At 61.1% G+C, this 57671-nt stretch carries 41 protein-coding genes and 1 pseudogene (2 of these 42 cut by a window edge); 21 read left to right on the forward strand and 21 right to left on the reverse strand.

What is annotated here, in order from left to right:
* A protein-coding gene (locus CAG47_RS13575; RefSeq protein WP_085725374.1) for an O-antigen ligase family protein crosses the window boundary here: on the forward strand, positions 1–1672 show its 3' portion. It extends 194 nt beyond the left edge of the window; only the last 1672 of its 1866 coding nucleotides appear in the window; the start codon falls outside the window, past its left edge; its stop codon occupies positions 1670–1672.
* Between the two features lie 37 nt (positions 1673–1709).
* Here CAG47_RS13575 and CAG47_RS13580 read toward each other — a convergent pair whose 3' ends face one another.
* The 14 genes from CAG47_RS13580 to glnE all read right to left on the reverse strand — a co-directional run bounded on the left by CAG47_RS13580 (position 1710) and on the right by glnE (position 19396).
* Positions 1710–2594 carry a glycosyltransferase gene (locus CAG47_RS13580; protein ID WP_085725375.1) on the reverse strand — a complete coding sequence of 295 codons (885 nt, stop codon included), beginning with the start codon at positions 2592–2594 and terminating at the stop codon, positions 1710–1712.
* Positions 2591–3745 carry a glycosyltransferase family 4 protein gene (locus tag CAG47_RS13585; RefSeq protein ID WP_085725376.1) on the reverse strand — a complete coding sequence of 385 codons (1155 nt, stop codon included), beginning with the start codon at positions 3743–3745 and terminating at the stop codon, positions 2591–2593. The genes CAG47_RS13580 and CAG47_RS13585 overlap by 4 nt, the downstream gene beginning before the upstream one ends.
* Positions 3742–5184, reverse strand: a complete 1443-nt coding sequence (locus CAG47_RS13590; RefSeq protein ID WP_085725377.1) for a PIG-L deacetylase family protein — start codon at positions 5182–5184, stop codon at positions 3742–3744. The genes CAG47_RS13585 and CAG47_RS13590 overlap by 4 nt, the downstream gene beginning before the upstream one ends.
* Positions 5185–5192: 8 nt before the next feature.
* Positions 5193–6089 carry an antimicrobial resistance protein Mig-14 gene (locus CAG47_RS13595; RefSeq protein ID WP_085725378.1) on the reverse strand — a complete coding sequence of 299 codons (897 nt, stop codon included), beginning with the start codon at positions 6087–6089 and terminating at the stop codon, positions 5193–5195.
* Positions 6089–7219 (reverse strand): glycosyltransferase, encoded by a 1131-nt coding sequence (locus CAG47_RS13600; RefSeq protein ID WP_085725379.1) that lies wholly within the window; start codon positions 7217–7219, stop codon positions 6089–6091. The genes CAG47_RS13595 and CAG47_RS13600 overlap by 1 nt, the downstream gene beginning before the upstream one ends.
* A complete protein-coding gene (locus tag CAG47_RS13605; protein ID WP_085725380.1) occupies positions 7203–8960 on the reverse strand; it encodes a carbamoyltransferase in 1758 nt (585 codons plus the stop codon). Before CAG47_RS13605 ends, CAG47_RS13600 begins: the two co-directional genes overlap by 17 nt.
* A gap of 293 nt (positions 8961–9253) precedes the next feature.
* Positions 9254–10705, reverse strand: coding sequence for a lipopolysaccharide kinase InaA family protein (locus CAG47_RS13610; RefSeq protein ID WP_085725381.1), 1452 nt, complete (start codon positions 10703–10705; stop codon positions 9254–9256).
* Entirely contained in the window at positions 10705–11457 is a 753-nt protein-coding gene (locus tag CAG47_RS13615; protein ID WP_085725382.1) for a lipopolysaccharide kinase InaA family protein, read from the reverse strand. Before CAG47_RS13615 ends, CAG47_RS13610 begins: the two co-directional genes overlap by 1 nt.
* The gene (locus CAG47_RS13620; RefSeq protein WP_085725383.1) at positions 11454–12188 is read right to left on the reverse strand and encodes a lipopolysaccharide kinase InaA family protein; all 735 of its coding nucleotides are present in this window, start codon (positions 12186–12188) and stop codon (positions 11454–11456) included. The genes CAG47_RS13615 and CAG47_RS13620 overlap by 4 nt, the downstream gene beginning before the upstream one ends.
* Positions 12188–12994: a lipopolysaccharide core heptose(I) kinase RfaP gene (gene rfaP / locus CAG47_RS13625; protein ID WP_085725384.1), complete on the reverse strand. Its 807-nt coding sequence runs from the start codon at positions 12992–12994 to the stop codon at positions 12188–12190. Before rfaP ends, CAG47_RS13620 begins: the two co-directional genes overlap by 1 nt.
* Positions 12995–14116 carry a glycosyltransferase family 4 protein gene (locus tag CAG47_RS13630; protein WP_085725385.1) on the reverse strand — a complete coding sequence of 374 codons (1122 nt, stop codon included), beginning with the start codon at positions 14114–14116 and terminating at the stop codon, positions 12995–12997.
* On the reverse strand, positions 14116–15177 hold the full coding sequence (waaC, locus tag CAG47_RS13635) for a lipopolysaccharide heptosyltransferase I (RefSeq protein ID WP_085725386.1): 1062 nt from the start codon (positions 15175–15177) through the stop codon (positions 14116–14118). Before waaC ends, CAG47_RS13630 begins: the two co-directional genes overlap by 1 nt.
* A 1-nt stretch (position 15178) precedes the next feature.
* The gene (gene waaF, locus CAG47_RS13640; protein ID WP_085725387.1) at positions 15179–16213 is read right to left on the reverse strand and encodes a lipopolysaccharide heptosyltransferase II; all 1035 of its coding nucleotides are present in this window, start codon (positions 16211–16213) and stop codon (positions 15179–15181) included.
* A gap of 243 nt (positions 16214–16456) precedes the next feature.
* Entirely contained in the window at positions 16457–19396 is a 2940-nt protein-coding gene (gene glnE / locus CAG47_RS13645) for a bifunctional [glutamate--ammonia ligase]-adenylyl-L-tyrosine phosphorylase/[glutamate--ammonia-ligase] adenylyltransferase (RefSeq protein WP_085725388.1), read from the reverse strand.
* A gap of 383 nt (positions 19397–19779) precedes the next feature.
* On the opposite strand from glnE, the gene aceE reads away from it, so the two are divergent.
* The 5 genes from aceE (at position 19780) to msrA (ending at position 29700) form a co-directional block, all read left to right on the forward strand.
* The gene (gene aceE / locus CAG47_RS13650) at positions 19780–22425 is read left to right on the forward strand and encodes a pyruvate dehydrogenase (acetyl-transferring), homodimeric type (protein ID WP_085725389.1); all 2646 of its coding nucleotides are present in this window, start codon (positions 19780–19782) and stop codon (positions 22423–22425) included.
* A gap of 11 nt (positions 22426–22436) precedes the next feature.
* Positions 22437–24398 carry a dihydrolipoyllysine-residue acetyltransferase gene (gene aceF / locus CAG47_RS13655; RefSeq protein WP_085725390.1) on the forward strand — a complete coding sequence of 654 codons (1962 nt, stop codon included), beginning with the start codon at positions 22437–22439 and terminating at the stop codon, positions 24396–24398.
* Positions 24399–24669: 271 nt separating this feature from the next.
* The gene (locus CAG47_RS13660) at positions 24670–26064 is read left to right on the forward strand and encodes an alkaline phosphatase D family protein (RefSeq protein WP_085725572.1); all 1395 of its coding nucleotides are present in this window, start codon (positions 24670–24672) and stop codon (positions 26062–26064) included.
* A gap of 228 nt (positions 26065–26292) precedes the next feature.
* Positions 26293–28986, forward strand: coding sequence for a bifunctional diguanylate cyclase/phosphodiesterase (locus CAG47_RS13665; RefSeq protein ID WP_085725391.1), 2694 nt, complete (start codon positions 26293–26295; stop codon positions 28984–28986).
* A 63-nt stretch (positions 28987–29049) separates the two neighbouring features.
* Entirely contained in the window at positions 29050–29700 is a 651-nt protein-coding gene (gene msrA / locus CAG47_RS13670) for a peptide-methionine (S)-S-oxide reductase MsrA (RefSeq protein ID WP_085725392.1), read from the forward strand.
* An 83-nt stretch (positions 29701–29783) separates the two neighbouring features.
* Here msrA and CAG47_RS13675 read toward each other — a convergent pair whose 3' ends face one another.
* Together CAG47_RS13675 and putP are read right to left on the reverse strand one after the other, a co-directional pair.
* On the reverse strand, positions 29784–30620 hold the full coding sequence (locus tag CAG47_RS13675) for a 23S rRNA (adenine(2030)-N(6))-methyltransferase RlmJ (RefSeq protein ID WP_085725393.1): 837 nt from the start codon (positions 30618–30620) through the stop codon (positions 29784–29786).
* Positions 30621–30802: 182 nt separating this feature from the next.
* Positions 30803–32287, reverse strand: coding sequence for a sodium/proline symporter PutP (putP, locus tag CAG47_RS13680; protein WP_085725394.1), 1485 nt, complete (start codon positions 32285–32287; stop codon positions 30803–30805).
* 462 nt (positions 32288–32749) lie between these two features.
* On the opposite strand from putP, the gene putA reads away from it, so the two are divergent.
* Both putA and CAG47_RS13695 read left to right on the forward strand, forming a co-directional pair.
* Positions 32750–36700 carry a trifunctional transcriptional regulator/proline dehydrogenase/L-glutamate gamma-semialdehyde dehydrogenase gene (putA, locus tag CAG47_RS13685; RefSeq protein WP_085725395.1) on the forward strand — a complete coding sequence of 1317 codons (3951 nt, stop codon included), beginning with the start codon at positions 32750–32752 and terminating at the stop codon, positions 36698–36700.
* Positions 36701–36946: 246 nt separating this feature from the next.
* Positions 36947–38749 carry an acyl-CoA dehydrogenase gene (locus tag CAG47_RS13695; protein WP_085725397.1) on the forward strand — a complete coding sequence of 601 codons (1803 nt, stop codon included), beginning with the start codon at positions 36947–36949 and terminating at the stop codon, positions 38747–38749.
* 114 nt (positions 38750–38863) lie between these two features.
* Here the strand turns inward: CAG47_RS13695 and CAG47_RS29340 are convergent, their stop codons facing one another.
* The 4 genes and pseudogenes from CAG47_RS29340 to CAG47_RS13710 form a co-directional block, all read right to left on the reverse strand.
* A complete protein-coding gene (locus tag CAG47_RS29340; protein ID WP_371917208.1) occupies positions 38864–39709 on the reverse strand; it encodes a methyl-accepting chemotaxis protein in 846 nt (281 codons plus the stop codon).
* Between the two features lie 18 nt (positions 39710–39727).
* Positions 39728–40801: pseudogene (locus CAG47_RS29345) on the reverse strand (cache domain-containing protein); the annotation flags it as partial.
* 100 nt (positions 40802–40901) lie between these two features.
* Positions 40902–41204: a cell division protein ZapA gene (locus tag CAG47_RS13705; RefSeq protein WP_007981180.1), complete on the reverse strand. Its 303-nt coding sequence runs from the start codon at positions 41202–41204 to the stop codon at positions 40902–40904.
* Entirely contained in the window at positions 41201–41431 is a 231-nt protein-coding gene (locus CAG47_RS13710) for a hypothetical protein (RefSeq protein WP_085725399.1), read from the reverse strand. Before CAG47_RS13710 ends, CAG47_RS13705 begins: the two co-directional genes overlap by 4 nt.
* A 448-nt stretch (positions 41432–41879) precedes the next feature.
* Between CAG47_RS13710 and CAG47_RS13715 the strand changes: the two genes are divergently transcribed.
* From CAG47_RS13715 to trxC, 4 genes are all read left to right on the forward strand, one after another.
* The gene (locus CAG47_RS13715) at positions 41880–43622 is read left to right on the forward strand and encodes a potassium/proton antiporter (protein ID WP_085725400.1); all 1743 of its coding nucleotides are present in this window, start codon (positions 41880–41882) and stop codon (positions 43620–43622) included.
* A gap of 34 nt (positions 43623–43656) precedes the next feature.
* Entirely contained in the window at positions 43657–47016 is a 3360-nt protein-coding gene (gene mscK / locus CAG47_RS13720; protein ID WP_085725401.1) for a mechanosensitive channel MscK, read from the forward strand.
* A 48-nt stretch (positions 47017–47064) separates the two neighbouring features.
* Positions 47065–48528 carry a protein adenylyltransferase SelO gene (gene selO, locus CAG47_RS13725; protein WP_085725402.1) on the forward strand — a complete coding sequence of 488 codons (1464 nt, stop codon included), beginning with the start codon at positions 47065–47067 and terminating at the stop codon, positions 48526–48528.
* A 73-nt stretch (positions 48529–48601) separates the two neighbouring features.
* Positions 48602–49036 (forward strand): thioredoxin TrxC, encoded by a 435-nt coding sequence (trxC, locus tag CAG47_RS13730; RefSeq protein ID WP_085725403.1) that lies wholly within the window; start codon positions 48602–48604, stop codon positions 49034–49036.
* A gap of 129 nt (positions 49037–49165) precedes the next feature.
* Here trxC and CAG47_RS13735 read toward each other — a convergent pair whose 3' ends face one another.
* The gene (locus CAG47_RS13735; RefSeq protein WP_085725404.1) at positions 49166–49936 is read right to left on the reverse strand and encodes a ParA family protein; all 771 of its coding nucleotides are present in this window, start codon (positions 49934–49936) and stop codon (positions 49166–49168) included.
* Between the two features lie 356 nt (positions 49937–50292).
* Between CAG47_RS13735 and CAG47_RS13740 the strand changes: the two genes are divergently transcribed.
* The 9 genes from CAG47_RS13740 to hutH all read left to right on the forward strand — a co-directional run.
* Entirely contained in the window at positions 50293–51018 is a 726-nt protein-coding gene (locus tag CAG47_RS13740) for a beta-ketoacyl synthase chain length factor (protein WP_085725405.1), read from the forward strand.
* Entirely contained in the window at positions 50994–51806 is an 813-nt protein-coding gene (locus CAG47_RS13745; RefSeq protein ID WP_085725406.1) for a 1-acyl-sn-glycerol-3-phosphate acyltransferase, read from the forward strand. The genes CAG47_RS13740 and CAG47_RS13745 overlap by 25 nt, the downstream gene beginning before the upstream one ends.
* Positions 51784–52059 (forward strand): phosphopantetheine-binding protein, encoded by a 276-nt coding sequence (locus CAG47_RS13750; RefSeq protein WP_085725407.1) that lies wholly within the window; start codon positions 51784–51786, stop codon positions 52057–52059. Before CAG47_RS13745 ends, CAG47_RS13750 begins: the two co-directional genes overlap by 23 nt.
* A 9-nt stretch (positions 52060–52068) precedes the next feature.
* Positions 52069–52323, forward strand: a complete 255-nt coding sequence (locus tag CAG47_RS13755) for an acyl carrier protein (RefSeq protein ID WP_007992314.1) — start codon at positions 52069–52071, stop codon at positions 52321–52323.
* A complete protein-coding gene (locus CAG47_RS13760; protein ID WP_085725408.1) occupies positions 52320–52865 on the forward strand; it encodes a septation protein IspZ in 546 nt (181 codons plus the stop codon). The genes CAG47_RS13755 and CAG47_RS13760 overlap by 4 nt, the downstream gene beginning before the upstream one ends.
* The gene (locus tag CAG47_RS13765) at positions 52862–54541 is read left to right on the forward strand and encodes an acyl-CoA synthetase family protein (protein ID WP_085725409.1); all 1680 of its coding nucleotides are present in this window, start codon (positions 52862–52864) and stop codon (positions 54539–54541) included. The genes CAG47_RS13760 and CAG47_RS13765 overlap by 4 nt, the downstream gene beginning before the upstream one ends.
* Positions 54542–54687: 146 nt before the next feature.
* Positions 54688–55422 carry a glycosyltransferase family 2 protein gene (locus CAG47_RS13770; protein ID WP_085725410.1) on the forward strand — a complete coding sequence of 245 codons (735 nt, stop codon included), beginning with the start codon at positions 54688–54690 and terminating at the stop codon, positions 55420–55422.
* Positions 55419–56360: a glycosyl transferase gene (locus tag CAG47_RS13775; protein WP_085725411.1), complete on the forward strand. Its 942-nt coding sequence runs from the start codon at positions 55419–55421 to the stop codon at positions 56358–56360. The genes CAG47_RS13770 and CAG47_RS13775 overlap by 4 nt, the downstream gene beginning before the upstream one ends.
* A protein-coding gene (gene hutH / locus CAG47_RS13780; RefSeq protein WP_085725412.1) for a histidine ammonia-lyase crosses the window boundary here: on the forward strand, positions 56341–57671 show its 5' portion. The gene runs 214 nt beyond the window's last position; the window shows 1331 of its 1545 coding nt (coding positions 1–1331); its start codon is at positions 56341–56343; its stop codon lies beyond the right edge, outside the window. The genes CAG47_RS13775 and hutH overlap by 20 nt, the downstream gene beginning before the upstream one ends.

Here is a 57671-nt window from a genome sequence, read left to right on the forward strand (position 1 = left end):
CAAGGAATTGCTGCACGAACCGATCGTCGTTGCAGTCCTGTTGTTTTTGGCGTGGGCACTGCTCAGCCTGAGCTGGGGGCCGGGCGACGAAATCGACTTTGGCCAGGTCAAACCGTCATTGCATACCCTGATGCTGTTCGTTGGCTGCTACCTGCTGGTGCGCTATCGCAGCGAAATCATTCAGCCCCTGCTGTTCTGCGCCGCGACGGTGGCGTTGATCATCTCTGTCTACAACCTGTACAGGTTCGGCCTGATCTACCAGCCGGAAATGCGCCTGATCGGTGTCGGCGCGTTCGACAATCCACTGCTCAGCTCCCACGTCTTCGGCTTTTTCTGTACCTACTGGCTGAGCCTGAGCATGACGTGCAAACGACGCCAGGTACTTTGGTTGAGCCTGCCTGCGATGGCGATCATGTTCGCCACAGTGCTGGCCACCGGCTCCAGGACCCCACTGGTTGCACTGACGCTGGCTGCGCTGTGGCTGTGTTTCATCTGCTGGAATCGACGCTCGGTCCTCCTGCTTGGTGCCATGTTCATCGCCGGAGCGGCGACTTTCGCGCTGTTTGCGGACAAAATCCTCCAAAGAGGCAGCTCCTTCCGTCTTGAGCTTTGGCAATTGGCCCTGGACCGGATCGCTGAACATCCATGGATCGGGCACGGCTACAACGCCGAGTTGAGCCTGGACCCAGGCGTCGGCTACCCCCTTTCGGAGCCCCATAGCTTTGCCCTTGGCGTGCTCTACTACGTTGGCATTATCGGTTTGCTGCCCTGGCTGTTCTTCTTCGTGCGAAGCTTCACCGGCAGCCTGCGCCATCGCGTACAGCCGCTGCTCATCATTGCCTCGGCCTGGCTGGCCTTCGGCTTCGGTGCCGGCCTGACCGAAGGCGGCGGGATTATCTCTCGCCCCAAGGAACACTGGTTCCTGCTGTGGATTCCCTTGGCGCTGATTGCCGCATTGAGCATCAATCAACGGGCCCGGCGCCTGCTGGACAAGCCGGTCAAGACCGCGTCGCCAAGTGCCCTGCAACAGCTGACTGCCGATGCCAGGGTCATCGAGGAAGACGGTTTGGGCCCCAAAGTCCTGCGCCTGACCGACGGCAGCTTTCTCAAGCTGTTCCGCCGCCGCCGCTGGTATACCTCGGGCAGCTTCACCCCCTACTCCGATCGTTTTGCCGTAAACAGCGTGCAGCTGCGCAGCATGGGCATCCCGACACCGGACATCCTCGACCTATACCGGTTCGAAGACGGCAGTACCGCCGTGCACTACTCTCCGTTGCCGGGCAACACCCTGCGCCAGATCCTGCAAGGCATCACCGCTCCGGCGGTACGCCAGGCACTGGTGGAGCGTTTCGGCAAGTTCATGGCTCAACTGCATCAGCAAGGGATCTACTTCCGCTCCCTGCACCTGGGCAATGTACTGGTGCTGGAAGACGGCGAGTTCGGCCTGATCGACCTGGCCGACCTGCGAATTTACCCCTCATCACTGAGCCCTTCCCTGCGTCGACGCAATCTGCGCCATATGCAGCGCTACGCAGAAGATCGGCGCTGGTTGTTCGAAGACCATTTGGAAGCACTGTTGCGGGGATACGCCGTGGCAGCTTCGAAAACCGACGCGGACAATTTACACAGGCAAGTACTGGCCGGGAGCACTCCGGCCCAGACTCGTCAATGACAGTAGCCAATGCGGCGATCGCGATCGCCGCATTGGCTCAGTCTTTCTCCAGCCGTGAGAAATACATCCGGCCCAACCCACGCCAGGTTTTCTTGTTCCAGGCCTTGAACGGAATCTGCGCCAGCAACTCACGCGCCAGCTTGCGATCGCGGTTGGCTGTCTTGAGGAACATGGAGTTGAGAAACTTGTAGCGCACCTCGTCATACAGCGGGTGATCGCTGAAGAGCGCGTAGGTGCGCAGGATGCTGTCGATCATGAAGCGGTGGTTCTTGTAGGAGTTGGTGGCGTGCTTGCGATAGCGCGCCATCAACACATTCAGACCGTCGATGAAGTAACCGGCATGGGTCACCTTCAACTCGATCAGCAAGTCTTCCAGGCGAATGGTCGGGTCGAAACCGCCCACTTTCTCCAGCGCTTCGCGCCGGATCATCAGGGTCGGTGCCGGAGGATAGGGCTTGCGCTCCAGGAACATGTCATCGAAGTCCAGGCGACGGAACGGCACATCCCGACGCTGGCGCTTTTCCGGGTAGAGATTGCCGTCGGCATCGATCAGCTCGATGTTACCGGCGCAGATTCCGACCTCGGGCTTGCCGTCCATATGCGCGACCTGGGTGGCGATTCGCTCCGGCAACATGATGTCATCCGAACCGAACGGCACGATCAGGCTGCCCTTTGCCCGGGCAATCGCACCGTTGAGGGTATTGGTCAGCCCCTGGTTTGCCTGGACCCGGAAGTCGAAACCATGGATGGCCTGCAGCGCCTTGATCCGCTCGACACTGTCATCCTTCGAGCCATCGTCGACCACCAGCAACTCAATGTTCCGATAGGTCTGGTTGAGGACGCTGAGAATGCTTTCCTCGATGTAAGGGGCGTGGTTGTACGACGCGATAATGACCGTGACGATGGGTTGCGCGTCGTTCATGGCTGTTCCTTGCGGGCCTGTTCCAGGCCGGTATCGATCAGATTGAGGTATTCACGACGGAATTCCTCGATGTCATGGTGTTGTTGCAGATAACGGAAGGCCTGCTCGCCCTTGGCCTTGAGCTGGTCATCCGGCAGCCCGAGGTAAGCGTCCAGCGCAGCCTGCAACGTCGGCACATCCTTCGGCGTAATCGCCAGGCCTCCGGCCCCCTCGATGAGCGGCAACATGGCCGGCACGTTCGAGGCAATCACCGGCAAATGCCCGCTCATGCCTTCAAGCAGCGCCAGCCCGAGGCCTTCGGCCAAGGAAGGCATGGTCCAGATATCGAAAGCGCGAATGTACTGCAGGGCAATTTCCCTGAACCCGAGCAAATGGGCGCGACCGCTGAGGCCGAGGCGGTCGATTTCCGCCGCCAGGCGCGACTCTTCGCGGCCGGCACCAATGATCGCCAGCTGGGTATTGGGGTATTTGTCCTTGAGTGCGGCAAAGGCCTGCAGCAGATAGATATGGCCCTTGACCGGCACCAGGCGCCCCAACGCACCGATCAGCCGCACCGACGGATCGATGCCCAGCATTTCACGGGCCTTTTCACGACTGTGTTGCAGACCTTCGGCTTGCTCGATGTCGATGGCATTGGTGATGGCGAAGGTGTTCCGGTCGGTGAAGCCGCATTCACAGTCCAACAGGTACTGCTTCACCGCTGGCGACACGCCGACGAAGCGCCAGTGACGATCGATCAGGCGCTGGGTCTGGCGACGCCGGTAAAAACGGTCGTACTCGCCAAAGCCGTGGGAAATGCCAATGCACAACGGCACTTTCAACCAGCGGTTGAGGGCCAGCATCATGTTCACCGGCTTGAAGCGATTGCAGATCACCACATCGAACTTTTCCCGACGGCAGAATTTGTACAGCTGCCACATCGCCCGCAGGCGCATGCCCTTGAGGGACTTGTCGGAAAACTCGAAATACACCGAACGGTCGGCTCGGCTCACCGCTTCGCCCGGTCCGGGTTTACCGCGCAAAAACGCGGCGGTCACTTCATAGCGATCACTGGGCAGGGCCTTGACGATCTGCTCCGCGAGGTCGGCGAAATCATGGGCTTTGACGTTGTAGTCAGGCTGCAGCTGCAGGACCTTTGAACGCTGACTCATAACTCTCCCCGCTGAGAAACATTGCCTGGTGTGTGCTGGAGGGACCACAAAAGCTCGTGGCGCCGGACTGCCTTGCGAAAGAATTCGTTCTGGCCATGGGTTGGCGGCAACCGGCCAGCCAACAACCGCTGGATCAACCGACGCAAGCGGCGCTTGAACGGCATATCCGGTTGCAGGTCGTGCATCATGCCCAACGCCATGGCCTTGTCTCGCTGTTGCTCCAGCGACATCGGCAGGCAGCAAGGCTGCATCGGCCGGGCCGGATCAAAGGCCGGCGGCAAGGCGATGCCATCACCGGTATCGCCCATCGGCCAGCGGTCGTTGTCGTGCAAGTGGTTGGCATAACCCAAGAGTGTGGTCGGCTGCCAGTCCAGGCCTTGCAAGGCTTCGAGGACTGCCGCCTGTGCACAGATATGATCGGGATGCGGGTCCAGGGTCGGATGCGGCAGGACGATGACCTCGGGCCGGGCCCGCAGCAGCAGCTCACGCAGGTCAGCCAGCAGATTGTTCCAGGTCGGCGCGCCATCGGCATCGCCGGGCAGCAAGAAAGGATTCAACCGGCGGAACAACCGGGTATCACTCATATCCGCTTCCCGCGATCCCGCCGGTACGCCAGGCGCAGCCTGCATGCTCGCCAGTTGCAGGCAGAAGTAACCCAGTTGCACGCAGTGAGCCTCGGGCACACCGGCCCAACGTGGCACGGCAATACTGTCCCAGGCCCGCAGACGGCCTTTCAAACGAGCCGCCTCAGCCTTGTCCAGGCCCATTTGCCGATAGTGTTCGGCCTCGATTTCACCGGCGGTCAGCGTGACGATCCAGGTTTCGTCGGCCTGACTGTACAGACCATAGGCCGCCAGTTCGGCGTCATCGGCATGGGGCGCGATGACCATCACCCGCTGACGCCGGTAATCCGGATGCTCGAACGCCCACAGCAGCGGCTCGCCGAGCACGCGGCAGAAGCGCCCGCGCAAGCGCAGGTCACCGCGGGACAGCGCCTGGGCCTGACCACTGAGATTGAGGTAACGCAGGCCGTTCACGCCCCGCTCGAAGGTTTGCCGATCAGGGTTATCGCCCCCTGCCAACTCGACCGCCGGATCGATAAATCGTCCCAGCCAGGTGCTTTTTACCCGCAGGGCCAACACCAGCGTCGCGTCGTCGACCAGCATCACGCCTTCGTCCAGGCGCAAGTGTTCACCGCTCAGGTGCACCTTGGGCTGGGGCGTGTAGGGAGGAAAGCTGTACTGGTAATCGTCTTTCGGTGAGTAGAACAGATGGTCGGCAAACCAGGCTTCGTGGGCGATCCAGCCGAGTACCGCCAGTACCAGCGGCAGCCACCAGGCCACCAGCACGCCCATGACAATCAACAGCGCCAGCGCAATCAACAGGCCGATGCGTTTATTGCGCCGATGGCGCTTGAGCAGTTGCTGTTTGCGGCTCATGGGTTGGCTCATACGGTGAAGACCGGCACAGGGTTGCACCAGCGATCCTTGTATTCACGATCGGCGCGACCGAAAGAAAAGCGCAACGGCTTATCCTGCGCCCGGGCATGCTCCCAGGCGCTTTGCGTATTGAGGAAACTCAACACACTGCCAGGGCTGAACTCACGAGTCTCTGGATCGACCCCGCCGTTGATGTACTCCACGCTGATCCACTGCGGGGTTTCTACGCGGTACACCAATTGAATCGCAATCGGCGCATCGTTGAGGAAAATCACCGAACCGATCAGCAATTCGCGCAGCAACTCGATGACCTCGGCCATGCGTTCGGCACCCGTCGCCGCAAATCCCCAACGGCGCTGGAACAGGTCGCAGTAAATCGCCGCCAGCTCCACGCTGGAAAATTCGCTCACCGACCGCACCACGCCACCGGCCTCTTCGAGCAAGCGCAATTCGCGACGCTGGTTGTAGCGAAACTTTTTCGACAGTTCTTCCGGAGTGCGGGCCATGGCCAGCTGTTCGGTCTGCAACCTGATACCGGTGAAACGGCCTTCGTTCAATGCCGACAGATACCGCGCGCGATGACGCAAAGGTACCTGGGCATCAGCAGCGGCGGGCAGGATGATCTCGGCATTGCCCAGGTCGAACAGCCCTTTCTTGCCGCGACGCTTGAGCACATCCTTGGACAAGGCCAGGTCGCGCCCCCAGGTCGGGATCGCCGCCTTGACCTCGTCGCCCTGCACCCAGGCCAGGTAACGCACCGGAATGTCGGCCAAGTGCGCCAGTCGTTCGACCACCGTCGGATGAGTCGCGACGCTGCCGCCATATCGCTGCCAGGTTTCGGCGTAAGTCGAGGCGTCGACTACCGCCCAGCCACGCTCGCGCCAGCCTTGAAATCGGTTGAGCATCAGCCCCTCTGTGCCAGTTCGGTAACGTGTGGCAAGTGCCAGAAAGCATCGCGCACCGCGCGATCGGAGAAGCGTTCGCGCAAGCGCTCGAGCATCAACTCGGCACACTGTCGACGTTGCTGATCATCCATGCCAGCCAGGTGTTGCAGCCCCTGGGCCAGATGCCCGGCATCGCCCAACGGGAACAGGATGCCCACGCCTTCGACCACTTCCTTCGCTCCGCCGCACGCCGTGGCGAGCAAGGGTACGCCGGCGGCCATGGCCTCCAGCAGCACCATGCCGAACGGTTCGTGATCGGAACTCAGGGCGAATACATCGAAAGCCCGGAAGTAGTTGCGCGCATCCGGCACCTGACCGAGGAACAGCACCCGGTCCCCAATACCCAGCTCCCGGGCTTGAGCCTTGAGTTTTTCCTCCAGGCGCCCTTTACCGAGAATCACCAATTGGCTGTTGGCCGGCAATCCCGGCAACGCCTCGGCGAAACCCTGCAACAGCGTGGCCTGGTCCTTGTCCGGATGCAGCCGTCCGACGTTGCCGACGATCCAGGCATCCGCCGCCAGCCCCAGGGTTTCCCGGGCTTCGCGAGCCGACACCTGCGTGACTTGCAAGGCATCCACGTCGATACGGTTGTACAAGGTCTGAATTCGCGAAGCCGGCCACTTCGGCAGGCAATCGCGCATGTCGTCACGCACCGCGTCGGACACACCGAGCAGACTCAAACGCTTGCGGAATATGTGCGCAAAGAGTTTGCGGCTGCCGCGCTTGTAGTCCTCAAACCCGTGGTGCACGCCAATGACCGGCAACGACGTACCGAGCAAGGCGATATAGATGGGCTTGAAGCGGTGAGCGATGCAGAAACTGAAGTTGCGCGACGCGGCGATCTTGCGCAGATCGCCGATGGCTCCCAGCTTCAGGCCGCGAATGGCCTTGGAGCTGTACTCCATGAACAGCACTTCGTCCGAGGCGCAGCCCGCGGCAACCTCGGCATCGGCAACCCCGGTGAGAAACACCGTGGTCACGCGATAGCCGGTCCCCGCGAACAGGCTGGCGTACTGCCGTGCGCAGTCCAGGAACGGCCCGTCATAACCGTGACAGAACTGCAGCACATGGCGTTCAGCCGAACGTGTCATAGGCGTTCGCGCCCTCTTTGACCACCAGGATGTCTTCCATGATCAGATACTGTAGATCCGAACCGAAGAACATGTTCAGCGCATCGGTCGGCGAGCAGATCATCGGTTCGCCGCGACGGTTGAGCGAGGTGTTGAGCGACACACCGTTGCCGGTGAGCACTTCCAGCGCCTTCATCATGTCGTAGTAGCGCGGGTTGTATTCGCGCTTGAGCACCTGTGCACGGGAAGTGCCGTCTTCGTGGACGACTTCCGGCACGCGGGTTTTCCATTCTTCCGCCACTTCGAAAGTGAAGGTCATGAACGGAGCCGGGTGATCGATCTTGATCATTTGTGGCGCGACGGTGTCGAGCATCGACGGGCAGAAAGGCCTCCAGCGCTCGCGGAACTTGATCTGGTGGTTGATACGATCAGCCACGCCGGCCACGCTCGGGCAACCGATGATAGAACGACCGCCCAGTGCACGCGGACCGAACTCCATGCGGCCCTGGAACCAGGCCACCGGGTTGCCATCGACCATGATCTTGGCGATCTGCTCCGGCATGTTGTCGAGCTTGCGCCAGACCGGCTTGTTCTCGTGACGGGCGCACGCGGCGATGACATCTTCGTTGCTGTACGACGGGCCGAGGTAGACGTGCTCCATCTTCTCGACCGGTACGCCACGGGCGTGGGACACATAGGCTGCCGCGCCCACCGCGGTACCGGCGTCGCCGGACGCAGGCTGCACGAACAGCTCTTTGACATCGTCGCGGGCGATGATTTTCTGGTTCAGCTTGACGTTCAACGCACAGCCACCGGCGTAGGCCAGCTTGCCGGTTTGCTTGAGCACGTCGCCCAGATAATAGTCGATCATCTGCAACGCAATTTTTTCGAACAGCGCTTGAATGCTGGCGGCGTAGTGAATGTAAGGCTCATCGGCGATGTCGCCTTCGCGCTTCGGACCCAGCCACTCGATCAGCTTGGGCGAGAAGTAGTAACCCTTGCCCTTTTCTTTGTAGCGACGCAGGCCGATGACGTTGGCGTAGTCGGTGTTGATCACCAACTCGCCGTTTTCGAACGAAGCCAGGCGCGAGAAATCGTATTTGCTGGCATCGCCGTACGGCGCCATGCCCATGACCTTGAACTCACCGTCGAGCATGTCGAAACCGAGGAACTCGGTGATTGCACCGTACAGGCCGCCGAGGGAGTCCGGATCGAAGAATTCCTTGATCTTGTGGATCTTGCCGTTCTCGCCATAACCGAAGAAGGTCGTGGCGTATTCGCCCTTGCCGTCGATGCCCAGGATCGCGGTTTTCTCTTTGAAACCGGAGCAGTGGTAAGCGCTGGAGGCATGGGCCAGGTGGTGTTCAACCGGCTCGATCTTGATCTTCTTCGGATCAAAACCCAATTGCTCCAGGCACCAGACGATTTTCTTGCGATAGCGCTTGTAGCGACGGTTGCCCATCAGGATCGCGTCGAGGGCGCGGTCCGGGGCGTACCAGTAACGCTTGGCGTACTGCCAGCGGGCCTTGCCGAACAAGCTGATCGGGGCGAACGGGATCGCGACCACGTCAACGTCGGACGGTTTGATGCCGGCCTGTTCCAGGCAGAACTTCGCCGATTCGTAGGGCATGCGGTTCTTTGCATGTTTATCGCGTACGAAGCGCTCTTCTTCAGCCGCCGCGACCAGCTTGCCGTCGATATACAAGGCTGCGGAAGGATCATGGCTAAGGGCGCCGGACAGGCCAAGAATCGTCAATGCCACAGGGGTCTAGCCTCTTTAGTCTGCATGCAGGCGCAAGCGCCTCAAAAATTAATGTGCCCTCGCAATGGGCGAGAGACAGCTAAAGGGCGGGATTATAGCGTAAAAGCAGCGGCTAGCCTCTAGCCGCGAATGGCAAGCTCCTGGGGACCCATAAATCCCGGGGCACGCGTCGAAACCGAGCTGGAGCAAAAACCATTCGCGAGCAGGCTCGCTCCCACACTTGAACCAAGGTGTTCACAGGTTTTGTGTTCACCAACCTTCCCGGTGGGAGCGAGCCTGCTCGCGAAAAGGGTTCAGTCAGTGCTGGAGATGTCCTTGGGAAGACGCTGATCGATGACCTGATACAGCGCACTGCCTTCCGGCCAGTTGCGCATGAACCGCGCACGATCCCTTGCGTAGGCCGGGGCGAAACTGCCGAGGGAGCCGTGCTGGCACATCGAGTCGAGGTCGATCAACGCCCAGCGATCCTGCTGCCAGAACAGGTTATGCCCCTTGAAGTCGCCATGGCTGATGCGTTCACGAATCAGTTCGGCAAACAGATGACCCAGCGCGGCCAGCTCGGACTCCGGTGCATCACCGCTTTCGACATAGGGCGCAAAACGCTCAATGATGTCCGGCCCCGGCAGGTACTCGGTGATCAAGTAGGCACGGCTGCGCAGCCACAGAAAACGCTTCTCCAGCAACGCCAGCGGCTTGGGTGTGGCAATCCCGAGGAACGCCAGGCGATTGCCTTCGCGCCATGAATGCCAGGCCCGGGTCGGACGCCAGAAGCGCTTGAGCCAATGGGCGAAACCCTTGATGTTGTAGCGCTTGATGACCAGCGTACGGCCATCCACCTCGACCTTGCCGACGCTCGCCGCACCGCCGGTCTTGTACAGATGCCCCCGGTCGAGCAAGGCGTCGGCCTGCTCCAGCACCGGCAACATGGCGGCCTCTTCCTCGCGACGAATCGCCTGCAAACCGAAGGCTCCGCGCTGCACGCTGAACAGTGTGCATTCACGGCCAACCTTGATCAGATAGTCCTTGAGGCGCCAGCTGCGGACCTTGTCGATCTGCTTCTGCAGCGCTTCCATGGGCAGGGCATGCTCGCCGTTGCTGAGCAGGTAATACACCAGCAACTCTTCGATGAAGGGCTCAAGCGATTTGGGCAACTGGGCGAAAAACACCCCGAGGTTTTCCAGGACTTTCTGCCGCGACAGCGGCTGCCCCGGCGTTTCGGAGCAAATCCCGGCGCCGTCGATCAAAAAAAGACGACCACGCTGGCGCAGCAGGTTGTCCAGATGCAGGTCTTCCTGCCACAGGCCCTTGCGATGCATCTGGCCGATGGCGCCCAACGCCTCGGCCAGCACCGCCCCTTGTCCATCGGACAGTACGGGCTGCTGCTCAACCTGTTTCCAGGTTTCACCCAGGCTTTCGGCGCCTTCCAGAAACTCGAACAGCAGCCAGCCACCCTCGCCGTCCTTCAGGCCATCGGCCAACAGCTGCGGCGTGGTCAGCCCCTGAGCAGAGAGCAGGCGCACACCGTCCAGCTCACGCTGAAAATGCCGCGCGGCCTTGCCGCCGACCAGCAACTTGGCCAACACCGGCCGGCCACGCCAGACGCCGGCACCGACATAACGCTGCCCCGGCAACACCCGCAACAGGCTTAGCAGCTGCAGATCGGCGGGGCCGGCGGCGTCAGCCAGCGATACGCTCAGCGGCAAAACCGGATTGCGGCCAGCGGCCTTCAGTTCAGACAAACGCATCAGCGTGGCCCCTTCTGGCTGCGCCGCGCCGTCAATCGCTGCAGCCAGCTGTCGATCAGCGAGCTGTCCTGCGGCTGATCCAGGTAGGCGGCCAGCAATTGCCGCAGTTGCGACTCGCCCCACTCGGGTGCGCGACGCGTCAGCGGTTCCAGATCCTTGATTCGATCACGCTGCCCGTACAGCAGCGGGCGGGTCTTTTCCAGGTCGATCAATTGCGCCTGATAGCCCTTGCCGGTGGCGCGCATGAAAATGTGCTTGGGATAGAAGCACCCGTGCACCTGGCGCGCAGCGTGCAGTTGCCGGGCCAGTTCACCACTGGCCTTGAGGATCTCCGAGTGCTGCTCGGGGCTCAATTGAGCCCAGCGCTGCAACAGCGAGTCGAGGTCGTCCCAACCATCCAGGGCACGGGTCAGCAGGATCGCACGGACTTCGCCATTGACCTTGCGCTCCCCGTAGAACACCGCCTCCAGCGCCGGAATGCCCATCTTCCGGTAACGGGAGATGTTGCGAAACTCACGAGCGAAACTCGGCTCGCCGAAAGGTGCGCGCAACGTACGGGTCAGGTAGTTGCTTTGACGCTTGAGGTAGTAGCCATGACCTTCCAGATCCAGCCGAAACACGCTGCTCCAGCCGCCGCGACCGGTGTTGGGTTCATCCACCGCATCGAGCTGCTTGGCCCAGAGTGCCTCGAACGTGCCGAGGCCATGGCGCTCAAGCAGCGCACGGTCCTCAGCGGCCAGAAAATCAGTCATTCGCGTCCCTCGAAAAATCTCACCACGTGCCGGATACGTTTTTTGTCCGCAGCGTTGAGCCGGGTCCGGTTGCGGTATTGCAGGTAAAAGCGCAGGCGCTGGGTAGCCGACAATTGATACTTGGCGACCTTGTCCAGGCACGCCAGATCCTTGGTGATGCGGTACTTGAGCCAGAAACCGCGCCAGAAATCACCGTTGGGGCAATCGATCAAAAACAGTCGAGCCTCATCGTCGATCAACAGATTGCGCCACTTCAGATCATTATGGGTGAAGCGGTGGTCATGCATGGTCCGGGTGTACTGCGCCAACTGACGACTGACGGCATCGACCCATGCGCGATCCGACAATTTAGGATCGTGTCGCTCGGCCAGTGCCGACAAGTCTTCGGTGCGCGGCAGCTCCCGGGTGATCATTGCGCCGCGAGCGTAAGCCGCGCCGCGTCGCTCCAGCCCCCAGGCCACCACTTCGGCAGTGGGAATACCCCACTTGGCGAAACGCTTGAGGTTCTGCCACTCCATTTTCACCCGTGGCTTGCCGAGGTAACGGCGCAAGCCTTTTCCAGCGCCCACGTAGCGCTTGACGTAATAGTTGACGCCGTTGCGCTGCACGCGAATGACTTCCGACAGCAGATCCTTGGTCAAACGCTCGCCTTGCAGCGCAAACACGGCCTCAAGGCTGCCGAAGTCGTCGGCCAGGTGGCTGTAGGCCGGCTCCAGTTTCCAACCCGACATCAGAGCGCATCCCCGTATCGTTGTTTACGTTCGTAAAGCTTGTTGGCCTTTCCTTCGAGCCAGCCCAGCAGCCTGGCCTCTTCGCTCAGGATCTGCCGCAACGGTTGCTGGAAGTAGCCCTTGAGGAAGCGCAATTTGTCGCGGCGGGTCAGACCGATGTCCAGGGCGGAAAAGTACAGCGCCGCCAGATCCTTGTTGCGCCAGCGCGAGGTAATCGCCGGGCGGGTCTGGGCGCGGTGCAGGTCGATCACCGAAAGCTTGAAGTCATCCGCGGTCACCGGCTTGTCGGTGTGCAGCAGGAAATGGCAGATGTAGCAGTCGCGGTGATTGACCCCGGCGCGGTGCATCATGCCGGTCATGCGCGCGACCTCGGCGATCAGCGCGCGCTTGAGCTTTGGCTCGGGCGGCTGCCTGGTCCAGTCAATGCTGAAGTCTTCGAGGCTGACCGTCGGCGCCAGCTCTTCGGTAACGATGAACGAGTGCTGGTCGGCCGGGTTGCTGCCCCTCTCGCCATACGCGACGGCGGTCATGGTCGGCACGCCGGCTTCCTGCAGGCGCTGAATCGCCTTCCACTCCTGGCCCGCGCCGAGAACCGGCAGCTTGGCGGTGAGCAGGTTCTTGAAGATTTCGCCCCAGCCGATGCCACGGTGGATTTTCACGAAAAACCCGTTGCCGTCGACTTCCGTGCGTAATGTCCGGCGCGCTTCCAGCTCGCGGTACACCTCGCCCTTGAGCCCCTCGACTTCGGCGAACGGGTCGCGTCCGGCCCAGAGGCTCTTGAACGGTTCAGCCAGCATCAACTTCATTCAAACGTGCTCCGCCAGAATCACATCGGCCGCGTGCTGCGGCATGCTGTAGAGGTCGGCCGTCTCGGCGAAGGCCAGACCATTGCGGCTCCAGGCCGCCCTTGCTTGAGCGTCGTTCAACATGCCGGTCAGGTATTGCGTCAGTTGCGCCTGATCGAACGGTTCGTCCAGCACCAGGCCAGCATCGGCCTCGGCAATGTAATGGGCGTAACCGCACACCGCGCTCACCAGCACCGGCAAACCGGCCACCAGCGCTTCGAGCAGCACAGTGCCGGTATTTTCGTTGTACGCCGGGTGGATCAACAGGTCGGCACCCAGCAGGAAACGCGGGATATCGCTGCGTCCCTTGAGGAACGTGACGTTGTCGCCAAGCCCCAATGTTGCGCTCTGCATCTGGAATAACTTGGGGTCATCCTGGCCAATTACAAACAGCCGGGTGCGCTTCCTCAACTCGGCAGGCAATGCCGCCAGCGCCTTGAGGCTGCGGTCAACGCCCTTGGTCTTGAACCCGGAGCCGATCTGCACCAGCAGCAGTTCGTCGTCCTTGAGATCGAATTCCGCGCGGAACCCGGCGCGAATTTCATCGGCATCGGCCGGTCGGCGACGGTCCTGGGCGATACCCGGTGGCAGCAAGTGGAAACGCTCCAGCGGCGTGTCGTAATGCTTGATGAACAGCGGCTGCTGGACCTCGGAAATCATCAGCACTTCTGTCCTGGCATCCCTGGCGAACACCGCTCGCTCGTACTCGGCGAAGTGACGATAGCGGCCCCAGCGGCGGTACAGCGAATTGCGCAGGTTCTGCGCCTTGTCTTCGAAACAGCCGTCGGCGGCGTAGTAGACGTCCAGGCCCGGCATCTTGTTGAAGCCGATCAGGCGGTCGACCGGACGCCTGGCCAGATCTGCTTCCATCCATTCGCTGAGTTTTTCATTGCGGCGATGGTTGAAGAACGCCTTGACCGGCGCCACCAGCACTTCGAAGCCCGGCGGTACGTCGCCTTCCCAGATCAGCGTGTAGACGCGAATCCGATGACCGCGCTTCTGGCACTCCAGGGCGATTCGCATGAAATCGCGCTGCAAGCCGCCAAACGGAAAATATTTGTACAGGACAAATGCCAATTGCATCAGCGCAGCTCCTCAGCCATTAACAACGTGCTCAGTCGGCTGGCGACACGCTCGGGGGTCAGACGCGTGAAGCACAATGGCCACTCGCGTTTCAGGTCAAATTGACGGGCATCTTCGGCCGTCGGTTGATAGGTGCATTTCTTTTGCAGGCACGGCGCACAAGGGAAGTCGCTGGCCAGGTGAATCTGCACCTTGCCATAGGCACCGGTCAGGCCGGGATTGGTCGGGCCGAACAGCGACAGCGTCGGCACATCCAGTGCCGCGGCCAGATGGCCCAGGCCTGTGTCCACCGCCACGCAGGCCTGGGCGCCGGCCAGCACCTTGCCGACACCCGCCAGGTTCAGCTTCGGCAACACTTCGGCGTGTTTGAAACCGGCAGCGATGCGCTCGGCCCGGGCCTTCTCCAGCGGATTGCCCCACGGCAGCTTCACGCCTGCCCCGAGATAGCCGACCCGTTCAGTCAGCTCACGCCAGTAGGCTTCGGGCCAGTGCTTGGTGCCCCAGGTGGTACCGTGCAGAAACACCACGTACGGGTTCTTGCGCGGCAATTCCACCAGGCGCTCGACGTTCAAGCCGTAGTCGCCCAGCCCCTTGGGCAAGTCATAGCCCAACGCGATGGCGAACAACTGACGCACTCGCTCCACCGCATGCTGTCCACGGGCAACGGCCAGACGTCGGTCGTAAAAGCGCGCTGCGATGGGCTCGCGCGCCGAATTTTTATCGAGGCCGGCCACCGGTGCCTTGACGTAACGGGTCAGCCAGGCGCTTTTCAACAAGCCCTGGGCGTCGATCACCAAGTCATATTGGGTGGCGCGTACGCTTTGCTTGAAGCGCTTCCACTCACCGCTCTTGATGGTCTGCCAGATGTTTTTGCGCCAGCGACGGATCGCCACCGGAATCACCTTGCCCACCGCCGGATGCCAGGTCGGGATCTCGGCAAAGCCTTCTTCCACCACCCAGTCGAATTTGATGCCGGGAATCGCCCGCGCCGCGTCGGTCAGCGCCGGCAACGCGTGAATCACGTCGCCCAGCGAAGATGTCTTGATCAACAGAACCCGCAAGCTATTTGACCTCGACCACAGTGCCTTGCAACCGCTGCAAGGCGTCGTTCACGGCCTGCGGCATGAGCTGGCGCAGGCAGTTGTAATGACCGAAACGGCAAGTGCGGTCGAAGCACGGACTGCACTCGATGCCCAGGCGGACGATTTCCACGTGCTCGGCCAACGGTGGCGTGAAGCCCGGCGAAGTCGAGCCGTAGACCGCGACCAGCGGACGATTCAGCGCGGCGGCGACGTGCATCAGGCCGGAGTCGTTGGACACTACGGAATCGGCACAGGACAACAGGTCAATGGCTTCGGCCAGCGAGGTGCCCCCGCTGAGATTGACCGACTCTTCACGCAGCCCGGGAATCAGCCGCGCGCGGATGTCTTCGCCCACGGCGTGGTCGTTTTTCGAACCGAACAGCCAGACTTGCCAGCCTTCACGGATCTTCGCCTCGGCCACCTTGGCGTAATGCTCGGACGGCCAGCGCTTGGACTCGCCAAACTCCGCGCCGGGGCACAGGGCCAACACCGGACGGTCGAGGGTCAGGCCGAATTTGGCCAGTGCCGCCTCGCGGGATACCGGGTCGATCCGCAGCGTCGGGCGCGGATAGGGTTTTGGCAGCTCGACGCCCGGCTCGCAAGCCAGGGCCATGAAGCGCTCGATCATCAGTGGATAACGATCCTTGTCCAGCGTGCGCACGTCATTGAGCAGGCCATAGCGGAATTCGCCACGCCAACCGGTGCGTTTCGGGATGCCGGCAAAGAACGGCACCAACGCCGACTTCAGGGAGTTGGGCAACAGGATCGCCTGGTCGTATTTGCCAGCCAGGGATTTGCCGATGCGCCGACGCGTCGCCAATTCCAGGACGCCGTGACCGAGCGGAAAGCTCAAGGCCTGGCGGACTTCGGGCATGCGCTCAAGAATCGGCCGGCTCCACTCGGGGGCCAGCACGTCGATTTCGCAATGCGGGTGGCGTTGTTTCAGACACTGGAAAAGTGTCTGCGCCATCACCATGTCACCGACCCAACTGGGCCCAACGATCAGAATTTTCATGTGGTTTCCATAAACGAACCGGGGAGGCCTACGCCTCCCCGCCTCGAGAATTCTACAAAACACCGCAAGGCAACTGTAGGAGCGAGCTTGTGGTGAGGGGGCTTGCCCCCGTTGGGCTGCAAAGCGGCCCCAAAAACTCTGATGTACCAAAGATCTTGTGAGTGCTACACACTCAAACGGGGGCAAGCCCCCTCGCCACAAGCTCGCTCCCACAGGGGTATTTGGCGTTGCAAATATCCCGTTTCAGCCTAGCCCCAGCTCACGCCAGATCCGCATGACCTGCCGCCGTTCGTCCACGAACTGGTCAGCCGGGATCACCCCCGGGTTCTTCTGCAGAGCCTGCCGGTGGGCGGCGGAACGGTACGCCTTGTACACTTCACGCAACAGGCCGGCATCTTCGACGGGCATCAGCCCTTCATGCTCCAGCTCTTCCAGAATGCGGATGTTGTCCGTCCAGCGCAGCAATGGCGGGTGAGTTTCAGACCACGCCAGGGCCGCGTATTGCACCATAAATTCAATATCGACGATACCTCCGGCATCCTGCTTGATATCGAACGGCGCCGTGGCTTCGAAGGCATTTGCCCCGGTGCCGGCCGCCGTGCTCTTGCTGCCGAGGTTGTCGCGCATCTTGGCGCGCATCTCGCTGACCTCCTGGCGCAGGGTCGGCAGATCGCGCGCCTTGCCCAATATAGTGGCTCGGACTTTCTCGAAGGCCTGACCGACATCCTGACTGCCCACCAGCACCCTCGCTCGCACCAGCGCCTGATGCTCCCAGGTCCAGGCTTCGTTCTCCTGATAACGGGCAAACGCCCCCAGGGAACTCACCAGCAACCCCGACGCACCGGACGGTCGCAGACGCATGTCCACTTCATACAACTGCCCGGAGTTGGTCTGCGCCGTCAGCAAGTGAATGATCCGTTGCCCCAGACGCGTGAAAAACTGCGCGCCATCGATGGATTTGGGTCCATCGGTCTCGGCCTGTGGATCGCCGTCGTGGATGAACACCAGGTCCAGGTCCGAACCATGCCCGAGTTCCAGGCCGCCGACTTTCCCATAACCGACAATGATGAAGCCGGGATCGCACAAGGTGCCGTCAGAGCGCAGCGGCGTACCGTATTTGCCCACGGTTTGCCGCCAGGCCAGTGCCAGCACCTGCTCCAGGATGGCTTCGGCGAGCCAGGTCAGGTAGTCGCTGACTTTCATCAACGGCAGGCTGCCGGCGATTTCCGATGCCGCTACCCGCAAGCGGTGCGCCAGCTTGAAGTGGCGCAGGGCTTCCATTTGCTGTTCGAGGTCGTCCTCGGGAATCCGCGTCAGGCGCTCACGCAGTTCGGCGGCCAGTTCAGGCGCCAGCGGAGGCTTGAACAGCCGGCCTTCGTTGAGCAATTCGTCGAGCAGCAGTGGAAAACGGGTGATTTGCTCGGCGATCCACGGACTCGCCGCGCACAGCGTCAGCAAACGCCGCAGCGCACCGGGGTTCTCGGTCAACAGCACCAGGTACGCAGAACGACGGGCCACAGCCTCAACCAGCGGCAGCACGCGCTCCAGCACCAGGTCCGGATTGGCATGTTCCACGGCCTGCGCGAGCAAACGCGGTATGAATGCATCGAGACGTTCGCGCCCCAGTCGCTGCATCGCCCTCAATTGCGGGCTGCCGCGCAAGCCGGCCAAGGCATTCAGGGCCCTGGGGGCATCCTTGAAACCACCCTCCTCCAGCTGGCGGCAGGCGGCCTCATCGTCCTGAGCCTCTTCCCACAGCGGCAACCACTCACCGCCGACGACCACCTCGCTTTCGGCGCCCTGCTCTTCGTCGGGATCGGCGATCACCTGTCCGAAGTGCCAGGCCACGCGGCCACGCCAATACATCAGTTGTTCGTGGAAAGCGGTCCAGTTGGCGAAACCCAGCATAAAGGCGATGCGCGCCTGATCCTGCTCGCCATCGGGCAACATTTGTGTCTGGCGATCGGCAATCGCCTGGATCGCGTGTTCGGTGTAACGCAGGAATTCGTAACCTTCACGCAACTCACTGATCACGGCGGGCGGCAGGTAACCCTGGCCTTCCAGCGTGCTCAGCACCTTTAATAGTGGGCGCTGCTGCAAACTCAAATCGCGGCCGCCATGAATCAACTGGAACGCCTGGGCAATGAACTCGACCTCGCGAATGCCGCCGGATCCAAGCTTGATGTTGTCGGCCATGCCCTTGCGCCGCACTTCCTGCTGGATCAGTTGCTTCATGGTCCGCAGCGCTTCGATGGCCGAGAAATCCAGGTAACGCCGGTAGACGAACGGTCGCAGCATGTCCTGCAGTTGCGCGCCGGCCACTTGATCGCCAGCCACTACCCGCGACTTGATCATCGCGTAGCGTTCCCAGTCGCGACCCTGATCCTGGTAATACTGTTCCAGCGCATTGAAGCTCAGCACCAGCGCACCCGCCGAACCATAGGGGCGCAAGCGCATGTCTACGCGGAATACAAAGCCGTCGACGGTCATCGGGTCCAGGGCCTTGATCAGCCGCTGGCCCAGACGAATGAAGAACTCCTGGTTATCCAGCGGGCGTTTGACGCCAACGGTTTCGCCACCCTCGGGATAGGCAAAAATCAGGTCGATGTCCGACGACAGGTTCAACTCCACCGCGCCGAGCTTGCCCATGCCGAGGATAACCATCTGCTGCGGCTCGCCGCTGCGCCGGCCGGTCGGTACGCCGAATTGCTGGCAATGCCGCACGTACAACCATTGGTAGGCCTGATCGATGCTGGCATCGGCCATGTCCGAGAGGTCGCGGCAGGTCTGGATCAAGTCGGCCTGACGAGTCAGGTCGCGCCAGATGATCCGCACCTGGTGGCGTGCACGTTGACGGCGCAAGACGCGACCAAGTTGATCTTCGGTCTCGACCACACTCACGGCGGTGGCGATCTGAGCGCACAGTTCACCGGGAGCGAAGCTGCGGTCCAGTTCGCCAGAGCGAACCAGTTCCAGCAACATCAAAGGGTCACGAACACATTGTTCAATCACGAAATCGCTGGCGGCGGTGACGCGGGCAAATTGCGCCCAGCGTTCCGGTGTCCAGGCAGACAGCCCGTGGTCATCGTCCAGGGCGGTGACGGCAGCCCGGAAGGACTGCTCGGCGCGGGTGACCAACGGCAGCAGAATGGCGGGCAGTTCGGTAAGCGAAGGGAGGCTCATGGTCTATCCTTGATCGGCGTGCAACGGACTGCATGTAGTGGTTTTCGAAAACCCACTACCTGAGGGACTGTCGAACAAAAGTTAGAAATAGCTGAAAATTCTTTTATTTTGGCAGCCAGCATCAAGCTTTCACCTTTTTAAGTTGGAAAAAGACCAACCTTAACGATTATTCTCACAACGCAGCCGGGGGCCACAAGCCGCTCTTCTGTAGTTTTACTACTCGTATATACATTAGCCGGGCTGAAATGCCGGAAGATTTGTAGTAAAACTACACGCCGCCGGAACAACCTGTCGGCAATCCAAGAATTCATAACGTCTGCCCACAAGGCCAGTCGCTAACTCAGGCAACCGATTCTGGTAGCCTTTCCGCCCTGGAGCAAGCCATGCAAGACCTCGATCCCGTCGAAACCCAGGAATGGCTGGACGCCCTGGAATCGGTTCTCGACAAAGAAGGCGAAGACCGTGCTCACTATCTGATGACCCGTATGGGTGAACTCGCGACCCGCAGCGGTTCGCAGTTGCCTTACGCCATAACCACGCCTTACCGCAACACGATCCCCGTAACCCACGAAGCACGCATGCCTGGCGACCTGTTCATGGAACGCCGCATTCGCTCGTTGGTACGCTGGAACGCGATGGCCATGGTAATGCGTACGAACCTGAAAGATTCTGACCTCGGCGGTCACATCTCCAGCTTCGCCTCCAGTGCGACCCTGTATGACATCGGCTTCAACTACTTCTTCCAGGCCCCGACCGACGAACATGGCGGCGACCTGATCTACTTCCAGGGCCACACCTCGCCAGGCGTTTACGCCCGCGCTTTCATGGAAGGCCGCATCACCGAAGACCAGATGAACAACTTCCGCCAGGAAGTCGACGGTCAGGGCCTGTCGTCCTACCCGCACCCTTGGCTGATGCCTGACTTCTGGCAGTTCCCGACCGTATCCATGGGTCTGGGCCCGATCCAGGCGATCTACCAGGCACGCTTCATGAAGTACCTGGAACACCGAGGCTTCATCCAGCCAGGCAAACAGAAAGTCTGGTGCTTCCTGGGCGACGGCGAGTGCGACGAGCCGGAATCCCTGGGCGCCATCTCCCTGGCCGGCCGCGAGAAGCTGGACAACCTGATCTTCGTCATCAACTGCAACCTGCAGCGCCTCGACGGCCCGGTTCGCGGCAACGGCAAGATCATCCAGGAACTCGAAGGCGTGTTCCGCGGTGCTCAGTGGAACGTGACCAAAGTCATCTGGGGCCGCTTCTGGGACCCACTGCTGGCCAAGGACGTCGACGGCATCCTGCAACGCCGCATGGACGAAGTCATCGACGGCGAGTACCAGAACTACAAAGCCAAAGACGGCGCGTTCGTTCGTGAACACTTCTTCAACACGCCAGAACTCAAGGCGATGGTTGCCGACCTGTCCGACGACGAGATCTGGAAACTCAACCGTGGCGGCCACGACCCGTACAAGGTCTACGCGGCGTATCACGAAGCGGTCAACCACAAAGAACAGCCGACCGTTATCCTGGCCAAGACCATCAAGGGTTATGGCACCGGTGCCGGCGAAGCGAAGAACACCGCGCACAACACCAAGAAGGTCGACGTCGAGAGCCTGAAGTTGTTCCGCGATCGTTTCGACATCCCGGTCAAGGACGACGAACTGGAAAACCTGCCGTTCTTCAAACCGGAAGAAGGCAGCGCCGAAGCCCGTTACCTGAGCGAGCGCCGTGCCGCACTGGGCGGTTTCGTGCCACAGCGTCGCGCGCAAAGCTTCAACATTCCGACCCCGCCACTGGACACCCTCAAGGCGATCCTGGACGGCTCGGGCGACCGTGAAATCTCCACCACCATGGCCTTCGTGCGGATCCTCGCGCAACTGGTCAAGGACAAGGAAATCGGCCCGCGCATCGTACCGATCATCCCGGACGAAGCCCGTACCTTCGGTATGGAAGGCATGTTCCGTCAGTTGGGCATCTACTCCTCCGTCGGCCAGCTCTACGAGCCAGTCGATAAAGACCAGGTGATGTTCTACAAGGAAGACCAGAAAGGCCAGATCCTCGAAGAAGGCATCAACGAAGCAGGCGCCATGAGCTCCTTCGTCGCTGCCGGTACTTCGTACTCCAGCCACAACCAGCCGATGCTGCCGTTCTACATCTTCTACTCGATGTTCGGCTTCCAGCGTATCGGCGACCTGGCCTGGGCCGCTGGCGACAGCCGTACCCGTGGCTTCCTGATCGGCGGCACCGCCGGCCGTACCACCCTGAACGGTGAAGGCCTGCAACACGAAGACGGTCACAGCCACCTGCTGGCTGCCACCATCCCGAACTGCCGCACCTACGATCCAACCTACGGCTACGAGCTGGCGGTGATCATTCAGGACGGCATGAAGAAGATGACCGAAGAGCAACAGGACGTCTTCTACTACATCACCGTGATGAACGAGTCGTACCAGCAGCCAGCCATGCCGGCCGGTGCCGAAGAAGGCATCAAGAAAGGCATGTACCTGCTCGAAGAAGACAACCGCGAAGCGGCGCACCACGTTCAGCTGATGGGCTCCGGCACCATCCTGCGTGAAGTCCGTGAAGCCGCGAAGATCCTGCGCGAAGAGTTCAACGTCGGCGCCGACGTGTGGAGCGTTACCAGCTTCAACGAACTGCGTCGCGACGGCCTGGCCGTTGAGCGCACCAACCGTCTGCACCCAGGCCAGAAGCCTAAGCTGAGCTATGTGGAAGAGTGCCTGAACGGCCGTAAAGGTCCGGTCATCGCGTCTACCGACTACATGAAGCTGTTCGCCGAGCAGATCCGTCAGTGGGTACCGTCCAAGGAATTCAAAGTCCTGGGCACCGACGGCTTCGGCCGCAGCGACAGCCGCAAGAAACTGCGTCATTTCTTCGAAGTCGACCGTCATTTCGTGGTGTTGGCAGCCCTGGAAGCACTGGCTGACCGTGGTGACATCGAACCTAAAGTGGTGGCCGAGGCCATCGTCAAGTTCGGTATCAACCCGGAAAAACGCAACCCACTGGACTGCTGAGGAGAGATTCTGTGAGCGAACTCATTCGCGTACCTGACATCGGCAGCGGTGAAGGTGAAGTAATTGAACTGTTTGTGAAGGTCGGCGACCGCATCGAAGCCGACCAGAGCATCCTGACGCTGGAATCGGACAAGGCGAGCATGGAAGTGCCGGCGCCGAAGGCCGGTATCATCAAGAGCCTGAAGGTCAAGCTGGGCGATCGCCTGAAAGAAGGCGACGAACTGCTGGAGCTGGAAGTCGAAGGTGCTGCTGCAGCCCCTGCGCCTGCCGCTGCTCCGGCGGCAAAAGCTGCGCCGGCTCCGGCCGCCGCACCCGCTGCTGCACCAGCCGCTGCACCTGCTGCCGCTTCGGTTCAGCAAGTGCACGTGCCGGATATCGGCTCTTCGGGCAAGGCCCAGATCATCGAGATCCAGGTCAAGGTCGGCGACACTGTCGCGGCTGATCAGTCGCTGATCACCCTGGAATCCGACAAGGCGAGCATGGAAATCCCGTCGCCTGCCGCTGGCGTGGTCAAGGCCATCAGCGTCAAGCTCAACGACGAAGTCGGCACCGGCGACCTGATCCTGGACCTGGAAGTGGCGGGTGCTGCTGCACCGGCTGCTGCCGTTCCAGCTCAGGCGGCCGCGCCTGCCGCTGCTGCTCCGGCGCCTGCCGCTGCCGCACCGGCCGCTCCAGTGGCCGACAGCGTTCAGGACATCCACGTTCCGGACATCGGTTCGGCGGGCAAGGCCAAGATCATCGAAGTCCTGGTCAAGGCCGGCGACACCGTTGCCGCCGACCAGTCGCTGATCACGTTGGAATCCGACAAGGCGAGCATGGAAATCCCGTCGCCTGCCGCTGGCGTGGTGGAAAGCGTTTCCATCAAGCTCGATGACGAAGTCGGCACCGGCGACCTGATCCTCAAGTTGAAAGTCAAAGGCGCCGCCCCGGCTGCACCTGTTGCTGCAACCGCACCTGCCGCTGCCGCTCCGAGCGCACCTGCTCCGGCCGCTGCTGCTCCTGCTGCCGCTGCACCTGTTGCCGCTCCAGCCGCCGCACCTGCCAAGCCAGGCGCGAAAGTTCACGCCGGTCCTGCCGTGCGTCAACTGGCCCGCGAATTCGGTGTCGAGCTGAGCGCCGTTGGCGCCAGCGGTCCGCATGGTCGCATCCTGAAAGAAGACGTGCAGGTTTACGTCAAAGCCATGATGCAGAAGGCCAAGGAAGCACCGGCCGCTGCTGCTGGCGCAACCGGTGGCGCGGGCATTCCGCCGATTCCGGTCGTGGACTTCAGCCGCTTCGGTGAAATCGAAGAAGTGCCGATGACCCGCCTGATGCAGGTCGGCGCTGCCAACCTGCACCGCAGCTGGCTGAACGTGCCGCACGTGACGCAATTCGACTCGGCGGACATCACCGAACTCGAAGCGTTCCGTGTTGCCCAGAAAGCCGTTGCAGAGAAGGCCGGCGTCAAGCTGACCGTCCTGCCATTGCTGCTCAAGTCCTGCGCACACCTGCTCAAGGAACTGCCGGACTTCAACAGCTCGCTGGCACCAAGCGGCAAAGCGATCATCCGCAAGAAATACGTGAACATCGGCTTCGCCGTCGACACCCCGGATGGCCTGCTGGTACCGGTCATCAAGAACGTCGACCAGAAGAGCCTGCTGCAACTGGCGGCCGAAGCGGCTTCCCTGGCTGAAAAAGCCCGGACCAAGAAGCTTTCGTCGGATGAGATGCAAGGCGCCTGCTTCACCATTTCCAGCCTCGGCCACATTGGCGGCACCGGCTTCACGCCGATCGTCAACGCGCCGGAAGTGGCGATCCTCGGCGTTTCCAAGGCAACCATCCAGCCAGTCTGGGACGGCAAAGCCTTCCAGCCGAAACTGATGCTGCCACTGTCGCTGTCCTACGATCACCGCGTGATCAACGGCGCCGCTGCCGCACGCTTCACCAAGCGTCTGAGCGATCTGCTGGGCGACATCCGCACCATGCTCCTGTAATACCGACCGGCCCTCCTTCACCGGAGGGCCGATCGCGTTCCACGTTTCCGAGCGCCACGCTCGTACCTCAACCCCGCCAATTTGGCGGGGCTTTTTTTTGCCTGAAGTTTATGTTTAAAACGCCTTCCTACATTTGTGGCTGATATCGCCCACAACTCGAATCCATTTCTGCCAGGCATTTATTCAGGCCAAATAATTAGTCTTGATTGCATGCTCTATTACATCCAAAACAACCAACCACCTGATTAACTGCCAACGAATGGACTCGATCATGCTCAAACCAACTGTCGGCCCGATTATCGGCCATACAACAACTGATCACGCGCGTATTTTTGTGCGCGGAGAAGCAAAAAAAGATGACCACGTATATGCCGGCATTCGTTATCGAAGATCCGGACATGAACAATGGCTCAAAACCAACTTCGCAAGGCTGACAAACCTGCAAGATATGTCCGATGTCATTGTTCTCGATAACCTGGCGGCCGATACCGAATACGAATACCAGGCCGGCTGGTTCAGCACCACGAGCACCGGGCACAGCCTGGATTCGTTGCAGGAACTGCCGCTGCAATGGCCGCAGGAACTCTTTCGCTTGCGCACCCGATCCAGCACTCCCGGCACGCCACGCGCCTACTTCGTCGGCTCATGTCGCTACTTGCGGATGACCGCCGGTATTGCGTCGGCGCCGCACTTGGGCGACCGAATATTTGCCTCGATTACAACATTGGCGCAACAAGCCGACCCACCGGTCAGCGCAATGCTGATGACCGGAGATCAGATCTATGTCGACGACTTGAATTTTTTCGCGCCTGACCGCGAATACCAGCAAATACTCGCGAAATACCGTGCGGCTTTCGCTCAACCGCATATTTCCAGGTTAATGGCCAACTTATCCACTTACATGATCCTCGACGATCACGAAATCGAAGATAACTGGCCAGACAAGAAAAGATCAGGCGATGATGTTCTATATAAAAACGCCATCACTGCCTATGAGTTATATCAAGCCAGCCACAGCCCGGCATTTGAATTACTTGACGATGGCCGGATCAGCCGGCGCCCGAAGCACTATTGGTATCAATTCACCGATGGCGATATCGAATGGTTCGTTACCGATAGCCGCACCCGACGCAATCTGTCCGCCGATGATCGACGCATCCTTGATACTGAACAGGAAAATGCCTTGTGCCAGTGGCTGATCCACAGCTGCGCCCGGGTCAAGCTAGTGGTCACCAGTGTGATGTTCTTTCCGGACGCCAAACACAACGGGGATGACGCCTGGGGCGGATTTGCCGGACAACGGCTGCGGTTGCTGGAGACCATTCGTTTGCACCGGCTGAAGAATGTCATTTTCGTTTCCGGCGACATCCACGCCTCCTTGACCAGCCGACTGACCCACAGCGAAGACCCCGACTTCGAGGTGCACACCATTGTGTCGTCGCCATTGTTCAACAGCAAACTGATGCCCTATGCCAGTCAATCCAGCTTTATCCTCGACCGGCCGCTGGAAAGAAACGCCGCGGGCGAATTTCGGCAAGAATTAACCAGTAAAGTCATCAGTCAGGACAATTTCGCGCACGTGGTCATCGATACGGATCGCATTCAGGTCAATTACCACGACCGGGATGGCCAGCTGCTGCAATCGACAGGCATCAAATTGCGTTGATGGCAAAAAAACACAGCCTTCGGGACGGCCTCGAAGGCTGCGACCTGATCAATAGCAATACTTTTTGCCGAAACTGCAGAAATCTTCGCTCCTGCCGACATATTCTTATAGCACTTGGCCTTCATCTCTCTTGTCAGTCGGTGCCGCAATGATGCAACCTTGCCGCAGGCAACAGTAAAGAGGGCGAGAGCCCGGCGCGTTCAGCATATTCGAAGCGAGTTTCCCTCCATGAAAAGCCAACCCGATGCCGCCAGCCGTATGGTGGCCGAGGTAGTGACGCAGTTGCCTGTGCCCTCGCGGCTCGGCATGCTGCGTTTCGAACGGCTTAATGAACCCAGCTGGGCGCTGCTGTTTCTCGACCCCAATTGTGAACGCCAGTTCGGCCTGCCGGCCACGGAGCTATGTGCCTTGGTCGGCTCGCCCTACGCCAGCCTGATGGAGCCGGAAGCGCGCTATCAACTGCACGATGCGATCCAGCAGCAACTGACTGAAGGCACGCATTACCTGATTCGCTACACCCTGCATACCGCCTCGGGCTCCCTGAGCCTGCTGGAAATGGGCGAAGCCTACAAACAACACAATCGACACCTGTTGCGCGGCTACCTGCTGGTCATTGACGGCCTGTTCGAGAATGACCCGCTGCAACCGGCCCTGGACCTGGAAACCCAGAACTCGCGCCTGCAAATCGCCCTGGAGCTCAATCAACGTGCACAGCAGGAGCAACTGCTGCACCTGGACCGGGCGCGTGCCCAACAGGACCTGATCCTGCTACTCACCCGTCAACGCTACAGCAGCAACAATTCCTTGCAGGAAGCGGCCGAGCTCATCACCCGTAGCGCCTGCGACATTTACCAGATCGACTGCGCCAGCCTGTGGCACCTCGATGGTTCGAAGCTGGTGCCGATCTCGGCCTATCACCGCACGAGTCAGGAGTACCTGCTGCCGCAGCCGATCGACGTCAGTGTTTTTCCTGATTACCTGGACGCCTTGCACACAGGTCGCGCCATCGACGCCCATAACGCCATGCGTGACCCGCGCACCCGGGAGATGGCTGAAAGCCTGCGTCCGCGCGACGTCAATGCAATGCTCGACGCCAGCATCCGCGTGGATGGCCAGGTCGTCGGCGTTTTGTGCCTGGAGCAGACCGGCGCGACACGCGCCTGGCAGTCGGATGAAATCGCCTTCGCCGGGGAACTGGCGGACCAGTTCGCCCAGGTCATCAGCAACCACAACCGGCGGGCCGCCACCAGCGCCCTGCACCTGTTTCAGCGCGCCGTCGAACAGAGTGCCAACGCCTTTCTGCTGGTCAATTGCGACGGCGTGGTGGAATACGTAAACCCGAGCTTCACCGCAATCACCCAGTACTCCACCGAAGAAGTGCACGGCCAGCGCCTGTCGGAACTGCCGGCCCTGGAAAACCTCAGCGAGCTGCTGTTCGACGCGCCTTCGGCGTTGGCCAAGAGCAATAGTTGGCAGGGTGAATTCAAGAGCCGCCGAAAAAACCTCGAACCCTACTGGGGCCAGCTGTCGATATCCAAGGTTTACGGCGACAACCGCGAGCTGACCCACTACATCGGCATCTACGAAGACATCACCCAGACCAAGCTCGCTCAGCAGCGTATCGAGCGACTGGCCTACACCGACAACCTGACCAATCTTGGCAACCGTCCGGCATTCATCCGCAACCTCGATGAACGTTTCGCCCGAGACAGCGATACGCCGATCAGCCTGTTGCTGGTGGACATCGACAACTTCAAGCGCATCAACGACAGCCTCGGCCACCAGACCGGCGACAAGCTGCTGATCAGCCTGGCCCGGCGCCTGCGCAACAGCTTGGTCCCGAGCGGCAGCCTGGCACGCTTCGCCAGTAACGAATTCGCCGTGTTGCTGGACAACAGCGACCTCACGGTGGGCCAGCAAGTGGCCAACCAGCTGCTGGCGACTCTCGACAAACCGATGTTCGTCGACAACCAGTTGATCAGCGTCACCGGCTCCGTGGGCCTGGCCTGTGCGCCTCTGCACGGGCGCGACCCGCAAACCCTGATGCGCAACGCCGGGCTGGCGCTGCACAAGGCCAAGGCCAACGGCAAACACCAGGTGCAAGTGTTCACCGAAGCGCTGAACGCCGAAGCCAGCTACAAGCTGTTCGTCGAAAACAACCTGCGCCGCGCCCTGACCCAGAACGAACTCGACGTGTTCTACCAGCCCAAGCTCTGCCTGCGCAGCGGTCGACTGCTGGGCATGGAAGCATTGCTGCGCTGGGATCATCCGGAAAAGGGCATGATCCGCCCGGATCAGTTCATCAGCGTCGCCGAAGAAACCGGCTTGATCATTCCCATCGGCAAATGGATCGCCCGCCAGGCCTGTCGCATGAGCAAAGCGTTGACCGCGGTCGGCCTGGGCAACCTGCAAGTGGCGATCAACCTGTCGCCCAAGCAGTTCTCGGATCCCGACCTGGTGGCCTCCATCGCCACCATTCTCAAGGAAGAAGCGCTGCCGGCCCATCTGCTGGAGCTGGAGCTGACCGAAGGCCTGCTGCTGGAAGCCACCGAAGACACCCACCTGCAGCTCGACCAGCTCAAGCGCCTGGGCCTGACCCTGGCCATGGACGACTTCGGCACCGGCTACTCGTCGCTCAGTTACTTGAAAAAATTCCCCATCGACATCATTAAGATCGATCGAAGCTTCATCCACGAAATCCCGGACAACCAGGACGACATGGAAATCACCTCCGCGGTGATCGCCATGGCCCACAACCTGAAACTCAAGGTCGTGGCTGAAGGCGTCGAAACAGCCGAGCAGTTGTCGTTCCTGCGCCGTCACCGCTGCGACGTCGGCCAGGGCTACCTGTTCGACCGTCCGATCCCGGGCAACGAGCTGATCGAAAAGCTCAAACGCTACCCGCGTGGCCCAATCGCCTGACAGCGATCCAACTCTCGGGCAAACTGCTTGTCTGACTCATTATCCTGACTGAGAGGACTGATCATGGTTCTGCGCTCGGAAATTCTGGTGAACAAAAACGTGCTCCCTACTAAAGAACAAGCTCTGCCTGGCCGTGAAACCGCGATGACCCTGCCTGAAAAGCACTTTGTGTTCAAAGACACCCCCTTGCTCGGCCCGTTCTTCGAAGATGTCGACTTTGCGATCTTCGGCCTGGGCTGTTTCTGGGGTGCGGAACGCCGTTTCTGGCAGCGTGAAGGCGTGGTCAGCACCGTGGTCGGCTACGCTGGCGGTTTCACGCCGAACCCGACCTACGAAGAAGTCTGCTCGGGCCTGACCGGCCACTCCGAAGTGGTACTGGTGGTGTATGACAAGGCCAAGGTCAGCTACGAAGAACTGCTGAAGATGTTCTGGGAACTGCACAACCCGACCCAGGGCATGCGCCAGGGCAATGACATCGGCACCCAATACCGTTCGGTGATCTACGCCACCACACCTGAACAACTGGATGCAGCGCTCAAGAGCAAAGAAGCCTATCAGACTGAACTGTCCAAGGCCGGTCTCGGTGAAATCAGCACCGAAATCGACCAGGCCCCGACGGTCTACTTTGCCGAGGCGTATCACCAGCAGTACCTGGCCAAGAATCCGGAAGGCTATTGCGGGATCGGCGGTACAGGCGTGACCTGCCCTATATAAGCAGAGACAAGCTGCAAGCCTCAAGCTGCAAGCTCTGTGCTCGCCGCTTTAACTTGCAGCTTGTAGCTTGAAACTTGCAGCTGCTACTCAGCAATCAACCAATCCATCCGCCACCCGCCCTGGGTCTGCCCAAGCTTCTCGGACAGCCACGGCAGCAGCTCACGCAATTCTTCCTCCAGCCCCCACGGCGGATTGGCAATCGCCAGCCCGGAACCGTTCAGGCTGTTCGGCGTATCCAGCGGATGCACCAACAACTCCACGCGCAACAACTTCGGCGCACCGGTGCCGGCCAGGTCCTGGTAGAAACGACGCAGCGCGCGCTGATCCTTCACCGGGTACCAGATCGCCGCCACAGTCTGGCGCATCCGGCCGATCGCCTCTTTCATCGACAACGCGCAGCGCTGCATCTCGTCGAGCTTTTCGAACGGCGGATCGATCAGCATCACCGCACGCTTCTCCGGCACCGGAAGCAAGGCCCGGGACACATGCCAGCCTTCGCCCAGGTGCACCTTGACCCGACGATCGCCGGCCATGTTCTCCTTGAGCAGCAAGCCATCCTCGGGATGCTTCTCATTGATCAGCACCCGGTCCTGCGGCCGGGTCAGGCGCCGCGCCAGCTCCGGCGACCCCGGGTAATAGCGCAATTGGCCATCCGGGTTCATCTCGTGCAGCACCTGCATGTAACCGGCGGTCAGGATCGGCAGATCCGGCTGATCCCACAAACGCGCAATACCTTCCAGGTACTCACCGGTACGGCTGGCCTGGTCACCCTGAAGGTCGTACAGACCGATGCCGGCGTGGGTGTCGAGATAGGCAAACGGCTGCTCCTTGCGCGACATCAGGGCGATGAGGCGGGTCAAGGTCAGGTGTTTGAACACATCGGCGTGATTGCCGGCATGGAAGGCGTGACGATAATTCATGGCTGCTCCTGCGAAGGCCGGGAAGTTTACCTTTTACCGGCCGGCAAGTCAGGGGTTGGTGGCTGAGCGGGCGATCCGGGGGGGAGCACAGCAGTGAACACGCAAAAAAATGGCCCGCTTCCAGAAAGAAGCGGGCCATTTTTCAATCAAGCCATCGGGTCAGAGCATGCGCTCACCCCCGATTACCTGTTCAGTCGATAATCACTCTCGGCAGCCGCAAAGCGCTGGAACATGCCAGCAGTCGGCGTGCCCATCTTGCTGACGAAGTAGATCGCCAGGCTGGCGAAGATGAAACCAGGGATGATTTCGTACAGGCCCAGCAGTTCGAAGTGTTTCCACACGATCACGGTGATCGCGCCGACCAGGATGCCGGCCAGTGCGCCATTGCGGGTCATGTCTTTCCAGATCACGGAGATCAGTACGACCGGACCGAATGCGGCACCGAAACCGGCCCAGGCATAGCTCACCAGACCCAGTACACGGTTTTCCGGGTTAGCGGCCATCGCGATGGCGATCAGCGCAACCAACAGCACCATGGCGCGACCGACCCAGACGAGTTCAACCTGGGAAGCGGATTTACGCAGGAAGGTCTTGTAGAAGTCTTCGGTCAGCGCGCTCGAGCACACCAGCAACTGGCAGCTCAGGGTGCTCATCACCGCAGCCAGAATGGCCGACAGCAGGATACCCGCGACCCATGGGTTGAACAGGATCTTGGCCAGTTCGATGAACACACGCTCGTGGTTCTCGGAGACCGCGCCCGCCACGTCCGGGTGTGCCGAGAAGTAGGCGATACCGAAGAAGCCCACGGCTACGGTGCCGCCCAGGCACAGGATCATCCAGGTCATGGAGATGCGACGGGCACTGGCGATCGATTTAACCGAATCGGCGGCCATGAAACGCGCCAGGATGTGCGGCTGGCCGAAGTAGCCCAGGCCCCAGCCCATCAGCGAGATGATGCCGATGAACGTGGTGCCCTTGAGCATGTCGAAGTTGCTTGGATCTTGCGCTTCGATGGCCAGGAAAGTGGTGTCGACGCCGCCAGTGGCCAGCAGCACGATGATCGGCGTCAGGATCAACGCGAAGATCATCAGGGTGGCTTGTACGGTATCGGTCCAGCTCACGGCCAGGAATCCGCCGATAAAGGTGTAGGCAATCGTCGCCGCGGCACCGGCCCACAGTGCCGACTCGTAGGACATGCCGAAGGTGCTTTCGAACAGTCGGGCACCGGCCACGATGCCGGAAGCGCAGTAGATGGTGAAGAACACCAGGATCACGACGGCGGAGATGATCCGCAGCAGGCCGCTTTTGTCTTCGAAACGGCTGGCGAAGTAGTCCGGCAGGGTCAGTGCATCACCGTTGTGCTCGGTCTGCACGCGCAGACGGCCGGCGACGAACAGCCAGTTCAAGTAGGCGCCGACGATCAGGCCGATGGCGATCCAGCTTTCGGAAAGACCGGACATGTAGATAGCGCCGGGCAAGCCCATCAACAACCAGCCGCTCATGTCGGAAGCACCGGCGGACAGTGCGGTCACGACGCTGCCCAGGCTACGGCCGCCCAGAATGTAGTCGGAAAGGTTGTTGGTGGAGCGATAGGCCATCAAGCCGATCAGCACCATTGCTGCGATGTAGATCACGAACGTGATCAGGGTTGGATTGCTTACGCTCATTAAGTTACGCCCTGGCTTTGTTTTTATGTAGCAGCGGCTGGTGAACCGCTCGCAAACGGTGACGTTTGACAGACGATCCGGGGTCCCGCGCGTTTATGACTGATGTTTCCCCAGGAAAGCCATCAGCCGGCACACCAGACGTTCCGTCAGGTTGCACCTTGGGGCGCGAATGCTATTCAACAACACAAATAAGGTGCAACCCATTTCTGGAGAATTAGTTGCACCCAATCGAAAAAACATTGTAAAGCGATGTTTTTGCTCCTTTTCGGAGCAAGAAGCTTCGCCATCCCAACCAAAAAGCACCAAGCAGATGCCGCACCGGCGTACCAGAATTTATTTCCTGACGAGCTGCCGAATATTCCGACAAAAAAAGGGTTGCACCCGGTTGCACCTCGTCAATCGCACGGCTAATCTTGCCGCCAGCTGATGCCACGCGGTCGTGGCAAACATGAGGATAAAAACATGGCTACCACCACCCTCGGGGTCAAACTTGACGACCCGACCCGCGAACGCCTCAAGGCCGCCGCGACTTCGATTGATCGCACGCCGCACTGGCTGATCAAGCAGGCAATCTTCAATTACCTGGAAAAACTCGAGGGTGGTGCAACCCTGACCGAGCTGAGCGGTTTGACCAAGGATTCCGACGACTCCGTCGACGCGCCTCTGGATCACGCCCACCAGTGCTTCCTCGAATTCGCCGAAAGCATCCTGCCGCAATCGGTACTGCGCGCCTCGATCACCGCCGCTTACCGTCGCCCTGAGCCGGAAGTCGTGCCGATGCTGATTGAGCAGGCACGCCTGCCGGCACCAATGGCCGAAGCAACCAACAAACTCGCCGCTTCGATTGCCGAAAAACTGCGCAACCAGAAGAGCGCTGGTGGCCGTGCAGGTATCGTTCAGGGCCTGCTGCAGGAATTCTCCCTGTCGTCCCAGGAAGGCGTGGCACTGATGTGCCTGGCCGAAGCGCTGCTGCGTATCCCGGACAAAGGCACCCGCGACGCGCTGATCCGCGACAAGATCAGCACCGGCAACTGGCAGCCGCACCTGGGTAACAGCCCGTCGCTGTTCGTCAACGCCGCCACCTGGGGCCTGTTGCTGACTGGCAAGCTGGTGTCCACGCACAATGAAGCCGGCCTGACTTCGTCCCTGAGCCGCATCATCGGCAAGAGCGGCGAGCCGATGATCCGCAAGGGCGTCGACATGGCCATGCGCCTGATGGGCGAACAGTTCGTGACCGGCGAAACCATCGCCGAAGCCCTGGCCAACGCGAGCAAATTCGAAGCCAAGGGCTTCCGCTATTCCTACGACATGCTGGGTGAAGCCGCACTCACCGAGCACGACGCACAGAAGTACCTGGCCTCGTACGAACAAGCCATCCACTCGATCGGCAAAGCCTCCCACGGTCGCGGGATTTATGAAGGCCCGGGCATTTCGATCAAGCTGTCCGCCCTGCATCCGCGCTACAGCCGCGCGCAGTACGAGCGCGTGATGGACGAGCTGTACCCGCGCCTGCTGTCGCTGACCCTGCTGGCCAAGCAATACGACATCGGCCTGAACATCGACGCCGAAGAAGCCGACCGCCTCGAGCTGTCGCTGGACCTGCTCGAGCGCCTGTGCTTCGAGCCGCAACTGACGGGCTGGAACGGCATCGGTTTCGTCATCCAGGCCTACCAGAAGCGTTGCCCGTACGTGATCGACTACGTGATCGACCTGGCTCGCCGCAGCCGTCATCGCCTGATGATCCGCCTGGTGAAAGGCGCGTACTGGGACAGCGAAATCAAGCGCGCCCAGGTCGAAGGCCTGGAGGGCTACCCGGTCTACACCCGCAAGGTGTACACCGACGTTTCCTACATCGCTTGCGCGCGCAAGCTGCTGTCGGTGCCGGAAGTCATCTACCCGCAGTTCGCCACGCACAACGCCCACACTCTGTCGGCCATTTATCACATCGCCGGTCAGAACTACTACCCAGGCCAGTACGAGTTCCAGTGCCTGCACGGCATGGGTGAACCGCTGTACGAACAGGTTGTAGGCAAAGTTTCCGAAGGCAAGCTGAACCGTCCGTGCCGCGTGTACGCACCGGTCGGTACCCACGAAACCCTGCTGGCTTACCTGGTACGCCGCCTGCTGGAAAACGGTGCAAACACCTCGTTCGTCAACCGCATCGCCGACCAGTCGATTTCGATTCAGGAACTGGTGGCCGACCCGGTAGCCAGCATCGAGCAAATGGCGACCGTGGAAGGTGGTTTTGGCCTGCCGCACCCGCGCATTCCACTGCCGCGTGACCTGTACGGCTCCGAGCGCGCCAACTCCAGCGGCATCGACATGGCCAACGAACATCGTTTGGCGTCCCTGTCCTGCGCGCTTCTCGCCACCGCGCACAACAACTGGAAAGCAGCGCCGATGCTCGGCTGCGCTTCCAGCAACGAAGCGCCAGCGCCTGTCCTGAACCCATCCGACCTGCGTGACGTGGTCGGCCACGTACAGGAAGCGACCGTCGAAGATGTCGACAATGCAATCCAGTGCGCGCTGAACGCTGCGCCTATCTGGCAGGCCACCCCGCCCGCCGAGCGCGCCGCGATCCTGGAACGCGCCGCCGACCTGATGGAAGCCGAGATCCAGCCGCTGATGGGCCTGCTGGCTCGCGAAGCCGGCAAGACCTTCGCCAACGCCATCGCCGAAGTGCGTGAAGCCGTGGACTTCCTGCGCTACTACGCCGTACAGGCACGCAACGATTTCAGCAACGACGCCCACCGCCCGCTGGGTCCAGTGGTGTGCATCAGCCCATGGAACTTCCCGCTGGCGATCTTCAGCGGTCAAGTGGCTGCGGCATTGGCCGCCGGTAACCCGGTATTGGCCAAGCCTGCGGAACAGACCCCGCTGGTCGCCGCCCAGGCCGTGCGCCTGCTGCTCGAAGCCGGGATCCCGGAAGGCGTGCTGCAATTGCTGCCGGGCCGTGGCGAAACCGTCGGTGCCGGCCTGGTCGGCGACGATCGCGTCAAAGGCGTTATGTTCACCGGCTCCACCGAAGTTGCTCGCTTGCTGCAACGCAACATTGCCGGCCGCCTGGACAGCCAGGGCCGTCCTATCCCGCTGATCGCCGAAACCGGTGGCCAGAACGCGATGATCGTTGACTCTTCGGCGCTGACCGAACAAGTGGTGATCGACGTGGTTTCCTCGGCTTTCGACAGCGCCGGTCAACGTTGCTCGGCCCTGCGCGTCTTGTGCCTGCAGGAAGATTCCGCCGACCGCGTCATCGAAATGCTCAAGGGCGCCATGTCTGAAAGCCGTCTCGGCAACCCTGAACGCCTGTCCGTGGACATCGGCCCGGTGATCGACGCTGAAGCCAAGGCTGGCATCGAGAAACACATCCAGGCCATGCGCGACAAAGGTCGCAGCGTGTACCAGGTGGCAATCGCCGACGCCGAAGAAGTCAAACGCGGCACCTTCGTGATGCCGACGCTGATCGAACTGGAAAGCTTCGACGAACTGCAGCGTGAAATCTTTGGTCCGGTGCTGCACGTGGTCCGCTACAAGCGCAAGGACATCGATCAACTGATCGGCCAGATCAACGCGTCCGGCTACGGCCTGACCCTGGGCGTACACACCCGCATCGACGAGACCATCGCCAAGGTGATCGACAACGTCAACGCCGGTAACGTCTACGTCAACCGCAACATCGTCGGCGCCGTGGTCGGTGTGCAGCCGTTCGGCGGCGAAGGCCTGTCGGGCACCGGCCCGAAGGCTGGTGGCCCGCTGTACCTGTACCGCCTGCTGTCGACCCGACCTACCGATGCGATCGAACAATCCTTCGCTCGCAGCGATGCTGCCGCAGCACTGGACGTTCGACTGCGCGATGCCATGAGCAAGCCGCTGACTGCCCTGAAAGCCTGGGCAGACAACCACAAGTTCGCCGACCTGAGCACCCTGTGCGTGCAGTTCGCAGCGCAGTCGCAAAGCGGCATCACCCGCGTACTGGCCGGCCCGACCGGCGAGCGCAACAGCTACGCGATCCTGCCGCGTGAGCACGTACTGTGCCTGGCGGAAGTCGAAGGCGACCTGTTGACTCAACTGGCAGCGGTATTGGCAGTCGGTGGTTCGGCGGTCTGGCCGGAGGGTGAACTGACCAAGGCACTGTTCGCACGCCTGCCGAAGGACATTCAGGCGCGCATCAAGCTGGTTTCCGACTGGAACAAGGACGAAGTGGTGTTTGATGCGGTTCTGCATCATGGCCATTCCGACCAGTTGCGCGCGGTGTGCCAGCAGGTTGCCAAGCGCGCCGGCGCCATCGTCGGCGTGCAGGGTCTGTCGCAAGGCGAAACCAACATTGCGCTGGAGCGTCTGGTGATCGAGCGTGCATTGAGCGTCAACACCGCTGCGGCGGGTGGTAATGCCAGCTTGATGACGATCGGCTAAACCGCAATACCTCCGGGCACCCACAAGGTGCCCGGTTTGCACAAATCCCCTGTGGGAGCGGGCTTGCTCGCGAAAGCGGTGTGTCAGTCGACATCAATGTTGAATGACCTGACGCCTTCGCGAGCAAGCCCGCTCCCACATTTGATTAGCGGTGCCCGCAACTCACCATCACGCTCATCAATCATCCTATACCTCCTCCATTCCCCCACCTTAGACTCGGCCCATTCCAACAAAAGGTAGGCCGCCATGTCCGAGACGTTGCTCAGTTCCCGCAATCTGGCTTTCGAGCTGTATGAAGTCCTTGATGCCGAGGGCCTGACCCAGCGCGAGCGTTTCGCCGAGCACAACCGCGAAACCTTCGATGCAGCCATCGGCACCGCCCGCAGCATTGCCGAGAAGTTCTTCGCCCCGCACAACCGCAAGGGCGACGAGAACGAACCGCGCTATGAAAACGGTCAAGCGATTCTGATTCCGGAAGTGAAGCCGGCGGTGGATGCCTTCCTCGAAGCCGGCTTCCTCAACGCCGCGCGCAGTTTCGACGCAGGCGGCATGCAACTTCCCACACTGCTTTCGCAGGCCTGCTTTTCGCACTTCCAGTCGGCCAACGCGGCGTCGACCTCCTATCCGTTCCTGACCATGGGCGCGGCGAACCTGATCGAAAGTTTCGGCACCGACGAGCAGAAGCGTCGCTTCCTGCAACCGATGATCGACGGCCGCTTCTTCGGCACCATGGCCCTGACCGAACCCCACGCGGGCTCGTCGCTGTCGGATATTCGTACCCGCGCCGAACCTGCGGCCGACGGCACTTATCGCCTCAAGGGCAACAAGATATTCATCTCCGGCGGCGATCATTCGCTGTCGGAAAACATCGTGCACATGGTGCTGGCCAAGCTGCCGGATGCACCGGCCGGGGTGAAGGGGATTTCGCTGTTCATCGTGCCCAAGTTCCTGGTCAACGACGACGGCAGCCTCGGCAAGCGCAACGATGTGCTGCTGGCCGGTCTGTTCCACAAGATGGGCTGGCGTGGCACCACGTCCACCGCGCTGAACTTCGGCGATAACGGCGAGTGCGTCGGCTATCTGGTGGGCAAGCCGCACCACGGCTTGAGTTACATGTTCCAGATGATGAACGAAGCGCGGATCGGCGTCGGCATGGGCGCGGTGATGCTCGGCTACGCCGGTTACCTGTATTCCCTGGAGTATGCCCGCGAACGCCCGCAAGGCCGCGTGCCGGACAGCAAGGACCCGAACACCGCACCGGTGGCGATCATTCAGCACGCCGACATCAAACGCATGCTGCTGACGCAAAAGGCCTATGTCGAAGGCGCTTTCGACCTCGGCCTTTACGCGGCGCGGCTGTTCGATGACACCACCACGCTTGCGACCGAAGCCGAGCGCAAGCAGGCCCATGAATTGCTGGACCTGCTGACGCCAATCGTCAAATCCTGGCCGTCGGAGTTCTGCCTGAAGGCCAACGAACTGGCGATCCAGATCCTCGGCGGTCACGGCTACACCCGTGAATACCCGGTGGAACAGTACTACCGCGACAACCGCCTGAACCCGATCCACGAAGGCACCCACGGCATTCAATCGCTGGACCTGCTGGGCCGCAAACTGGCGCAGAACGGTGGTGCGGGGCTCAAGCAACTGATCCGCCTGATCGCCGACACCGCCGAACGTGCCCAGGGGTTCGACTCACTGACACCGCTGCGCGAGCCGCTGGAGAAACTGGTGGCGCGCCTGCAAACCGTGACCATCGGCCTGTTGACCGACCTGGCACAGGGCAAGGTGAACTCCAGCCTGGCGAACTCGGCGTTGTACCTGAAGGTGTTCGGTCACACCGTCATTGGCTGGCGCTGGCTGGAGCAGGCTATTCGTGCCGAAGAAGGCTTGGCCAGGGGCAATGCGGCGGATGTCGGTTTCTATAAAGGCAAGCTGCAAGCGGCGCGCTACTTCCTGACCTGGGAAGTGCCGGGTTGCCACCATGAACTGACGATTCTTGAGACGCGGGATGATGTTTGCCTGGGCATGCAGGACGAGTGGTTCTGATCACGGATTTTATGGGGTTGCTGAAAACCAATCGCGAGTGTGTTCGCTCCTACAGGTAACATGAAACCCTGTAGGAGCGAGCAGGCTCGCGATGGGGTCAGCACTATCAACACATCAGCCCAGCTTGAACCCACCCATCTGCCGCGCCAGATCATCCGCCAACCGCTGCAATGTCTGGCAATCCTCACGGCAAGCCCTGACCTCCCCCGCTGTCGCCCGGGCCAGATCGGAAATACCCTGCACGTTACGGTTGATTTCTTCAGTCACCACCGATTGCTCTTCCGTGGCCGCCGCCACCTGATGGTTCATGTCGCTGATGCGCTCGACCTGTCCGGTAATGGCGGTCAACGAGGCTCCGGTGCGCTGGCTCGACGCGACCCCCGTACCCGTCGCGGCTTGACCGCTGTGCATCGATGAGACGGCGTTTTCCGCGCCCTGCTTGAGACTGCCAATCATCTGCTGGATCTCGTCTGTGGACGACTGCGTACGCCGTGCCAGGGTGCGCACTTCATCGGCGACCACCGCGAACCCGCGCCCCATCTCCCCGGCCCGTGCCGCTTCGATGGCGGCGTTGAGCGCCAGCAGGTTGGTCTGCTCGGAAATCCCGCGAATCACCGCCAGCACTTGATCGATGGACGCCACTTGATGGGCCAGTTCACCCACCGCGCTGGCGGCGACACCGATTTCGTCGGACATGCTTTCAATGTGACGGATCGAGCCACCGACCACTTCCCGCGCCTGCAAGGCCTCATCCCGAGCCGTTTGCGAGGCGACCGCCGCGTTGCCGGCGTTCTGGGCGATCTCCTGAACGGTCAGGCCCATTTCGTGAACCGCTGTGGCGACCATGTCGGTCATTTCCTGTTGGCGCCCGGAGCGCTCAGCGGTGTTATCCACAACCCTGGCCACTTGCCCCACGGCGGTACGCAAACGTTCGCTGGTGCTCAGCACTTCACCAATCATGTCGCGCTGACTGTCCAGGAACCGATTGAAACCGCGAGCCAGATCGCCCAGCTCATCGGCGCGACTGGAATCCAACCGTTGGGTCAAATCTCCACCACCGCTACCGATGGCAACCAGCGCCGCTGTTACCTGACGAATCGGTCGTACCAACCCACGAGCCAGCAACACCACCAGCAACAGGCACACAATCGCCACCGCCAGGCCGATGCCGCTGCTCATCCACATGGCGCGGCGGGCCTCGGCGTAGATCTGCGACTGCGGCACTTCGGCCACCAGGGTCCAGCCGAGATCGCGCAACGGTAGGCTCAAAGCGAGGAAGTCTTCGCCGTCACGGACAAAGCGGCTACTTGTGGCGGTTTTTTGACCAATGACCGCCTGCGCTGCCGATTCGCCAATCTGCTCGGTCAAGGTGCGCTTTCCGCTGAATTGCGCTTCAGGATGCACCTGGATCAAACCATCGGAACGCACGAGATAGAACTTGCCGCGCTCACCGAAGCTGAAGTCGTGGATCAACTCCGACAGCTCTTTCATGCTCAGGCCAAGCCCGGCAACGCCCACGACTTTACCGGCCTGTTCGACCTTGAGGTCAATGAAAAGCGCCAATTCTCCGGTGGCCGTGTCGTTGTCGATATTGAGGGTGCGCGGCTGGTTGCTGTCGAGAAACGCATAGAACCAGGCGTCTTTGGGATTGGAACGACTGAGGGTCCGGTCCAGGCCTTTTTCGGTGAAATAGTGGTTGGACGCAGTGCCGACAATCAGCGCGGTAAAGGCTTTGTGCTCGGCGCGGATGCCTTCTAGATAGGTCGTAAACGTGCCGGCCTGGGCACTGTCTTCACCCCCGGCAAGCCAGTCGCGCACCATGCTGTTGCTGGCAATGTCCTTGGCGGCGGTGAGGGGCTGGACGAGGATGCGCTCGATGTCGTTGCGCATCGCTTCGATGCTCGATGGCAAGGCTTGCTCGACCAGATAGCTCTGGGCGAGACGGTTGACCACCAGGGTATAAATGCCAACCACGATCACAATACTGACGAGCAGGGCCGTGCCCATACTCAGGATCAACTGCCATTGAATACTGCGTCGCCAGAATTGCATGGAACACCCCCAAAGAATAAGAGGCTGAAACACTGCAACAGCCGTGCCGATTGTATACAAACAAATCGACAATCTATTCTTTGGTTGTGCGCAAAGCCGATCAGGCCTGATTGATCGTCTTGGAGATCACTTCAACCGTGGCGCTGACTTGCTCTTGGTAACGGTCGAGTTCGAGCTTGTGCTGTTTCTGCATTTCAATCTGCTGGGAGCACAGATTCATCGCCGCCAGCACCAGCAGTCGGTCACCGATCAGCGTCGGGTATTTTCTTTTGGTTTCGGCCAGGGCTGCCTTCAACATCATCGCGGCGTCCAGCAGGGTCTGTTCCTCCCCGGCCGGTGCCTTGATCGAATAGTCCTCCCCCAGGATCGAGACGACTTTTACCCCCGCGGCGTTGTAACTCATGCGCTGACAGGACCTGCGCTGACGCGCTCAACCAGGGCCTGGATGCGAGCCGCCGTGGCGCCTTGCTTCTCTTCGTGCTCCATCAGGCTCAATTGCAGGCTTTCGTTTTCATCCTTGGCCTGGGCCAGTTCTGCAGTCAGGGTCTGGTTGGTGCCGAGCAACGTCTGGTTCTGTTGCACCAGGTCACTGACCAGTTGTTCCAATTGGCTTAGGGATGCTTCCAACATTTTGATTTTCCGGGCATTTTCAAAGGGCGCGTACGATAAAGAAAAGTCACCGTGGATGCCAGGGTTATACAGGCGCAAAGCCTTGATTCTGCTGACGGGCGACCTTCCTCGTGAGTTTTAAAGACTGTGATTGGCCGATCTGGTTCCTGCACTTCGTCGCCACAAGGTGCAACCGGCCAAAACACACCGACTCAAGACTTTCACTGGCTGCCCCCTGTAGGAGCGGGTGCCCGCTTGCGGCATGCTCGCGAAGAACTCAAGGACGACGCGTTGATTCAAGCAGCACGCGTTATCGTTGACGTCCATCGCGAGCATGCTCGCTCCTACAGGGAGGGGGCGGTAATCCAAAAGCTTTTTGACAGCTTCACATTTCAACAGGTTAGAATCGATGGCACGCAGACTGCATGGTCAGTTTGTGCCCGCCTTTCAGCTTTCTGGAGTACTGCCTTTGAATGCGACGACCATCAACAGCCTGTTCTTGATCGGCGCGTTGCTGGTAGGTGCGAGCATTCTGGTGAGCTCACTTTCGTCACGCCTCGGTATCCCGATCCTGGTGATCATCCTGGCCGTCGGCATGGCGGCCGGCGTCGATGGCGGCGGCATTATTTTCGACAACTACCCCACGGCTTATCTGGTCGGCAACCTCGCGCTGGCGGTGATCCTGCTCGACGGCGGCTTGCGCACCCGGGTGTCGAGTTTCCGCGTGGCGTTATGGCCGGCGCTGTCCCTCGCCACGGTCGGCGTGCTGATTACCACCGGATTGACCGGCATGGCGGCGGCATGGCTGTTCAACCTGAACCTGATCCAGGGCCTGCTGATCGGTGCCATTGTCGGCTCCACCGACGCTGCGGCGGTGTTCTCGCTATTGGGCGGCAAAGGCCTGAACGAACGGGTCACCGCCAGCCTTGAAATCGAATCCGGCAGCAACGACCCGATGGCGGTGTTCCTCACCGTCACCCTGATCGACATGCTCGCCAGCGGCCAGACCGGCCTGCACTGGAGCCTGCTGACCCACCTGATCCGCGAATTCGGCATTGGCGGCGTCATCGGCCTGGCCGGCGGCTGGCTGATGCTGCAACTGGTCAACCGAATCAACCTGGCCACCGGGCTGTATCCGATCCTGGTCATCGCCGGTGGCCTGGTGGTGTTTGCCCTGACCAACGCCCTGCATGGCAGTGGTTTCCTCGCTGTGTACCTGTGCGGCCTGGTGATCGGCAACCGTCCCGTGCGCAGCCGCCACGGCATCTTGCACATGCTCGACGGCATGGCCTGGCTGGCGCAGATCGGCATGTTCCTGGTGCTGGGGTTGCTGGTGACGCCTCACGACCTGCTGCCTATAGCCTTGCCGGCACTGGCACTGGCGCTGTGGATGATTCTGTTTGCCCGGCCATTGTCGGTGGTGGCTGGCCTGCTGCCGTTCAAAGCCTTCCATGGACGCGAGAAAGCGTTCATTTCATGGGTCGGCCTGCGCGGCGCGGTCCCGATCATTCTGGCGGTGTTCCCGTTGATGGCCGGCCTGCCCAACGCCCAGCTGTACTTCAACCTCGCGTTCTTTATCGTACTGGTGTCGCTGCTGGTCCAGGGCACGAGCCTGCCGTGGGTCGCCAAGCTGTTGAAGGTCACGGTGCCCCCGGAGCCTGCGCCCATTTCGCGTTCGGCCCTGGAAGTGCACGTCACGAGCGAGTGGGAACTGTTCGTTTATCGCCTCGGCGCGGAGAAATGGTGCATCGGTTCGCCCCTGCGCGAGCTGAAAATGCCCGAAGGCACTCGTATCGCGGCCCTGTTTCGAGGCCAGCAACTGCTCCATCCGTCGGGTAGTACGGTGCTCGAAGTCGATGATCTGCTGTGTGTCATCGGCCATGAACACAACCTGCCGGCCCTCGGAAAACTCTTCAGCCAGGCGCCACAACGGGGCCTCGATCTGCGCTTCTTCGGCGACTTCGTACTTGAAGGAGACGCCCAGCTGGCCGCGGTTGCGGCCCTGTACGGACTGAAGGTCGAAGGCATCGATCCGCAGATGTCCCTGGGCCAGTTCATTGCCCAGAAAGTTGGCGGCGCGCCGGTAGTGGGCGACCAGGTCGAATGGAACAGCACCATCTGGACCGTGGCGGTCATGGACGGGAACAAGATCGGCAAAGTGGGCGTCAGATTCCCCGAAGGAAGTCGCCCGGGTCCCGGTCTCTTCCTCTAAACTGCTTCCACTCTCACTTGCTTGACCGGTCTTTATGCCTAACCTGCGCTCTTTTTTCGCCATCGCCCTGTTGGGCTTGAGTCTCTCTGTCGGTACTGTCGGTACATTGCAAGCAGCCGAACCGCCCTCCAGCGAAGCCGTGCAGGCGAGCCTGGACAAGATCGCCGACCGCAAATTGCCGGAGGCCGATCAGAAGGCCCTGCAAACCGTCCTGCAAAACACACTGAGCCAGCTCAACAGCAAGCGTGATTACGAGCAGAAGCTGACCGATCTCAAGCAAACCTTGAGCTCTGCTCCCAAGCTGACGCTCGAGAACCAGCGCGAACTGACCCGCCTAAAGGCCAGCACCGTGGTGCCGGTGGCGCAGCGTTTCGCCAAAGAGCCGATCCAGCAGCTGGAGCAATTGCTCACCGAGCGCTCCACCCAGCAAAACGACCTGCAAAAAGCCCTGGCCGATGCCAACACCCTGATCATCACTGCCCAGACCCGCCCCGAGCGCGCCCAGGCGGAGATTTCCAGCAGCCAGACGCGCATTCAGCAGATCAATACCGTCCTCAAGAACGGCAAGGACGCCGGCAAGACCTTGAGCGCCGAGCAGCGCGACCTGCTCAATGCCGAGCTGGCAGCGCTGAACGCCCTGATCCCGCTGCGGCGCCAGGAACTGGCCGGCAATACTCAATTGCAAGACCTCGGCAACAGCCAGCATGACCTGCTGTCGGAGCGATCCGACCGCCTGGATCGGGAAATCCAGGAACTGCAAACCCTGATCAACCAGAAGCGTCTGGCGTTGTCCCAGGAAACCGTTACCCAGCAATCAATCGAAGCGCAGAAGGCTGGCGGCAGCAGCCTGCTGGCCACCGAAAGCGCGGCCAACCTGAAACTCTCGGACTACCTGCTCAAAAGTACCGACCGCCTCAACGAAGTCACCCAGCAAAACCTGCAGACCAAGCAACAACTGGACAGCCTGACCCAGAGCGACTCGGCCCTGGACGAGCAAATCAACGTGCTCAAAGGCAGCCTGCTGCTCTCGAAGATTCTCTATAAACAGAAACAGGCGTTGCCGCGCCTGCGGCTCGACCGCAACCTGGCCGACCAGATCGCCGACATTCGCCTGTATCAGTTCGAAGTCAGCCAGCAGCGGGAGTTGCTGAGCAATCCGACCACCTACGTCGACAACCTGCTGTCGACCCAGCCGCCCGAGCAAGTCACACCGCAACTGCGCAAAAGCCTGATGGAGCTGGCCACCACCCGCGCCGACCTGCTGGAGCGCCTCAATCGCGAACTGAGTGCGGTGCTCAATGAATCCATCACCCTGCAACTGAATCAGAAGCAGCTGCTCAGCACGGCGCAAAGCCTGCGGGCGACGCTCGATGAGCAGATGTTCTGGATTCCGAGCAACAAGCCGCTGGACCTGGAGTGGATTCACGGTGTGCCGGATCGCCTCCAGCGGCAACTCGATTCGCTGCCGGTACTGTCAAGCCTGAGCGAACTGGCCGACGGCCTGACCCAGCGACCGCTGCTGTTCCTGCCGCTCGCGCTGCTGATCGGCGCGCTGCTGTGGCGCCGCAAGCACCTGTACGCGCGACTGAACAAGGTTCACCAGGACATCGGCCACTTCAAACGCGATAGCCAGTGGCACACGCCGCAGGCCATCCTGGTCAATATTCTGCTGGCGATGCCGGTTTCCCTGGGCCTCGCATTGTGCGGGCTGGCCCTGCAAATCGACGCCCGCGGGCAGAACGCCAACATGGGCGCGGCACTGCTGCAAATGGCCGGGGCCTGGCTGGTGTTCTACACCGCCTACCGGATCCTCGCGCCGGGTGGCGTGGCAGAACTGCATTTCCGCTGGGAAAAGCCCCAGGTGGAGTTCTTGCGCAGATGGATCCGCCGCCTGGGCATCGTGGTGATGGCACTGGTGACCGTAGTAGCCGTTGCCGAGCTGCAACCGGCGGCGCTGGCCGATGATGTGATGGGCATGCCGGTGGTGCTCACCTGCTACGCCTTGATGACCCTGCTGCTCAGCCGCCTGCTCATCAGCAGCCCGACCCACGAGAACGCCTCGCTGTTCCGCAAGCTCGTGGGGATCCTGTTCACCGCCCTGCCCGTCGCGCTGTTCGTGGCGGTGTGCTTCGGTTACTACTACACCGCACTGAAGCTCACCGACCGCCTGATCAACACCCTGTACCTGCTGATGTTCTGGCTGGTGATCGAAGCCACCTTCGTGCGTGGCCTCAGCGTGGCGGCCCGGCGCCTGGCCTACCAGCGCGCTCTGGCCAAGCGACTGGCCGCCAAGGAGGCCGGCGACGGCGAAGCGGTGATCGAAGAACCGGCGATGGACATCGAGAAGGTCAACGAACAGTCCCTGCGCCTGATCCGCCTGGCCCTGCTCGGCGGCTTCATGGCGGCACTGTATTGGGTCTGGGCCGACCTGATCACAGTGTTCTCGTACCTGGACAACATCACCCTCTACGAATACACCAGCGGCACCGGCGCCAACATGAGCATGGTACCGATCAGCATCGGCGACATGCTCGGCGCACTGATCATCATCGGCATCACCGTTGCCCTGGCGCGCAACCTGCCGGGCTTGCTCGAAGTGTTCGTCCTGTCAAAGCTCAACCTGGCCCAGGGCAGCGCCTACGCCACCACCACGCTACTGTCGTACGTGATCGCCGGCGTCGGTTTCGTTTCGACGCTGTCGACCCTCGGCGTGAGCTGGGACAAGTTGCAATGGCTGGTGGCGGCACTGTCGGTCGGCCTCGGTTTCGGCATGCAGGAAATCTTCGCCAACTTCATTTCCGGCATCATGATCCTGTTCGAACGCCCGGTGCGGATCGGTGACACCATCACCATCGGCAACCTCTCGGGCACCGTAAGCAAGATTCGCATCCGTGCCACGACCATCACCGACTTCGACCGCAAGGACATCATCGTCCCGAACAAGACGTTCATTACCGGGCAACTGATCAACTGGTCGCTGACCGACACCATCACCCGGGTGACCCTCAAGCTCGGCGTCGACTACGGTTCGGACCTGGACCTGGTGAAGGAACTGCTGCTCAAGGCCGCGCGCGACAACCCGCGCGTATTGAAAGATCCGGAACCCCACGTGTACTTCCTGAACTTCGGCGAAAGCACCCTCGACCACGAGCTGCGCATGCACGTGCGCGACCTCGGCGACCGCAACCCGGTGCTCGATGAGGTCAACCGCTTCATCAACCGCGAGTTCAAGAAACAGCACATCAACATCTCGTTCCGGCAGATGGAGGTTTACCTCAAGAACCTGCACGGCCAGGAATACAAGATGGTGCCCATCGAGCCGGAAGCGAAGACCATCGTGCCAATCGTAGATGGCAAGCCGGGGCAAGAGCCGCCCGCCGCCAAACTCGACTAACCGGCCTTTCCCCAGCAGAATGCTCGGACATTCTGCTGGAGCCGGCCCTTGAAAGCCCTCGACGAACTCACTTTCGATAATCGCTTCGACCGCCTGGGCGATGCGTTTTCCGCCCATGTACTGCCCGAGCCCATCGATAATCCGCGCCTGGTCGTGGCCAGCCCCGCCGCCATGGCGCTGCTGGACCTCGACCCGGCCGTGGCCGAAAGCCCGGAGTTCGCCGAACTGTTCAGCGGCCACAAGCTATGGGCTGACGCGATTCCAAGGGCGATGGTCTATTCCGGGCATCAGTTCGGCTACTACAACCCGCAACTGGGCGACGGTCGCGGCCTGTTGCTGGGCGAGGTCTGCAACGCAGCCGGCGAACACTGGGACCTGCATCTCAAGGGCGCCGGCCAGACACCGTTTTCACGCATGGGCGACGGCCGCGCAGTACTGCGTTCATCGATCCGCGAATTCCTCGCCTCCGAAGCCCTGCACGCCCTGAACATCCCGACCACCCGCGCCCTGTGCGTGATCGGCTCCGACACACCGGTCTGGCGCGAAAAGCAGGAGCGTGCGGCCATGCTCCTGCGTCTGGCGCCAAGCCATGTGCGCTTCGGTCACTTCGAATACTTCTACTACACCAAGCGTCCGGAGCAGCAGAAAGAGCTGGGCGACCACGTGCTGGCCATGCATTTCCCGCAATGCCTGGAACAACCGGAACCGTACCTGGCGATGTTCCGTGAAGTGGTCGAGCGCAATGCCGAACTGATCGCCAAATGGCAGGCCTACGGCTTCTGCCACGGGGTGATGAACACCGACAACATGTCGATTCTCGGCATCACCTTCGATTTTGGCCCATTCGCCTTCCTCGACGACTTTGACGCCAACTTCATCTGCAACCACTCCGACGACCAGGGCCGTTACTCTTTCAGCAATCAGGTGCCGATTGGCCAGTGGAACCTCAGCGCGCTCGCGCAGGCCCTGACGCCGTTCATCAGCGTCGATGCTCTGCGCGAAACCCTTGGTCTGTACCTGCCGCTGTTCCAGGCCCATTACCTGGACCTGATGCGCCGCCGCCTCGGCCTCACCACGGCCGAAGACGATGACCAGACACTGGTGGAGAACCTGCTGCAACTGATGCAGAACAGCGGCGTCGATTACAGCCTGTTTTTCCGTCGCCTGGGTGATGAAACATCAGAACAGGCCATCACCCGCCTGCGTGATGACTTCGTCGACCTCAAGGGCTTCGATGCCTGGGGCGAACGCTACGTTGCCCGGGTAGCCCGTGAAGGCACCCACGATCAGGAGCAGCGCCGCCAGCGGATGCACGCGGTCAACCCGCTGTACGTCCTGCGCAACTACCTGGCGCAAAAGGCCATCGATGCGGCTGAAAGCGGCGACTACGCGGAAGTCCGCCGACTGCACGCGGTGCTGTGCAATCCGTTCGAGGAACAACCGGGGATGGAAAGCTACGCCGAAAGGCCGCCGGAATGGGGCAAGCATCTGGAGATCAGTTGTTCGTCGTGAGTTGATGCACGATTGAAAATCCGGGCGGGTGGCTCCAGATAGAGACTACCCGCTTCTTACTGGACCAGCCGTCATGACCGACCCACTCCTCATCCCCTGCCCCCACTGCAATGGCCTCAACCGCATTCCCGCCGAGCGCCTCGCCGACCATCCAAAATGCGGACGCTGCAAGGCCGAAGTCCTGCTGAGCAAACCGTTTGAATTGAAGCAAGGCGACTACGCCAGCCAGATCAAGGGCGATCTGCCGCTGCTGGTGGACGTCTGGGCGGACTGGTGCGGGCCGTGCAAGTCGTTTGCACCGGTGTTCGAGCAGGCCGCCGGGCAACTGGAAGGCAAGTGTCGGTTGGCGAAGCTGGACAGCGAGGCGAACCAGCAACTGTCGGCGCAATTGGGGATTCGCTCGATTCCGAGCCTGATCCTGTTCAAGAACGGCCGGGAGGTTGCACGGCAGAGCGGGGCTTTCCCATTGCCGCAACTGATGAGCTGGTTGCGTAGCCAGGGCATCTGAAACAACACAAAACAAATGTGGGAGCGGGCTTGCTCGCGAAGGCGTCGTATCAGTCAACATAGATGTTGAATGTAACGGCCTCTTCGCGAGCAAGCCCGCTCCCACATTTGTTTTGGTTGTCCGCCCGGTTCAGGCGTTTTCCAGCAGGTTGTGCAACTCGACAAACTGCTGCGTCAGCTTGTGCCGTGGGTCGAGGTGGATCAGCGGTGTATTGGCCTGGTGGGATTCGCGCATGCGTACCGAGCTGGCCAGGTACACCGGCAACACCGGCAGGCCTTCGGCAATCAGTTCGTCGAGCATTTGCTGGGGCAGGCTGGCGCGGGCCTGGAACTGGTTGACGACGATGCCTTCGACTTCCAGGCCCTCGTTATGGTCGTCCTTCAACTCTTCGATTTCCGCCATCAGACCGTACAGTGCCTGGCGGGAAAAGCTGTCGCAGTCGAAAGGGATCAACACGCGATCGGCGGCAATCAACGCCGATACGGCATAGAAGTTCAGCGCTGGCGGCGTATCGAGGTAGATCCTGTCGTAGTCTTCGCTCAGTTCCTCCAGCAACTTACGCAGCTTGTTGATCTTGTGCTTGGCTTCAAGCTTTGGCTGCAAGTCCGCCAGTTCGGCGGTGGCGGTAATGACATGGAGGTTGTCGAACGGGGTTTCGTAGATGTCGACCTGATTCTTTTTCGAGAACGGCCCGGATGACAGCGTCTGCTTGAAAAAATCGGCGATACCCATCGGAATGTCGTTACCGGTAAGCCCCGTCAGGTACTGGGTGGAGTTGGCCTGAGCGTCGAGGTCCACCAGCAAGGTGCGAAAACCCTCGCTGGCACTGACCGCCGCCAGATTGCAGGCAATGCTGGACTTGCCAACGCCACCTTTCTGATTGAACACCACGCGCCGCATGTCAAAACCTCCGTGTATCAAAGAATGACCGAGTGTAGTGGTCCACGGCATTGCTTCGCTACCTTGTCGGCACAGGGACTACACAGTCAGTTACCTTCACTTGCTTGAAAAGCCCTGAACAGCCCAATGGTTTGACGCAGGAACCGACAGACGGAGCAGTGTTGGTGTGAATAATTACCAATTATTCAGTTTTTGTGGACCAGCCGCTTCATCTTGCTGAGCAAAATGTAACCAGCATTTGCTACGCGTTCCCGGCACCGGGATAATGCGCGCCACACGGCGCCAAACGCCACGCAGGGCGAGTTTCGGCTCTCGGCCACTCCCCCGTGTCAAGTAAGCCCGTGAGGGTGGGATGAATGTCTGTGATCAACTTCAACATCGCCCAATGGCGCGCCTGGGCCCCCGGGCTTGAGAGCGTGAACGATTGGCAGGCCTGGAGCCGACATCCGGTCGTGCTGCCGGACAGCGATGCCGCTCCCGACGTTTCCTTTCTGCCGGCCATGCAGCGCCGACGACTCAGCCGCCTGGCGCGGATGGCATTCAGTGTCGGCTGGCCATTGGCCGAAGGTCGGCAGGAGCTGCCATTGGTCTTTGTTTCCCGTCACGGCGAAACACCCCGCACCGTCGACATTCTCAGTGATCTGGCCGCCGATCAGCCGTTGTCGCCGACCCAGTTCAGCTTGTCCGTGCATAACGCCATTATTGGCCTGTGGTCGATCATGCGCGGTGAAACCAGCGAAATGACGGCCCTGGCTGCCGCTGGCGATGGCCTGGAACACGGCATGCTGGAAGCCACTGCGCTGTTGGCTGAAGGCGCTCGCGCGGTATTGCTGGTGGTCACCGAAGAGCAGCCGCCGGAGGCTTATTCAACCTGGATCGACGACGTGCCGTTCCCTTATGCCGTCGGCCTGCTGATCACTCCCGGTACCGACTGGCAGTTGTCCCTGAACAGGCACTCGGATGCGTTGTCCAAACCCCGCTGGCCACACGCGCTGAATCTGTTGCCCACGTTGCTCGGCCAGCAAACCACCTGCCAACATGCCTGGAAAAATCGTGTATGGACCTGGCGACGCAACCCGTGACAGAGAAAAACCGCGACGCCTATTACTGGCGCTTGCTGGCCACCGCCGCGAGCTTTGCCCTGTTCGGGTTGGGCGGGCTATGCCTGCGCCTGGTGATTTTCCCTGTACTGAACTGCCTGCCTGGCGACGCCCGGACCCATCGACTGCGGGCCAGGCAAACGGTCAGCCGTTGCTTCTGGATCTTTGTGCGCTTCATGGCCCGCACCGGGGTGCTGACCTACACCATTGATGGCGCGGAAAAACTCGGTCGTCCCGGGCAAATGATCATCGCCAATCACCCGTCGCTGATCGATGTGGTGTTTCTGATCGGCCTGGTGCGTCACGCCAACTGCGTGGTCAAGCAAAGCCTCTGGGAAAACCCCTTCACCCGTGGACCGCTGCGCTGCACCGAATACATCAGCAACGACGGCAGCATGGACATGCTCGACGCCGCTGCCGACGCACTGAAAGACGGTCAGACCCTGATCATATTCCCCGAAGGCACGCGCACCCGGCCCGGCCAGGCTCCGGCCTTTCATCGGGGTGGTGCGGCAATCGCCCTGCGGGGTGCGAAAATCCTCACCCCGGTCATTATCAAGGTCAGCCCGACCACATTGACCAAGGCCGAGCCCTGGTACCGCATCCCCAAGCGGCGCGTGCACTTCAGTTTCCGGGTCGGGGCCGACGTGGACCCACAGACTTTCGCCACGCAGGGGCCGGCTCCGCAAGCCTCGCGCAAGCTCAACGATTATTTGCATTCTTACTTCATCAAGGAGCTCGCCGAAGATGAGCGATCTGAACACCCATAGCCTGGTGCTGGAAATCAAAGAGCTGATCATCGACGCCCTGGGCCTCGAAGACATCAGCGCCGAAGACATCGGCAACGAGCAGACGCTGTTCGGCGAAGGCCTGGGCCTGGACTCGGTGGACGCCCTGGAACTGGGCCTGGCCATCCAGAAAAAGTACGGCATCAAAATCGATGCCGATGCCAAAGACACCCGTAATCACTTCAGCAACGTGGCGAGCCTTGCAGCGTTCGTCAGCGCAAAACAGGCAGCTTGAGACCGGACCATGCAAACTCGTGACGACATTTTCAACACCCTGCGCGATGCCCTGGTCGAGCTCTTCGAGCTGGACCCCGAGCGGGTGAGCCTGGAATCCAACCTGTATCAGGACCTGGAAATCGACAGCATCGACGCGGTCGACCTGATTGATCACATCAAACGCCAGACTGGCAAGAAAATCGCCGCCGAAGAGTTCAAATCGGTGCGTACCGTCAGTGACGTGGTCGAGGCGGTCTACCGTCTGGTTCAACCGGCCGCATGAATCGACTGATTGGCCTCGGCCTGCTGCTGGCGGGCCTGCTCTACCCCTTTGCGGTGTATTTCGGCATGGAGCACTTCGCCCCGTGGCAGTTCGGCCTGCTGCTGGGCAGCCTGTGGCTGGCCCGGGTGCTGACTGGTAAACGACGACCCGACAATTTGTGGATGGCCGCGGTGGCCATCGTTTTTTGCCTGTTGCTGGCGCTGTTCGACAACCCGGCACTGTTGCGCTGGTACCCGGTACTGATCAGCGTTTTCATGCTGGCGCTGTTTGGCGGGAGCCTGGTTTACGGCCAGCCGGTGGTTGAACGCCTGGCCCGTGTGCGTGAGCCGGACCTGCCGGACGAGGGCATTCGCTACACCCGCCAGGTGACCGTCGCCTGGAGCGTGTTTTTTCTGTGCAATGGTTTGTGTGCCGCCGCCCTGACGCTTTGGGCGCCGCTGAGCTGGTGGATGTTGTACACCGGCCTGATTTCCTACGGATTGATAGGCCTGATGTTTGCCATCGAGCTGCTCATACGGATACGGGTAAGAGGCCGTATATGAATTGGATAAAACTTGAGCAGCTGTTGCTCAAGGCCCGGCCGGAACGTGTCGTAGCGACCTCACCGGCATTGAGCCACGGGCAACTGTGCGAACAGGCCCTGTGCCTGGCCGCTGGCCTGCAAGCTCGCGGCGTGCGGCGCATTGCCGTGCACCTGGAAGATGCCGCCGACCTGGCGGTTGCACTGCTCGGTGCCTGGCGTGCCGGGATCAGCGTATTGCTGCCGTCCGACCTGCAGCCGCAGACCCGCCAGCGCTGGTCGAACGAAGTCGACCTGTGGCTGACCGATCAGCCCGACGATGCACACCTGAATGACTTCCAGCATCCGCCGCTCGACGCCGCCGCACTGGATCCGGATCGCTGCTTCCTGAGCCTGTGCACATCCGGCTCCAGCGGCGAACCCAAGCGCATCGAAAAGAGCCTGCGCCAGCTGATCAATGAAGTCGAAGCCCTGGAGACGTTATGGGGCGCTGATCTGGGCCCGGCGTGCATCATCGGCAGCGTTGCCACCCAGCACATCTACGGCCTGTTGTTCCGGGTGTTGTGGCCACTGTGCGCCGGGCGCCCGTTCGTACGTCGGCAACTGGCCTTTCCCGAAGACCTGCAACGCGCCAGCCGCCAGTACCCGGCCTTCGCCTGGGTCGCCAGCCCGGCGCTGCTCAAGCGCATGGGCGACAACCTCGACTGGCCTGCCTTGCGCTCCGTACGCCGAGTGTTTTCCTCCGGCGGCGCATTGCCAGTCGAGGCCGCACAGCGCCTGCATGAGCGGCTGGGCCAATGGCCGACGGAAATCTTCGGCAGTTCGGAAACCGGCGGCATCGCCTGGCGTCAGGGTGCTGAACTCTGGCGGCCCTTTGCCGATGTCACGCTGACTCAAGACAGTGAGGGTGCGCTGTTGATCGCTTCGCCCTACTTGCCTGTCGGTCACGTCGAACACACTGCCGATGCAGCGCGCATCGCCGTCGATGGTCGCTTCCAGTTGCTCGGGCGACTGGACCGGATCGTCAAACTGGAAGAAAAACGCATCTCGCTGCCGATGCTGGAACAGGCGCTGATGTCCCATGAATGGGTCGTCGAAGCGCGGCTCGGTGTCGTTCAGGAAAACCGCGCCTCCCTCGGAGCGTTGCTGGTGCTGAGCGAGGCCGGCTTGCATGTGCTGCGCAATCAGGGTCGACGCAACCTCACCGAGCAATTGCGCCAACACCTGAGCCAACACTGCGAAACCCTGGCCCTGCCAAGACGCTGGCGTCTGCTGCGACAACTGCCACTGAACACCCAGGGCAAACTGCCCCAGGCCGACGTCGACGCCCTGCTGCTGGCGCCGCGCCCCAAAGCCCCAGAGGTGCTGGAGCAAGTCGAAAGCAATGGCGAGTGGAGCCTGCAACTGGCCGTGCCACCGGACCTGGCCTACTTCAGCGGTCACTTCCCCACGGCGCCGGTATTGCCTGGCGTGGTGCAGGTGGAATGGGCGTTGAACCTGGGCCTGCACCTGATGAACCTGCCGAAAAAATTCGCCGGCATGGAAGTCTTGAAATTCCAGCAACTGGTGCGCCCGGGTGATGAAATCCAGCTGCACCTGCGCTTCGACCCGGCGCGCGGCAAATTGTATTTCGCCTATCGCAACGAAACCGCCACCTGCTCGAGCGGGCGGATATCGCTGGAGGCGGCAGATGCATAAGTTTGGAGAGTGCTGCGCACTCCTTCGCGAGCAAGTCGAATCGTCGCACCGCCGCTCCCACAGGGAAGCAGTGTCGTTCACAGATCCAGTGTGGGAGCGGGCTTGCTCGCGAAACAGACACCTCGGTCTTTCAGGTGTACGCCAACATGCATAGCCCCTGCGCCATCGTCCCGGTGTACAACCACGAAGACGCAATCACCACGGTGGTCGACGCGCTGATCGCCAGCAACCTGCCGTGCATTCTGGTGGACGATGCCAGCAGCACGCGCTGCGCCCGGGTGCTCGATCGCCTGGCGCAGCGTGAGATGGTCTACCTGATCCGCCTCGCCGAAAACCAGGGCAAGGGTGGCGCGGTCATGACCGGCTTGCGCGAAGCTTCGCGGCTGGGTTTCAGCCATGCCTTGCAGGTGGATGCCGACGGTCAGCACGATCTGCAGGATATCAAGCGCTTCATCGAACAATCGCGCCGCCACCCACGGGCGGTGATTTGCGGCTATCCGCTGTATGACGCCAGCGTGCCAAAAGGCCGTTTGTATGCACGCTACCTGACCCACGTCATGGTCTGGATCAATACCCTGTCGTTGCAGATCCGCGACTCCATGTGCGGCTTCCGCGTCTATCCGTTGCCCCCGGTGCTTGACCTGATCGAGTCAGCGAAAATCGGCAAGCGCATGGACTTCGACTCGGACATTCTGGTGCGCCTGGCCTGGCGCAATCAGCCGATGCAATGGCTGCAAACCAAAGTCCATTACCCACTGGACGGCGTTTCGCATTTTCGTATGTTCCACGACAACGTCCTGATTTCCAGCATGCACACGCGGCTGTTCTTCGGCATGTTGCTGCGTGCGCCAGTGATCCTCTGGCGGCGGTGGCGGGCATGAACGCGGACAGGCAGCACTGGGCCGACCGCGAAGAGCGCGGCAGTTTCTGGCTGATGAAACTCACCGCATTCGGCGCAAAAGTGCTGGGCCGTCGACTACTGAGCCCCGTGCTGTACGGCATCGTGTTGTACTTTTTCCTGTTCGGTCGCAGCGCCCGCCACAGTGCCTGGCAATACCAGCGACGCCTGGCCGACTGGAGCGGCCGCAGTGAATTGCGCCCGAGCCATTGGCGGGTATTCGGCCAATTCATGGCCTTCGCCGACTCCATGCTCGACAAGCTCGACGTGTGGAACGGCCGTCTGAGCATCGAGCAGATCGAAATCATCGACCCGGCGCTGCTGCGCGATCAATTGCGCGGGACACGCGGGCAGATGCTGGTGGGCGCGCACCTGGGCAATCTGGAAATCTGTCGTGCGCTGGCGGAGATCGGCGAAAAAGTCACGATGAACGTGCTGGTGCACACCAAGCACGCCGAACAGTTCAATCGCCTGCTGGGCGAAGCCGGCGCGACCAACCTCCGGTTGATTCAGGTCAGCGAACTCGACCCCGGGATCATGCTGCAATTGAGCGAACGCCTGGAGCGCGGCGAGTGGTTGGCGATTGCCGGCGATCGCGTGCCGCTGCATGGCGGGCGCAGCGTGACCGTGGACTTCCTCGGTCATCCGGCCAGGTTCCCCCAGGGCCCGTGGCTGCTGGCCGGGTTGTTGAAATGCCCGATCAACCTGCTGCTGTGCCTGAAAAAGCCCGACGGCGACTATCGACTGACCATAGAGCCCTTCGCTGATGCAATCGCCTGGAAACGCAGCGATCGCGAACAGGTCATTCATCAGTGGGCGTCCCGCTACGCTGAGCGCCTGAGTCACTATTGCCTCGAAGCGCCCCAACAATGGTTCAACTTTTACCCTTTCTGGAAGACCGATGACGACGCCAACGCTTGAGCCGGTAACCTTCGGCGAACGCCCTTTGCGCATTGAAGACGTGCTGGCACTGGCCAACCGCAAAGTGCCGACGCAGTTGCAAAGCGATCCCGCCTACCGCGAGCGCATCGCCAGGGGCGCGCGTTTTCTGGACTCCCTGCTGGACAAGGAAGGCGTGATCTACGGCGTCACCACCGGTTATGGCGACTCTTGCGTGGTCGCGGTGCCGCTGCATCACGTCGAGGCGCTGCCCCGTCACCTGTACACGTTTCACGGTTGTGGCTTAGGCAAACTGCTCGATGCCCAGGCCACCCGTGCGGTACTGGCCGCGCGCTTGCAGTCGTTGTGCCATGGCGTTTCCGGGGTGCGCGTAGAGTTGTTGGAGCGCCTGCAGGCGTTCCTTGAGCACGACATCCTGCCGCTGATTCCGGAAGAGGGCTCGGTGGGTGCCAGTGGTGATCTGACGCCGCTGTCGTACGTGGCCGCCACGCTGTCCGGCGAACGCGAAGTGATGTTCCGCGGCGAACGCCGCCAGGCCGCCGACGTGCACCGCGAACTTGGCTGGCAGCCACTGGTGTTGCGCCCCAAGGAAGCCCTGGCATTGATGAACGGCACCGCCGTGATGACCGGCCTGGCCTGCCTGGCATTCGCCCGCGCCGATTACCTGCTGCAACTGGCCACGCGCATCACCGCGCTCAATGTTGTCGCCCTGCAAGGCAACCCGGAACATTTCGACGAGCGCCTGTTCGCCGCCAAGCCACATCCGGGGCAGATGCAGGTCGCCGCGTGGCTGCGCAAGGATCTGGCCATCGATGCGCCGACCGCGCCGCTGCATCGCCTGCAGGATCGCTATTCCCTGCGCTGCGCGCCCCATGTGCTGGGCGTGCTGGCCGACAGCCTGAACTGGCTGCGCTCTTTCATCGAGATCGAGCTCAACAGCGCCAACGACAACCCGATCATCGATGCCGAAGCCGAACGCGTGCTGCACGGCGGGCACTTCTACGGCGGACACATCGCGTTCGCCATGGACAGCCTGAAAAACCTCGTGGCCAATGTCGCCGACCTGCTGGATCGGCAACTCGCGCTGCTGGTGGATGAGCGCTACAACCATGGCCTGCCGAGCAATCTGTCCGGCTCCACGGCTGACCGCGCCATGCTCAACCATGGCTTCAAGGCAGTGCAGATCGGCGCCAGTGCCTGGACCGCCGAAGCGCTGAAGAACACCCTGCCGGCCAGCGTCTTCTCGCGCTCCACCGAATGCCACAACCAGGACAAAGTCAGCATGGGCACCATCGCCGCCCGGGATGCGATCCGCGTACTGGAACTCACCGA

This window comes from Pseudomonas sp. R37(2017), assembly GCF_002113375.1.
Taxonomy (GTDB): domain Bacteria; phylum Pseudomonadota; class Gammaproteobacteria; order Pseudomonadales; family Pseudomonadaceae; genus Aquipseudomonas.

Excerpts from the sequence above, each read along its gene's own strand:
- putA (WP_085725395.1), top strand. The coding sequence starts at position 32,750 with ATGGCTACCACCACCCTCGGGGTCAAACTTGACGACCCGACCCGCGAA.
- waaF (WP_085725387.1), bottom strand. The coding sequence starts at position 16,213 with ATGAAAATTCTGATCGTTGGGCCCAGTTGGGTCGGTGACATGGTGATG.
- CAG47_RS13600 (WP_085725379.1), bottom strand. The coding sequence starts at position 7,219 with ATGACACGTTCGGCTGAACGCCATGTGCTGCAGTTCTGTCACGGTTAT.
- msrA (WP_085725392.1), top strand. The coding sequence starts at position 29,050 with ATGGTTCTGCGCTCGGAAATTCTGGTGAACAAAAACGTGCTCCCTACT.
- mscK (WP_085725401.1), top strand. The coding sequence starts at position 43,657 with ATGCCTAACCTGCGCTCTTTTTTCGCCATCGCCCTGTTGGGCTTGAGT.
- CAG47_RS13615 (WP_085725382.1), bottom strand. The coding sequence starts at position 11,457 with ATGACTGATTTTCTGGCCGCTGAGGACCGTGCGCTGCTTGAGCGCCAT.
- CAG47_RS13665 (WP_085725391.1), top strand. The coding sequence starts at position 26,293 with ATGAAAAGCCAACCCGATGCCGCCAGCCGTATGGTGGCCGAGGTAGTG.
- CAG47_RS13590 (WP_085725377.1), bottom strand. The coding sequence starts at position 5,184 with ATGAGCCGCAAACAGCAACTGCTCAAGCGCCATCGGCGCAATAAACGC.
- CAG47_RS13695 (WP_085725397.1), top strand. The coding sequence starts at position 36,947 with ATGTCCGAGACGTTGCTCAGTTCCCGCAATCTGGCTTTCGAGCTGTAT.
- CAG47_RS13610 (WP_085725381.1), bottom strand. The coding sequence starts at position 10,705 with ATGCGTTTGTCTGAACTGAAGGCCGCTGGCCGCAATCCGGTTTTGCCG.
- glnE (WP_085725388.1), bottom strand. The coding sequence starts at position 19,396 with ATGAGCCTCCCTTCGCTTACCGAACTGCCCGCCATTCTGCTGCCGTTG.
- CAG47_RS13595 (WP_085725378.1), bottom strand. The coding sequence starts at position 6,089 with ATGCTCAACCGATTTCAAGGCTGGCGCGAGCGTGGCTGGGCGGTAGTC.
- CAG47_RS13735 (WP_085725404.1), bottom strand. The coding sequence starts at position 49,936 with ATGCGGCGCGTGGTGTTCAATCAGAAAGGTGGCGTTGGCAAGTCCAGC.
- rfaP (WP_085725384.1), bottom strand. The coding sequence starts at position 12,994 with ATGAAGTTGATGCTGGCTGAACCGTTCAAGAGCCTCTGGGCCGGACGC.
- CAG47_RS13750 (WP_085725407.1), top strand. The coding sequence starts at position 51,784 with ATGAGCGATCTGAACACCCATAGCCTGGTGCTGGAAATCAAAGAGCTG.
- putP (WP_085725394.1), bottom strand. The coding sequence starts at position 32,287 with ATGAGCGTAAGCAATCCAACCCTGATCACGTTCGTGATCTACATCGCA.
- CAG47_RS13760 (WP_085725408.1), top strand. The coding sequence starts at position 52,320 with ATGAATCGACTGATTGGCCTCGGCCTGCTGCTGGCGGGCCTGCTCTAC.
- CAG47_RS29340 (WP_371917208.1), bottom strand. The coding sequence starts at position 39,709 with ATGATTGGTGAAGTGCTGAGCACCAGCGAACGTTTGCGTACCGCCGTG.
- CAG47_RS13630 (WP_085725385.1), bottom strand. The coding sequence starts at position 14,116 with ATGCAATTGGCATTTGTCCTGTACAAATATTTTCCGTTTGGCGGCTTG.
- CAG47_RS13745 (WP_085725406.1), top strand. The coding sequence starts at position 50,994 with ATGGACCTGGCGACGCAACCCGTGACAGAGAAAAACCGCGACGCCTAT.
- CAG47_RS13620 (WP_085725383.1), bottom strand. The coding sequence starts at position 12,188 with ATGTCGGGTTGGAAACTGGAGCCGGCCTACAGCCACCTGGCCGACGAC.
- aceE (WP_085725389.1), top strand. The coding sequence starts at position 19,780 with ATGCAAGACCTCGATCCCGTCGAAACCCAGGAATGGCTGGACGCCCTG.
- CAG47_RS13675 (WP_085725393.1), bottom strand. The coding sequence starts at position 30,620 with ATGAATTATCGTCACGCCTTCCATGCCGGCAATCACGCCGATGTGTTC.
- CAG47_RS13660 (WP_085725572.1), top strand. The coding sequence starts at position 24,670 with ATGCTCAAACCAACTGTCGGCCCGATTATCGGCCATACAACAACTGAT.
- CAG47_RS13580 (WP_085725375.1), bottom strand. The coding sequence starts at position 2,594 with ATGAACGACGCGCAACCCATCGTCACGGTCATTATCGCGTCGTACAAC.
- CAG47_RS13755 (WP_007992314.1), top strand. The coding sequence starts at position 52,069 with ATGCAAACTCGTGACGACATTTTCAACACCCTGCGCGATGCCCTGGTC.
- CAG47_RS13705 (WP_007981180.1), bottom strand. The coding sequence starts at position 41,204 with ATGAGTTACAACGCCGCGGGGGTAAAAGTCGTCTCGATCCTGGGGGAG.
- CAG47_RS13770 (WP_085725410.1), top strand. The coding sequence starts at position 54,688 with ATGCATAGCCCCTGCGCCATCGTCCCGGTGTACAACCACGAAGACGCA.
- CAG47_RS13585 (WP_085725376.1), bottom strand. The coding sequence starts at position 3,745 with ATGAGTCAGCGTTCAAAGGTCCTGCAGCTGCAGCCTGACTACAACGTC.
- CAG47_RS13775 (WP_085725411.1), top strand. The coding sequence starts at position 55,419 with ATGAACGCGGACAGGCAGCACTGGGCCGACCGCGAAGAGCGCGGCAGT.
- CAG47_RS13765 (WP_085725409.1), top strand. The coding sequence starts at position 52,862 with ATGAATTGGATAAAACTTGAGCAGCTGTTGCTCAAGGCCCGGCCGGAA.
- CAG47_RS13740 (WP_085725405.1), top strand. The coding sequence starts at position 50,293 with ATGTCTGTGATCAACTTCAACATCGCCCAATGGCGCGCCTGGGCCCCC.
- CAG47_RS13710 (WP_085725399.1), bottom strand. The coding sequence starts at position 41,431 with ATGTTGGAAGCATCCCTAAGCCAATTGGAACAACTGGTCAGTGACCTG.
- trxC (WP_085725403.1), top strand. The coding sequence starts at position 48,602 with ATGACCGACCCACTCCTCATCCCCTGCCCCCACTGCAATGGCCTCAAC.